Genomic DNA, 56,179 nt, shown 5'->3' with positions numbered 1-56,179 from the left:
GCGAAGATCCGGGCTCGTGTCCATGATGATGACATGGCCCTCGGCCTCGACCATCACGGAGACGCGGCGACGGCGGTTCTTCGGCTCATTCGGATCGCAGGCGCCCCAGTCGTTGCCGATGCGGGGCACGCCGCTCGACGTGCCGCTTCCAAGGACGGTGACCTTCACGCGCGCGCCTTCGCGAACAGTCGGTAGAAGTTTTCGCTCGTCGCCCGGTCGAGGTCTCCGTAACGGACGCCGCGCTTCTCGGCGAGGAAGGCGGTGGTGTGCGTCACGAACGCGGGCTCGCAGGTCTTGCCGCGCTTCGGCACAGGCGCGAGGAACGGAGCGTCGGTTTCCACGAGGAGCCGATCTTCCGGGATTTCCTTTGCGAATTCAGCAAGATCGGCGGCATTCTTGAACGTGACGATACCGGATATGGAGATGTAGAAGCCGAGCTCGAGCATCTTGCGGCCGAACGCCGGGCTGGCGGTGAAGCAGTGGATGACGGCGGGGTATGCCCCCTTCCCCAGCTCGCTCTCCATGATCTCCAGCGTATCGGCTTCGGCGTCGCGCGTGTGAACGATGACCGGCAGGCCGGTTTCGCGCGCGGCGGCGATGTGGCGGCGGAAGCTCTCTCGCTGACGCTCGCGGTCGCTCTTGTCGTAGTAATAATCGAGCCCGGTTTCGCCGATGCCGACGACGCGCGGGTGCTGCGTCGCTGCGACGAGGCGTGTTTTCTCGATATCCTCGCTGTCCGCCTCGTGCGGGTGAACGCCGACGCTTGCCCAGATATCGGACGTGCCTTCGGCAATGCGGATGACGTCATCCCATTCGCTGCTGCGCGTCGAGATGGCCAGCATTGCGGAGACACCGGCCTCGCGGGCGCGCGCGATGACGCCGGCCTGATCCTCTACGAGGCCGGGGTAATTCAGGTGGCAGTGGCTATCAACCGGCATCGGGTTCCGCATCGACATAGCGCGGGAAGACGCCCTGCGGGGCTTCAAGGCGGAAACCGGACGCGGCGAGACGCGCATACCAATCGCTACCGAGGCTCGCGAAATCGCGGTCGACTGCAGGCACGCCCATCTGATCGAGCAGTTTCGCGGCCGATGCCGGAATCACCGGCGAGATCGCGACAGCGAGATCATGGATCGCACCGAACAGCGTGCCGAGCACGATTTTCATGCGCTCCGGGTCCGTCTTCTTCAGCTTCCACGGCTCCTGCGCGTCGATATAGGCGTTGCAGGCGAAGACGGCGTGCAGCCAGGTTTCGACACCGCGCGACAGGTCGAACGTTTCGAACGCAGCGGCAAGGCCCTTGCAGCCAGCATCGACGGCGGCGAGTAATGCCCTATCTGCTTCATTCTGATCGAGCGATACAGGAAGAACGCCATCCAGATTCTTGAAAATCTGTGATAAAGTCCGCTGCGCGAGATTGCCGAAGCTGTTCGCGAGGTCAGCGTTCGTGCGCGTGACGATCGCCTCGTGGCTGTAGCTGCCGTCCTGCCCGAAGGGTACGTCGCGGATGAGGAAGTAGCGGAGTTGATCGACGCCGTATTCCTCCGCCATCGCAAGCGGCTCGACGACGTTGCCGAGCGACTTCGACATCTTTTCGCCCTTGTTGAGCACGAAGCCGTGGCCGAACACCTTGCGCGGCAGTTCGACGCCTGCGGACATCAGGAACGCGGGCCAGTAGACGGTGTGGAAGCGAACCACGTCCTTGCCGATGATGTGGACGTCCGCGGGCCACCATTTCGTATAGGACGCATCGGGATAGCCCGCGCCGGTGAGATAGTTGCTGAGCGCATCAAGCCACACGTACATGACGTGACCGGGGGCATCGGGCACCGGAATGCCCCAATCGAAACTGGTGCGCGACACGGAGAGATCGCTGAGCCCGCCGCGGACGAACTGCAGCATCTCGTTGCGGCGCGTTGCGGGCTGAATGAAGTCCGGATTCTGCTCGTAGAGGTCGAGCAGCGGCTGCTGGTACTTCGAGAGACGGAAGAAATAGCTCTCCTCGACTGTCCATTCGACGGGCGTGCCCTGCGGAGAGAGCTTTGCGCCGCCTTCGCCCGGCACCAGCTCGCTCTCGTCGTAATAGGCCTCGTCGCGAACCGAGTACCAGCCTTCGTAGCGGCCGAGATAGATATCACCGTTCGCTTCCATGCGCCGCCACAGCTCCTGAACGCACGCATAGTGCGCCGGCTCCGTGGTGCGGATGAAGCGATCATGACTGATGTTGAGAGTCGCGCACATATCCTTGAAATGCTGAACCATTCCATTGACGAATGTGCGCGGATCAGTGTCCGCGTTTCGGGCCGCCTGAGCGATCTTGAGACCATGCTCGTCGGTGCCGGTCATGAAGAACACGTCGTCACCGGCGAGCCGATGATAACGCGCGATGACGTCGGTCGCGATATCCTCGTAGGCGTGGCCCATGTGCGGGCGGCCGTTCGGATACGAGATGGCGGTCGTGATGTAGAATTTCCGCTTGGCACTCATGCGGGGGCGCTTGCTTTGCTACCGGGGGTTATCGAGTTCGCCCACGTATCCCGCCAGTTCGAACGCGACAACCTGCGGATCGTAAGCAAGCGGCACGGCCTCGGCGGCGAGGGCGTGGGCCTTCTCCCACAGCTGGAGCGCGCGTGCAAGCGATGCGCCCGTGCGCCCGCGCGCCGCGCCGGCGATGAAGGCGGGGACCAGCTCGACGAACGCCTCGTAGCGCGCCTGCGCGGTCTTGCCGGCGAGCGACTTCGCCAGCGCCATCGCATCGCCCTCCCCCTTCGCGAGCCCGGCAAGCGCCTCGGTGAGCTTGCCGACATCGAGCCCGGCGAAGCGCAACGCACGGCCCGGCGAGCCTTCCGCGAGCGGCACCAGCGCCTCGACCTCCGCCGCGCTGCTGTCATCGAGTTCGCGGGTGAGCACCGCACGCACATCGGCATCGGCGAGCGGCTGGAAGCGGAGCGTGCGGCAGCGCGAGCGGATCGTCGGCAACAGTCGTACCGGGCTGTGGCTGACGAGAAGGAACAGTGTTTTTTGCGGCGGCTCTTCAAGATTCTTGAGGAAAGCATTGGCAGCGCTGCGATTCATCTCGTCGGCAGCATCGACGACTACGACACGCCAGCCGCCAAGACCGGGCTTGGACTGGAACAGCGACTGCAGATCGCGGATTTGCTCGACGACAATCTCGGCGCGAAGCGCGCCGCGATCGTTGAGGCCGCGCTGGAGAATTCTGAGATCTGGATGGCTGCCAGCCTCGATGAGCGCGAGCGCGGGGTGCGGCGCCCCCTTGCCGTCGGTGAGCACGAAGCGGGCAAGCGCCTGTGCCACGCTCGCCTTGCCGATGCCGGGCGGACCTGTGAGCAGCCACGCATGGTGCACCTTGCCCCGATCCCACGCCGCGCGGAACATCTCCTGCTGCGCCTGATGCCCGATGATACCGCTCACAGGCCGAAACGCTCCGCGACCACGGACCATACCGCGCCGGTGACGTCATCCACGGACGCGTCGCTCGGAATCACGGTAACCTCGGGGAAGGAGAGGAAACGATCGCGCACGGCCTTGTGGAAGGCGGGCGGCTCACCCTCGAAGCGAGCCTCGCCCCCCGCCCGCCCGGCGGCACGGGCGAGCCCGAGTGCGGGGTCGACATCGAGCACGATAGTGAGATCGGGCCAGAGGTCGCCGGTCGCGAACGCGTGAAGCTGCCGCAGTTCGGCCTCATCAAGCCCGCGCGCCGCGCCCTGATAGGCGAGCGTCGAGTGCACATAGCGGTCGCAGAGCACCCATTTGCCCTCGGCGAGCGCGGGACGGATGAGGCGTGCAACATGATCGGCGCGGGCGGCGTTCACGAGCAGCGCCTCCACGCGTCCGTCCCAGCGCCCCGGCTCGCCTTCGACAAGCAGCTGACGGATATCCTCCGCGCCGGGCGTGCCGCCGGGCTCGCGCGTGGTGATGACGGTAACGTCCTGCGCGGAGAGACGCGCGGCGAGGCGGCGGAGCTGGGTGCTCTTGCCGCTGCCCTCCCCGCCTTCGAAGCTGATGAAGCGCCCGCCCACGCGGCCTCAGCCGCCGAACACGTGCCTGAACGCCGCCATCATGCGACCGAACGGCCCGGCCTTTTCCACCGCCTCGGCGGCGACCAGCGGCACACGCTGCTCGGCGAGGCCGGGCACGGTGAGCACGAGTTCGGCAATCTTCTGCCCCTTGGCGATCGGTGCTTCGATCGGGCCATCATAGACAATCTTCGCATTGAGACCTGTCACGATCGCTTTCGGCGTGGAAACGCGCGTGCCTGGCGCTGCGGTGATGCCCACATCCGGCGCGTCGCCAAGGAACACGGGCGCACGGAGCGCCACCTTGCCGTTTGCGAGGATCGGCTTCGCATCCCACGCGCCGAAGCCCCATTCCATCAGGCGGATCGATTCCTTGACGCGCTCGTCCCACGAGGTGAGGCCCGAGACGACCATGACGAGGCGGCGCCCGTCCTGCTCGGCCGAGCCGGTGAAGCCGTAGCCCGCCGCCTCGGTGTGGCCGGTCTTCAGCCCGTCGGCGCCGCGCACCTTGCCGAGAATGGGGTTGCGGTTCGGCTGCGTGATCGGTGCGCCGCCCATCGTCTGGCCCCAGGTGAAGCTGTCGACCGCGTAAAACTTCTTGTAGAGGTCCGGATAGTCCTTGATCGTCCGCTCGGCGATGATCGCGAGGTCGTGGGGTGTCACCACCTGGCGGTCGTCCGGCCAGCCGTTCGAATTGGTGAAGTGCGAGCCCTTGAGGCCGAGCTTTTTTGCTTCGGCGTTCATCAGATCGGCGAAGGCTTCTTCCGTGCCCGAAATTCCCTCGGCAAGCACCACGCAGGCGTCGTTCCCTGAAAGCGTGACGATGCCGTGCAAGAGATCCTCGACCGAAACCTCCTGATCGACCGACAGGAACATCGTGGAGCCCGCCTTCGGCCCGTGCCACTTTTCCCATGTTTCCGCGCGCACGCGGAACTTCTGGTCGAGCTTCAGCTTGCCCTGCTTCACGAGGTCGAAGGCGACGTGCGTCGTCATCATCTTCGCCATCGAAGCCGGCGGCATCTGCTGATCGGCGGCCTGCGCAAAGAGCACGGCGCCGGTGCTCATGTCCTTCAGGTACGCGAAGGGCGCGAGGCTCTGGTAGTTGGCGGCGGCGGGGACGGCGAAAGCCAGCATGAGGGCCGAGATCGGCGCGGCAAGACGCATCGCTTGAATTCACTCCTTTAGATTCGGCTTCGGCGGGATCGGACACCCGCACGAGTCTCACGCAGCTATAGCCCGCGCCCGGGGGCTTCGCCAGCGCGGAGCCAGGCGGACTACGACAACTTGAAGAACAGCAGGAACGCGAACGCCCGGCTCAGCGCCGCCATGTCGTCCGCGCGGAAGCCGATCGTGTTCGCGCCGAGGCGGCGGAACATCGGCAGGAAGTCGAGCACCTCGACGGCGAGCCGATCGACCAGTGTCAGTTCCACCTCGATGGGACCGTCCTGCTTCACGAGCGGCGCCTTCTGCCGCGCAGCGACCGCGCGCGATGCGGCGGCTTCGAGCGCGGCGCAGACCGTTTCGGGAGACGGCGACATGCCCGAGAACATCCCAAGGGAGCGCTTCGTGACAACCTGCTCGACAGGGCCGAGCGCGGGGCCGTTCTTTTCGACGAACACATCGTCGCCCGAAATCATCAGCAGCGGGACGCCGAACTGGCCTGCGGTCGCGGCACTGATGAAGGCCTCGTCAGCTTCGCGGCCATTCAGCTTCACGCTGCGGATGCCGCGGCTCGACATGGTGTGCGCCATTGTGCCGGCACTGTCCGCCGCGCCGGCGTGATAACCGATGAGCATCGCGCCGATATAGTCGCCAACCTCGATCCCCTGCATCATCATGAGCGGGCGCGGCCACGAGCGGACGAGCCATGTGCCCGGCGGCATCCGGTCCGCAAGGATCGAAAGCCCGTTGCCGTGCGAATCGCAGACGACGCATTCGGTGACTCCCGCCGCCTGCGCGCCGCGCACGACGGCGAGCACCTCGTTCGTCATCAACTCCCGCGCGGCGGCATATTCGAAGCCTTCCGGCCCCGCCTGATCGCGCGAGACGATTCCAGCCACGCCTTCGATGTCGGCGGAAATGAAGAGCCGCATGGGTTGTCCGTTCCTTTGAAACTCAGGCCGTCGGCTTCGATCCGACGACGCGCGCTTCCGCATAGCCCGCCGCCTGAAGCTGCGCCAGCACCGCTGCCGCGCTCGTCTCGTCAGCGAAGGGCCCGACGCGGACGCGGTAGAAGCCCGTGCCGGTGGAGCTGATATTGCTGACGCCGAAGCGGCTGAGTTCCGCGGCAAGGCTAGAAGCACGGCCGCGATCGGAAAGCGCGGCGACCTGCACGAAGATGTCGCCGACAGGCACGATTGTGACCGGCGGCGGTGGAGCGGCCGCGACCACCGCCGGCAGTTGGCCCTTCGGATAGATGCGCTTCACATGCACGCGCGCCGTGCCCGCCTGCTCGACGCCGAGAAGCTGCGCGGAACGGCGCGACAGATCGATGATGCGGTCCTTCGCGAACGGCCCGCGGTCGTTGACGCGCACCACGAGCTTGCGGCCGTTTTCGAGGTTCGTGACCTCCACATAGCTCGGCATTGGCAGCGTGCGATGCGCGGCGGTGACGTCGTTCTCGTCGAAGCGCTCACCGTTCGCGGTGGACTTGCCGTGGAACGTCGGGCCGTACCACGAGGCGGTGCCGGTTTCCTGATAGTGCGGATCGTCGGATGGGTAATACCACTTGCCTGCGATCTGATAAGGATTGCCAACCTTGTAGGTGCCCGCGCTCCTGGGCGCCTGCACGCTCCCGGCGCACGCGGCGAGCAGCGGCAGCAGCAGGATCGGTACAAGGCCAGACCGGAACCGCACAACACTGGCCATGAAGCCCCCTCCCCGCCGAACATATGGTAGAGGAACTGGAATCACCGAACGGCGGCTTAGTCAAGTCGCAGCGTCAGCCTCCGCTGCGCAGCTGGTCCGCGAGCAGCCCCACCGAGAGCGCATAGAAGTTCGAGCAATTGTAGGCGAGGAGTGCGCGGAAGTTGCCGTAGGCGAGGTATGCCCCCTTGCCGGGGCCGTCGGGCTCGACGAGCGTCGCGAGCGTATCGTCGGCGGGCCAGGTGCGGCCGTCCTGTGGCTGCAGTCCGAGTTCCCGCCATTCCTTCACCGGGATCCAACGGCTGTGCTTCGCGAGCACGCGCGTGCAGCTTTTGGGTTCGATCGTGTTGATGACGCGCATCCGGTCCAGCGCGGCGGGCACGGACACGCGCATCGCCCAGTCGCCGCCCGTCACCCAGCCGTTGTTCTTCAGATAATTGGCGATGGAAGCGGCCGTGTCGGCCCGGCTCTGCCAGATGTCGGCAGTGCCGTCTCCGTCAAAGTCGACGGCGTGCGTCAGGTACGACGACGGCAGGAACTGGGGGTTTCCGGTGGCGCCCGCCCACGAGCCGACCAGGCGGCTGCGCGGCACGCCGCTGTCGATCATGCGCAGCGCAGCGATCAGTTCGCGCGTGAAGAGCGCTTCGCGGCGGCCATCGAACGCGAGGCTGGCGAGCGAGCGGACGAGATCGAAATTGCCTGTGTAGCCGCCGTAGCTCGTCTCCATGCCCCAGATGCCGAGCATGATTTCGGGCGGCACGCCGTAACGGGCCTGGACGGCGCGGAGCGTGGGGTCCAGCTCGGCGGCAAGGCGCTTGCCGGGGTCGATGCGCGCCGGGACGAGCCGCGCGGCGAGGTAATCGCTGAATAGTGGCACGCTCTGCGGACGGCTGTCGTCGGGTTGCGCGCGGTCCAGTTCCACGACGCGCGGGCTGTAGGTGAGGCGATCGAGCGCGCTCGAAAGCGTTCCGGCGCTGATCCCCTCCCCCGCCGCGCGGGCGCGAAAATCAGCCAACCACGTCTGGAAACGCATCTCCGTGGAAGGTTCGGGCGGCGCTTCCGCGGCGGTCACCGCATCCGCCGGCGTCTGGGCCGATGACGCCGCCGGGGCGAGCAGGGCCAGCGCAATTGCCGCAAAGCGCAGGATCAAGATTTCTCTCCTTCAGCCGGGCAGCCCAACCTACATGCTTGAAACCACAATCCCAATAGGCGATGAGACGCCCGCAGCGGACAGGTGGCCGAGTGGTTTAAGGCAGCGGTCTTGAAAACCGCCGTGCGGGCAACCGTACCGTGGGTTCGAATCCCACCCTGTCCGCCAATATCTCGCGCGAAGCTCAGTGCTTTTGCTGTGTCATCCGGTCCACCCAGGCGATGCCGATCGCCGAGATGATGAAAACGGTGTGGATGATCGTTTGCCACAGCACGCCGGCTTCGGTGATGCGCGCGTTCGGCATGCCAATGTTGCTCGCCTCGATGAAGGTGCGCAGCAGGTGGATCGACGAGATGCCGATGATCGCCATCGCCAGCTTCACCTTGAGCACCCCCGCGTTCACGTGGCTCAGCCATTCCGGCTGATCCGGGTGCCCCTTCAGGCCGAGACGCGACACGAACGTCTCATAACCGCCGACAATGACCATCACGAGCAGGTTCGAGATCATCACCACGTCGATGAGGCCGAGCACGACGAGCATGATCTGCTGCTCGGTGAATTCCCAACTGTGCAGAACGAGGTGCCGGAGTTCCTTGAGGAACAGGAACACATAAACACCCTGCGCGACGATAAGGCCGAGGTAGAGCGGGAGCTGCAGCCAGCGCGAGCTGAAGATGAGGAGCGGAAGTGGGCGGAGAGGCGACGACGCGCCGGATTCGGGTTCGGACATGCAAGCGGCCTACAAAGGACGCGGCGATTCTCCAAGACCGTTCCGCTGCGGGAAACCCAGGGTTGCAAGCGCGGCCCCTCCCCGCCTGCTTCCGCGTTCCTACATGGGAACGCGATGGCGGAAGGTTTGCCTCTCCGCACACAGGAGCATGAGACATGAAGACGATCACAACGCGCCACACCAACGAACAGCGCCACTGGGTGGGCGACGGCTTTCCGGTGCGCTCGCTGATCTCCTACCACGCGCAGGGCAGCGCGATCAGCCCGTTCCTGCTGCTCGATTACGCCGGCCCACATGTGTTCGAGCCTGCCGAAAGCCCGCGCGGCGTGGGAACGCACCCGCACCGCGGCTTCGAGACGGTCACCATCGTCTACGACGGCGAGGTTGAGCACAGAGATTCCGCCGGGAACGGCGGCATCATCGGTCCCGGCGACGTGCAGTGGATGACGGCGGCCGGCGGCGTGCTCCACGAGGAGTTTCACTCGAAGGGCTTCACGCGCGCGGGCGGGCCGTTCCGTGTGGTCCAGCTGTGGGTCAACCTCCCCGCAAAGGACAAGATGGCGGCGCCCGGCTACCAGTCGATCGTCGACGCGGACATTCCGGTCGTCGACCTCGACGGCGGCAAGGCGCGGATCATCGCAGGCACGCTCGCCGGCAAGACCGGCCCGGCGCGGACCTTCACCCCTGTCAACGTCTGGGACGTGCGGCTGGATGATGGCGCCGACGTCACGCTCGACCTGCCCGAAGGCCACACGACACTCGTCGTCGTGCTGTCGGGCAGGGTGCTCGTGAACGGCGAGGATGCGGCAAGCGCCGAGGTGCTTGAGCTGAGCCGGACGGGAACCTCCGCGCGGTTCACGGCGGAGGCCGAAACCACGCTGCTCGTGCTCACCGGCGAACCGATCGATGAGCCGATCGTCGGCTACGGCCCGTTCGTAATGAACAGCGAGGCGGAGATCCGCACCGCAATCGACGACTTCAACAGCGGTCGCTTCGGCCGGATGGCTGCGGCATAGTGGAAGGGAGGCAGGCGCGCACCGTCTGCCTCCCTTTTCCCGCTTCAGGAGGCGACATGGCCGAAATCATGATTGCGCGCGTCACCGCCGACATCGGCACGGACGACTACAAGGTCGATGTGCGTGCCGGGCATCATACGTTCGTGTCCGACGAGCCCGAAAAGATGGGCGGCAAGGATGCGGGACCGGCGCCGTTCCAGCTTCTGCTCGCTGCGCTCGGGTCGTGCACGGCGATCACGCTCCGCATGTACGCGAAGCGCAAGGACTGGCCGCTCGAAAGCGCCGAGGTCGCGATGCGACACCTGAAGGACGGCGATACCGCGCGGATCGAGCGCGTGCTGACGCTGACCGGCAACCTTTCCGCAGAGCAGCGCGCGCGGCTCGCGGATATCGCCGAGCGCACGCCGGTGACGCTCGCGATCAAGAACGGCGTACCGGTCGAAACGACGCTCAGCGGATCCTGACCACGGCCTTGCCGATCAGCTTTCCTGTCGCCATCGCAGCGAACGCTTCGTCGGCGCGCTCAAGCGGTACCTCCATGCCGATGGATGGACGGTAGCCCCCCGACGCGACGAGGGCGTCGATCTCCGCGCGGACCCGCACGCCGCCCGCCGGATCGCGGCGCCCGAACTCACCGGCGCGGACGCCGACGATCTCGATCCCCTTGATGAGCGCGGCATTGAGCGCGAACGGCTGCGGGATACCGCCCGCGAAGCCGATCAGCAGGTAACGCCCGTTCCAGCGCAGCGTCCGCACCGCGGACGCGAACAACACGCCGCCGACCGGATCGAAAACGACATCGACGCGGTCCTTCAGCGCCGAAAAGTCGGGCGCGGCGCGGTCAATCACGAGAGTTTCATCGGCGCCCGCAGCGCGAGCGGCTGCGCATTTCCGTTCATCGGACGCGGCGGCGACCACATGCGCGCCGAGCGCCCTCCCCATCGTGATCGCCGCAAGCCCCATGCCGCCGCCCCCGCCTGTCACCAACAGCGTCTCGCCGCTGACGAGCCGTCCGCGCTCCACGAGTCCGACCCATGCGGTGAGCGCGCCGACCGCGTATGATGCCGCTTCCGCATCCGAGCATCCATTGGGCGCGAGACGCACGCTTTCCGCGCCGAGCGTGATCGCTTCGGCAAGACACCCGGAACGCGCCCCGACGACAACACGTTGCCCCACCCGCGTTTTATCGACGCCAGCGCCCGTATCGGTGACGATGCCGACAGCTTCGATGCCCGGGACGAACGGAAGTGCCGGTTTGAACTGATATCCGCCGGCCAGCATCAGGAGATCGGGGAAATTGAGCGCCGCCGCGGACAGCGCAACGCGCACCTCACCCGGCGCGGGAGGCGGCGCGTCAGGCCACGCAACTTCGAACCGCAAACCTGAACGGTCGTTGCTCAGTTGATGGCAGACCCACGCCTTCATCCCGCTCCCTCCCTTCGGCTTTTGACGGCTTGCCCCGGAGGCCGGCGCGAGGGAAGTTCGAAATGGTTTCAGCGTTGTGAGAAGCTCGGCGCGTTCAGCACCTCGAGCTTGATACCGTCGGGGTCTTCGAAGAACACCGCGTAATAATCAGCCGAATATTCGGGATAGAGCGCGGGCGCCTCCAGAATGCGCGTCCCCGCATCGCGGAGCAAGACGTGGATGCGGTCCACCTCTGCCCGGCTATCGACCGACCATGCAAGATGATGGATGCCGGGGGCATAGCGTTCGTGCGCGGGTGCCAATAGCCGCGCCTGCCGCAGCCCGATCGAGGCGAAGCCCTGCGGCGTGCGGATATCCCATTCGCACTCCCCATCGTCGCGCACGCACGTGTAGCCGAGCGCACCGAGCAGCAGCCCATAGACGCGCTTCGAGGCCGCGAGATCGCTCGCGTTCAGGTCGATGTGATGAATGAGGCCGTTCACGGCGGCGCGTCCCTGCAGGAGCCGCCGCCGTACCGGGCTTACTTCTTGCCGAGCGTGAGCCCGCCGAAGCGCTTGTTGAAGCGCGCGACGCGGCCGCCGGTGTCGAGCATCTTCGAGTTGCCGCCGGTCCATGCCGGGTGCGTCGTCGGGTCGATTTCGAGGAGGAGCGTGTCGCCCTCCTTACCCCACGTCGAACGCGTCTGATAGGTCGTCCCGTCGGTCATCTGCACCGTGATGGCGTGATAGTCGGGGTGGATGTTCTGCTTCACGTCTTATGCTCCATCGTCAGCGACTGGTTTCCGACCAGCCGCCAGGAAAGCGGGGCCAATAGCCGACGCCGCGCAGACTTGCAAGCCATGCGACAAGGGCTTATGGCCGCCTCGTGACGTGGTGCCCCGGCAACGGGGATAAAAGGGAAGCCGGTCAAAAACCGGCGCTGTGCCCGCAACTGTAGGCGGATAGCCTGCATGTCGAAATGCCACTGGACGCGCCGAAGGGCGGGACCGGGAAGGCGACATGCAAGGCGATGACCCGCGAGTCAGGAAACCTGCCATGTCTGTCGTCCACGCCCGGCCGGGTCCAGCCGATCGCGTGCGAGCAGTCATGCCCGCTGTGACGATGTGTAAACATAGTCATGGAGGTTATTATGATTGCTGTATTTCTTCTTTCCGCCGCGGCCATTGTCGATGACGGCACACTGGTCGTTTCCGCCGCGCGCGAACCCATTGCATATGGCGACACGGGCGGCGCGCTGACCGTGATTGACGGCGCGACGATCGAGGCTGTGGCGGTGCCGCAGCTGGTCGATATTCTCCGCCTGTCGCCCGGCGTTTCCGTCGCCCGTTCCGGCCCGACCGGCGCCCAAACGCAGGTGCGTGTTCGCGGCGCGGAAGCCAACCACACGCTCGTTTTCATCGACGGCATCGCCATGAATGACCCCGCGACCTCCGGCGAGTTCCGCTGGGAAACGCTCGGCTCCGACGGAATCACACGCGCCGAGGTGCTGCGCGGGCCGCAATCGGCACTTTGGGGCTCCGAAGCGATCGGCGGTGTCGTTTCCGTCACCACGGCGGAGCCTTCGGACGGTACGCGCATCTTCGGCAGCGCAGAGTATGGCTCGTTCGGCACGCTTCACGCGGCGGGCGGCGCCGGCATCGGCAGCGAGCGCGGCGGTCTTGTCGTGCAGTCGAGCTGGTACGACACCAAGGGCACCGACAGTTTCGGCGGCGGCATCAAGGAGCGCGACGGCTATGAATCGCTGATGCTCTCCGCGAAAGCCTCGGTAAGGCCGACCGAGAACGGTGAGCTTGGGCTTGTTGTGCGCCACACCAATTCGCTGAGCGAGTTCGACGGCTACAACGCCTTTTTCGTGCGCGACGACACCCTCCATGCGACGCGCATCCGCTCGACCGCGCTGCGCGGCTTCGGGCGCGTGGAGACGTTGGACGGGCGCTGGCGGCACGAACTGTTCGGCAACTTCGTGACCACGGACAATATCAACCGCAATGGCGACAGCTTCCTGAACCGCACCGACGCAGAGGTGTTCGAAACCGGCTACCAGACCGGCATCGACTTCGGCAGCGAAGCCGTCCGGCACCGGGTGACCGGCGCGATCGAATATCGCACACAGCGTTTTGTCGCCGATGATGCCGCCTATTTCGGCGGCACCAACCAGCGCGTCTCGCGTGACCGGACCAGCTTCGTGCTCGATTATGGCCTGAGCGCCGGCGGCCTAACGCTTGGCGCCAGCGTCCGCCGCGACGAGAACGATGCGTTCAAGGACGCGACGACGTGGCGCGCGAACGGCCGCTATACGCTGGAGAACGGCTTCACCGTGCACGCGAGCGCGGGCAAGGGCGTGACCGATCCGACCTTCACCGAAATGTTCGGCTTCTTCCCAGGCAGTTTCGTCGGCAACCCCGATCTGACGCCGGAACGCTCGATTGGCTGGGACGCGGGGGTCGGCTATCGCACGGGCGCCTTTTCGGCGGACGTGACGTGGTTCCAGGCCGATCTCGAGAACGAGGTCATCGGCACCTACGATTCCTCGACCTTCCTCTCCAGCGTCGCCAACGCGACTGGCAAGAGCAAGCGCAAGGGCATCGAAGCGTCGTTCGACTCCAAACCGCTCGACTGGCTGACGCTCGGCGCCAGCTATACGTGGCTGGACACGAAGGAAGCGCAGGTCGCCGGGACCGCGCGTGTTCGCGAAGCGCGCCGCCCGCGCCACAGCGGCAGCTTGCTGGCGACCGCTGATCTGGGTGCAGCCTCCGTGACGTTTGCGGCGAACTATGTGGGCAACCGGAAGGACACGGATTTCGACAGCTTTCCGGCGCGTGTGGTGACCTTGAAGGACTATGTGCTGGCCACGCTCTCGGGCCGTGTGAAGTTGGGGGGTGACTTCGAGTTGACGGGGCGCATCGAAAACCTGTTCGATGCCACCTATGAAGACGCCTTCGGATACCGGACGCAGGGCATCTCCGCATTCGGCGGTATCCGTGTAAAATGGGGCGGCTGATCGCCCTTCTCGGTCTGCTTGCCTTCGTCGCCACGGCGGCGGAGGCAGCAGGGCCCGCGCGCGTGGCTTCGCTCGGGCTTTGTACGGATGAACTGGTTCTGCTCCTCGCCGAGCCTGGACAGCTCGTTTCGATTTCCTTCCTTGGACATGATGCGCGCGAAACACCGCTCGCACCCAAGGCGCATGGCCTGCACAGCAACGATGGACGGTTCAGCTCGGTCGCGCATCTGAAGCCCGACCTCGTCATCACGGGCGGCCCCGTGAATCGCTTCGCCCGCGAGCTTGCCGAGCGGACGGGGGCGCGCGTGATCGACGTACCGCCGCCGCTGACGCTGGCCGAGCTTCGGAACAATGTCCGGACGGTCGCCGCCGCTCTCGGCCAACCGGCGCGCGGCGCGGCGCTGATCGGCTGGATGGACGCAAAACTCGGCGCGGCTCCGGGCAAGGCGCGCGATGCGCTGATGATCGTGGCGGGCGGCCTCACGCCCGATGTTCATTCGATTGCCGCCGAACTGCTTGCCCATGCGGGTATTCGGCAGATGGCGATGCCATCGAGCCGCGTCACGCTGGAGGGGCTGGTGGCCGCGCCGCCCCCGCTCCTTATCCTCAGCCGCTACCGCGCCGATCAATTCTCGCTGCCGCTGGACTGGCTCGGAACCGCGACACGGCTATCGGGGCGCAGGCCCGCGCATGTCGACGGACGGCTCTGGTCTTGCCCAGGGCCGCTCGCGGCGGCAGACGTCGCCCGCCTGCGCAAGGAGACCCGGCCATGAGCGTACGGCGCCTTTGCCTGATCCTCGGCGGCGTGCTGGCTGTCGTGACGGCGGCATCGCTGCTGGTGGGCGATGTGCCGATCATTGATCTTTTCAAGCGCGATCCGGCGCTCGCACACATGCTGATCTTCGAGCTTCGCCTGCCGCGGCTGGTGCTCGCAGCGGCGGCGGGCGGCGCGCTCGGGCTCTGCGGCGCGGCACTTCAGGGCTTGCTGCGGAATCCCCTCGCCTCGCCGGACATTCTCGGCACCTCGGCGGGCGCGGCGCTCGGCGCGGTGGTGGCCGCTTATTTCCTTGGGCTTTCAGGCACACTCGCGATGGCCGGCGGCGGCATCGCGGGGGCGCTGATCGCGCTCGTCCTGCTGCTGGCGCTGGCCGGGCGCGGCGCCTCGTCGGCGACCTTGATCCTTGCCGGCGTTGCGATCTCCGCGCTCGGCGGGGCCATGATGAACCTCGCGCTCGCGCTCGCGCCCTCGCCCTTCGCATTTTACGACATCATGTTCTGGCTGCTCGGCTCGTTCGCCGACCGCAATCTCGGCCACCTGAGCGTCGGCCTTCCCGCCATGCTTGCCGGAAGCCTGCTCGTGCTCTCCGCCGCGCGCGGGCTCGATGCGTTAGCGCTCGGCGAGGACGTTGCGGCGACGCTGGGCCACGACGTGCGCGCGATGCACTGGCGGATCGTCGGCGGCAGCGCGATTGCGGTGGGCGGGGCGGTGGCGGTGGCGGGGATCATCGGCTTTGTCGGCCTGATCGTTCCGCATCTGGTGCGGCCGCTTGTACGGAACCGTCCCGGCCCCGCGCTGTTGCCAAGCGCCATCGCAGGGGCGGCGCTGCTGGTGGCAGCGGACATCGTCACGCGCTTCCCGCTGAACGGCAAAACGCTGCCGATCGGGGTCGTCACCGCGTTGCTGGGGGCGCCGTTCTTCCTTTGGCTGATCCTGTCACGGCGCGGGGTGCCGTCATGAGCGGGCTTGTCGGCAGCGGGATCGTGCGGCCGTTTTTGTCGGGCGCAATCAATATTGCCGTGGCCCCCGGCGAGATCGTCGGGCTGATCGGGCCGAACGGGTCGGGCAAGACGACGCTGCTGCGCGCGCTTGCGGGGCTGACCGCCGGAGACGGTAGCATTACCGTGGGCGGGACGGCGCTTGACGTCATGACGTCATCCGAACGGGCACGGCGGATCGCCTACATGCCTGCCGGGCGGCGCGTGGACTGGCCGATGCGCGCGGATGATATCGTCGCGCTTTCGGGCGTGGATGCGGACCGCGTGGCGGAAACGCTGGCACGGGTCGGCATGTCGGCGTTCGCCGAGCGACGCGTCGATACGCTTTCGACTGGTGAGCGCGCGCGCGTGCTGCTGGCGCGCGTGCTGGCTGGCGCGGCGGACTGGCTGTTGCTCGACGAGCCTACGGCGAACCTCGATCCGGGGCACGAACTGGACGTGCTGGCGCTGCTGCGTGCGGAGGCGGCGTGGGGTGCGGGCGTGCTGGCATCGTTCCACAATCTGACGCTCGCCCAGGCGCACTGCGACCGCTGCGTGCTGATGGCGGGCGGGCGGATCGTTGCGGACGGTCCACCCGGCGTGGTGCTGGCCGAGGCGAACCTTGCCGAGGTTTACGGGATCGCGCGCGACGGCACGGGCTGGCGGCGGAGCGCTTCCTGAACGAGTGACGTCATCCGCGCTACATCGCTTCTCAGCGCCATCGCGACAGGGCTTTGCAGCACGGCGAGCGTGCGCGTGCGGTCGAAGCCCGACAGGCGCCGCTGGACAACGCCGGGCGCCACATAGGACGCCGGCATCACGGTAACACCGAGCCCGGCGGCGACCATGGCGAGCGCCCGCTCCTCCTGCACTGTGCGGTAGGCCAGTGGCGGACGGACCCCGTGGCCGGTGAAATGCCGGCTGACCTCGCTCAGCACCTCGCAGCGGCGGCGGACGACCATCGGCGTGCTGTGCAGCGCGTCAGACGGCACCGGATCCTGTCCTGCAAGCGGATGGCCTTCGGGCATCATCAGCAGGTAAGGCTCCTCCCCCACCACGACCGGCGCATATTTCTCCGTGCCCGTGCGCATCAGTGTCAGCGCCATGTCGACGCGGCCCTGATCGAGGCGGGTGACGAGTTCGGCATCGCTGCCCTCGACGATCTCCAGGCCATTGGCGCCGTCGATGGATTGCCAATCGCGCACCAGCCGCTCGCCGATGCTGGCGGGAACGGTGTGCAGCAGCCCGAGGCGCAGCGCGCGGCGGCGGGCTGGCTCGCCGATCTCGCCGAGCGCGGCGTTGTATTCCTGCATGATGTTGCGCGCGCGCTGGAGAAAGCGGGCGCCCGCCTCGGTCAGTTCCACGCGCCGGGCGGAGCGCAGGAACAGCGAAACACCAAGCTCTCGTTCCAGCTTGGCGACGCCAGCGGAAAGCGTCGGCTGCGTGACGTTCACGCGAGCCGCAGCCGCCGTGAAACTGCCCGTTTCAACGATCGCGAGGAAGTAGCGCAGGAGATAGCCGTCAATCATAGATGCTATCTATGCGAAACCGACAGCGCATTCAATTAAGACCGAATCTTCCTCGCGTGCTATTCCCACCCTGAACGAAGCTGAGGGGATGATCGACCGATGGCCGTAGTCGGCACGCAGGCGAATACTATCGACCCGGAATTCAAAGCCAACGCAGAGGCGATGCAGGCGCTCGTCGCGGACCTGCGCGAGCGCTCGGCGCAGATCGCGCTCGGCGGGAATGCGGACTCGCGTGAGCGCCACACTGCGCGCGGCAAGCTGCTGCCCCGCGAGCGCGTGGAGCGCCTGCTCGACCCAGGCACCGCCTTTCTCGAACTCTCGCTGTTTGCGGGCTATGATGTCTACGAGGACGATATTCCCGCTGCGGGCGTGATCGCAGGCGTCGGCCAGATCGCGGGACGCACCTGCGTGATCGTGTGCAACGATGCCACGGTGAAGGGCGGCACGTATTACCCGCTGACCGTGAAGAAGCACCTGCGCGCGCAGGAAGTCGCGCGGCAGAACCGGCTGCCCTGCGTGTACCTCGTCGATTCCGGCGGCGCGAACCTCCCCAACCAGGACGAGGTTTTCCCCGACCGCGACCACTTCGGGCGCATCTTTTTCAATCAGGCGACGATGTCCGCCGAAGGCATCGCGCAGATCGCGGTGGTGATGGGAAGCTGCACGGCGGGCGGCGCCTATGTGCCCGCCATGTCCGACGAGAGCATCATCGTGCGCAATCAGGGCACGATCTTCCTTGGCGGCCCGCCGCTGGTGAAGGCCGCGACCGGCGAGGAAGTGACGGCGGAGGACCTTGGCGGCGGCGATGTGCATGCGCGCATCTCCGGCGTGGTCGACCATCTGGCCAACGACGACGCGCACGCGCTGTCGATCGCGCGGAACATCGTCGCCACCCTGCCCGCGCCGCGCGCGCCAGAAATCGCCGTGCGGGCGCCAAAGCCGCCGCGCCACGATCCTTCGCAGATCTACGGCCTGGTCCCCGCCGATACGCGGCATCCGGTGGACGTGCGCGAGATCATCGCGCGCGTCGTCGACGACAGCGCGCTCGACGAGTTCAAGGCCCTGTACGGCGAAACACTCGTCACCGGCTTCGCGCATATCGAAGGCTATCCCGTCGGCATCGTCGCCAACAACGGCATCCTGTTTTCGGAAAGCGCGCAGAAGGGCGCGCACTTCATCGAGCTATGCTGCCAGCGCAAGGTGCCGCTGCTGTTCCTGCAGAACATCTCCGGCTTCATGGTCGGCCGGCGCTACGAGAACGAAGGCATCGCGCGGCACGGCGCCAAGATGGTGACGGCGGTTGCCTGCGCCGCGGTACCGAAGTTCACCGTGGTGATCGGCGGCAGCTTCGGCGCGGGCAACTACGGCATGTGCGGCCGCGCCTATTCGCCCCGCTTCCTGTGGATGTGGCCGAACGCGCGCATCTCGGTGATGGGCGGCGAGCAGGCGGCATCGGTGCTCGCTACCGTGAAGCGCGGCGGCTTCAAGACCAAGGCCGAGGAAGAGGCGTTCAAGGCGCCGATCCGCGACCAGTACGAGAAACAGGGTCATCCCTATTACGCCAGCGCGCGCCTGTGGGACGACGGCATCATCGATCCCGCGGACACGCGCACGGTGGTGGCGCTCGGCCTCGCCGCATCGCTGAACGCGCCGGTGCCCGAGACCCGCTTCGGCACGTTCCGGATGTGAGGCGGCGATGAACGACACCACCGCCTCCGACACACTCCACTTCACGCTCGACGAGCACAACGTCGCGCGCGTCACGCTCAACCGCCCCGAGCGCCACAACGCCTTCAACGCCGAGTTGATCGGCGCGCTGAAGGACACGTTCGATGCCATCGGCAAGATGGATGGCGTGCGTGCCGTCGTGCTTTCGGGCGAAGGCAAGAGCTTCTCGGCGGGCGCGGACCTTGAATATATGCGCGCCGCTGGAGGGTGGAGCGAGGTTGAGAACGTCGCCGACGGGCAGCGGCTTTCGGACATGCTCGCCAGCATCGCCGCCTGCCCGGTGCCGGTGATCGCCATCGCCAAGGGCAATATTTTCGGCGGCGGCGTCGGGCTCGTTGCCTGCGCAGACATGGTTGTCGGCATCGACGGCGTGAAGTTCCGGCTTTCCGAAGTGCGCCTCGGCCTCACGCCCGCTACGATTTCCCCCTTCGTGATCGCCGCCATCGGGGCGCGTCAGGCGAAGCGCTGGTTCACCACCGCCGAACTGTTCGGCCTTCCCGAAGCGCGCGAGATGGGGCTGGTGCATGTCGGCGTCGCGGATCTTCACGCCGCCGACGCGCAGGTCGACGCTTGGGTGGATGCCATTCTTGAAGCTGCGCCGGGGGCGGTGATCGACGCCAAGGCGCTCGTCACCGATTTCGCGGGGCGCGAGATCACGCCCGAGCTTCGCACCGACAGTGCACGCCGCATCGCGGCGCGGCGCGCGACGGAGGAAGCCGCCGAGGGCCTCACCGCCTTTCTTGAGAAACGCCGGCCATATTGGATGAAGACCGATGCGTAAGCTGCTGATCGCCAACCGGGGCGAAATCGCCCGCCGCATCATCCGCACCGCGCACCGGATGGGCATTGAAACCGTCGCCGTCTATTCGGAAGCCGATGCGGACGCGCCGCACGTGCACGAGGCGGGGCAAGCCGTGCTGATCGGCCCGGCACCGGCTTCGGAATCGTACCTGCTCGTCGACCGGCTGCTCGATGCCGCCGCGCGCACGAATGCAGATGCCGTGCATCCGGGCTATGGCTTTCTATCGGAGAACGCCAAGTTCGCGCTCGCGGTGCGCGATGCTGGGCTGACCTTCGTCGGCCCGCCGGTGAAGGCCATCGATGCGATGGGCCTGAAAGACACCGCCAAGAAGCTGATGAAGACCGCGGGCGTGCCCGTCACCCCCGGCTATCAGGGCGACGACCAGAGCCTCGCACGACTCGAAGCGGCGTCGAAGGCGGTCGGCTATCCACTCCTCATCAAGGCGGTTGCAGGCGGCGGCGGCAAGGGGATGCGGCGGGTCGATGATCCGTCCGAATTCGCCGACGCGCTCGTTGCGGCAAAGCGCGAAGGCGAGAAGTCGTTCGGCAACGACGGCGTTATGATCGAGAAGCTGATCCTGCGTCCCCGCCATGTCGAGGTACAGGTGTTCGCGGACCGGCACGGGAACGCGGTTCACCTGTTCGAGCGCGACTGTTCGCTGCAGCGGCGGCACCAGAAGGTGATCGAGGAAGCCCCCGCACCCGGCCTGTCGGCATCGCTCAGGAAGGCGCTCGGCGCCGCCGCCGTGAAGGCGGCGACGGCGATCGGTTACGAAGGCGCAGGCACGATCGAGTTCATTCTCGACTGCGACGATGTCGACACCACCGGCGACCCGAAGTTCTACTTCATGGAGATGAATACCCGGCTGCAGGTCGAGCACCCGGTGACCGAGTTCATCACCGGCACCGATCTGGTCGAGTGGCAGATCCGCGTCGCACGCGGCGAGAAACTGCCGATGACGCAGGATCAGCTGCGCATCGAAGGCCACGCGGTCGAGGCACGGCTCTATGCCGAAGATCCCGAGAGCGGATTCCTGCCATCCACCGGACGCCTGCGGCAGCTCGTGTTCCCCGAAGGCCGCCCCGGCGTGCGCATCGACAGCGGCGTTGTCGAGGGCGGCGAGATCAGCATCCACTACGACCCGATGATCGCCAAGGTGATCGCGCACGGCGCCGACCGGCAGAGCGCCATCGACCGGCTGGTGGGCGCGCTCGACGCCACGATCGTGGAAGGCGTGCGGACGAACCGCGCATTCCTCGCGCGGCTCGTCGATCACGCCGCGTTCCGCGACGGCGACGTGGACACGGGCTTCATCGCCCGCCACGCTGAAAGCCTGAAACCGCCCACCGATATCCCGGACCGTGTGCTCGCACTCGCAGCGCTCACGCGCGTCGGCGGCTATAACCCGCCAAGCGCGCAGACGATGTTCGAGCGCGCGGGTGCCTGGCGCATGAACCTGCCGAGCCGCCGCCACGTCGACCTGTTCCCCGAGGGCGGCGAGAAGCGCGCGCTGAGCCTGACACCCGAAGGCGCGGCGTACCGCATCGACGGCCTCGATGAACCCGTCACCGGCGCACTGTTCTGGACAGGACCGCAGAGCGTGGAAGCCGACCTCGGCGGCGAACTGGTGCGCGCCACCATCGTGGAGCGCGACGGCAGCTTCGAACTGCGTATCGGCGGCCGTGTATTCGTCATCGGAACCTCGGCGCCGGATGCCGAAGCGGCCGAAGGCGGCAGCGGACGCATCACCGCGCCGATGCCGGGCCGAGTGCTCGCCGTGTTCGTGAAGCCCGGCGACAAGGTGGAGGCCGGCGCGCGCCTGCTCGTGCTGGAAGCGATGAAAATGGAAAACCGCATGACCGCGCCGGTTTCGGGCACGGTCGCGAAGGTGGGCGTGGCGGAGGGCGATCAGGTCGCCGAAGGCACGCTGCTGGTTGAAATCGAAAGCGAGGACCAATGAGCCTGTCCCTTATGAACTTCGCCCACGGCGAAACCATCGACATGCTGCGCGAGAGCGTACGTGCGTTCGCGCAGGACAAGATCGCACCGCGCGCCGCTGCTATCGACGCCGAGAACAAGTTCCCGCGCGACCTGTGGCCCGAACTCGGCGCGCTCGGCCTCCACGGCATCACCGTGTCGGAAGAAGACGGCGGCGCCGGGCTCGGCTACCTCGCGCACGTGGTGGCGATGGAAGAGATCAGCCGCGCGTCGGCCTCCGTGGGTCTCAGCTACGGCGCCCATTCCAACCTCTGCATCAACCAGCTGAAGCGCTGGGGCACGGCTGAGCAGAAGGCGAAGTACCTGCCGAAGCTGATCTCGGGCGAACATGTCGGCAGCCTTGCCATGTCCGAGCCGGGATCGGGTTCCGACGTCGTGTCGATGCGCCTGAAGGCTGAGCGCAGGAACGACTGCTATGTCCTGAACGGCAATAAGATGTGGATCACCAACGGACCGGAGGCGGATACGCTGATCGTCTACGCCAAGACCGACATGGACGCAGGCCCGCGCGGCATCACCGCCTTCCTCATCGAGCGGGGCTTCAAGGGCTTCTCGACCGCGCAGAAGCTCGACAAGCTCGGGATGCGCGGCTCGGACACGTGCGAACTGGTGTTCGAGGACTGCGAAGTGCCCTACGAGAATGTGCTTGGGCAGGAGGGCAAGGGCGTGAACGTCCTCATGTCCGGCCTCGATTACGAACGCGTCGTGCTCTCGGGCGGCCCGCTCGGCATCATGGCGGCGTGCATGGACGTGACCGTGCCTTATGTTCACGAGCGCAAGCAGTTCGGCCAGCCGATCGGCACTTTCCAGCTGATGCAGGGCAAGATCGCCGACATGTACGTGACGTTCTCCACGGCGCGGTCCTACGTTTATGCGGTCGCGCAGGCGTGCGACCGGGGCGAGACGACGCGCAAGGACGCGGCGGGCTGCATCCTCTATTCCGCGGAGAAGGCGACATGGATGGCGCTCGAAGCGCTTCAGGCGCTTGGCGGCAACGGCTACATCAACGAATATCCGACCGGACGCCTGCTGCGCGACGCCAAGCTCTATGAGATCGGCGCGGGCACGAGCGAAATCCGCCGTTACCTCATCGGCCGCGAGCTGTTCGAGGAAACCGCCTGACCTGAAAGGACCGCCGATGCGCCGACTGCTGCCGTTTCTCCTGATGATGATCGCGGCACCGGCGCTGGCCGAGACGCCCGAAGGACGGCTTGCGGCGGCGGGGCATAGCCTGCCGCCCGCGCCGAAACCCGCGGCGACCTATGTCACGTCGGTCGAGACCGGGAACCTGCTGTTCCTCTCGGGCCATATCGACTGCATCGGTGGCGGCAAGCGCGGCAAGGTGGGCGCAGACGTGACGCTCGATGAAGGCAAGGCCGAGGCGCAGCGCGTCGGCCTCTGTATGCTCGCGACGATCAAGGACGCGCTCGGCGGCGACCTTTCGCGCGTGAAGCGCTTCGTGCGCATCCTCGGCATGGTCAACAGCGCGCCCGACTTCACGCAGCAGCCGCAAGTCATCAACGGCTTTTCGGAGCTGATGAAGACAGCGTTCGGCGACGCGGGGCTCGCCGCGCGCTCGGCCGTCGGCGTCGCCTCGCTCCCGGCGGGCTATGCGGTCGAGATCGAGGCGACCATCGAAATCGCGCGCTGATGCGCATTCTGGGCGCCGTGCTCGCAGGCGGTGAAAGTCGCCGCTTCGGCAGCGACAAGGCCGAGGCGCTGCTGGATGGCAAGCGCCTGATCGACCATGCCACCGCCAGCATCGCGCCTTTCTGTGAAACCGTGGTCATCGTTGGGCGCGAGGGCGGCGTGCCGGATCGCCCTGCCCCCGGCCTCGGGCCGCTCGGCGGGCTGTGCGGTGCGCTTGCTTATGGCGCCGAACATAGTTTCGATGCCGTGCTGACGACGGCGTGCGATGTGCCGGAACTGCCCGAAGCGCTGGTCGAAACGCTGCTCAAAGCGCAGCCCACCGTGGTCGCTGACCTACCGGTGGTCGGGTTCTGGCCGAGCGCACTCGCCAAACCGCTCGCAAACTATCTCGAAAGCGGATCGCCGCGCGCCATGTGGGCTTGGTGCGAAACCGTGGGCGCTAGGATGCTGGAATGGCCGGAGCCGATCCGGAACATCAATCGGCCAGATGATCTACGCTGAGGGCGGGTCCGCGATCATTGCGGTGAAGCTGCATTCCGCCGCGACCTTGCCGCCGACGATGCTGGCGACGCCGTTGAACTTGCAGACCCTTGAACGGCGCTGCACAAACTCGACATCAAGGTTCAGCAGGCAGCCCGGCTCGACCGGCTGACGGAACTTGGCGTTTTCGATTGCCATGAAATAGACGAGCTTGCCGAGCGCCTCGTCACCGAGCGACTTCATCGCCAGCACGCCCGCGGTCTGCGCGAGCGCCTCGACGATCAGCACGCCGGGCATGATCGGGCGCTGCGGGAAGTGGCCCTGGAAGAACGGTTCGTTGATCGTGACCGCCTTGATGCCCCGCGCGCGCTCGTTCGGCACGAAATCGACCACGCGGTCGACGAGCAGCATGGGATAGCGGTGCGGGAGCAGTGCCATCACTGCTCCCACCTCGATCGCGTCGAAGCTTTCGCCCCCTGACAAGATGCGCGCCGCTTACTTCTTGGGCGCGGCGGCCGGAGCGGCCGGCGGGTTCACGTTGACGCGCGGCAGCGCGGCGTTGAGGCGCGTCATCACCTCGTTCGTGACATCGAGCGACTGCGCCGTAGCGAGCGTCACGTCGCGGTCGAGCGCAAGGCTGGCGCCCTTTTCGCGCATCACGGCCGTGATGATCGGGTTCACCGCTTCGAGGATCTGCTGGCGCACGTACTGCACGGAGCGGGCATAATCCTGCTCCTTTCCGCGCACTTCGTTCTCGGCGGTCACCTGGCGCTGCTGAAGCTCTTTGGCTTTCGCCTGGAACGCTTCCTTCGCCATCGACGGCTGCGCCTTCTGCAGGCTCTCGTACTCGCCGCGGAACTGGTCGCCGAGCGTCTTGGCGCGCGCCTGGACGCTTTCGAACTTCGCCTTCAGTTGCGGTTCGGCGCTCTTCGAAGCGGCCGATTCAGCGGCGATGCGGCCCATGTCGACAACGACGATCGGCGGCGCGGCCTGTGCCAGAGCAACGGTCGGAAGCGCCGTGAACGCGAGAGCGCCGGCGATAAGGGCGCGGGTAAGCATTTTCATCAGAATTGGGTCCCTACGTTGAATTGGAACAATTTGGTGTCATCGCCATCCTGTTTGACGAGTGCCTTGGCAACGTCAATACGGAACGGGCCGAATGGAGAGTTCCAGTTGACGCCGAAGCCAACAGCGACACGCGGCTTCCAAGTGTCGCCCAGGTAGAATTCCTTGAAGCCGAGTTGATACGTCGGATCACCGTTGGCATCGACGCCGGTCTGAATTTGCCGGATATCCTGCAGGTCCGTAGCCGGATTGAAATCCGTGTTCCACAGCGCGCCGACATCGACAAACACCGACGGACGCAGGCCCATCTCCGCCGCCCCTGCGCTGAGCGGGATCTGGACCTCGGCGCGTACCTGATAATAGGTTTCACCGCCGATCGAGTCATCCTGCCTCTGGTTACTCTCAGCGCCGAGAACATAATCCAGCGGATTGCTCGAGTTCGTGGGGTTCGTGTAGGCTTGACGGATCACACGCGGGCCGATGCCGCGGATGTCGAAGCCGCGCATACGCGGTTCGCCCAGGAAGAAGCGGTCCGTGAGGCGGATGTTGTCGCCGCCCCAGCCGAATATGTAGCCGGCTTCGAGCCCGAGGTTCAGGATGAAACCGCTGCCGAACAGGCGCCAGTATTTGTCGGCGTTGAGGCGCGAGCGCACGTATTGCACGCTGCCGCCGACGCCCGCGATGTCCTGGCTGATCATGAAGCGGTGGCCCGCGCTCGGCCGGATCGCATTGTTGCGCGTGTCGTAGGCGATCGAGTAGCCGAGCGACGAGGTTGTACGCTTGCCGACCGCATCGCAGAGGAAGCGACCCGCGCGCAGGGGATCGCAGACGCCGTTCGTATAGAATGTTCTCTCATCGAGCGACACGTCGTCGTAGCTCAGACCGTAGCGGAACGACGCCGACCAGAACTCGGTGATCGGGAAGCCCGTGCGGATCTGGAAGCCGGTCGTCGACTGCTCGTAGGTGGTGTCGCGGTCGCCGTTTCCGAGGAAGCGGAAGCTGTTGTAATCGCGCCGGAAGATGTCGCCGCCGAGTGCGAGGTTGCGACCGAACAGGTACGGTTCGGTGAAGCCGATTTCCGCCGACTGCGAATATTTGGACCAGTTGACCGAGGCGCGCAGCTCCTGGCCCATGCCGCGGAAGTTGCGCTGCCGGATCGACAGGTTGACGAGGAAGTTCTCGAGGCTCGAATAGCCCGCCGAAACCTGAAGTTCGCCGGTCGCCTGCTCCTCGAGGTTGGCTTCGAGGATCACCTTGTCCGGCCCCGAGCCCTGCTTTTGCTGGATTTCCAGGTTTTCCTGGAAATAGCCGAGGCTCTGGATGCGGTCGCGCGAGCGCTTCACGCGGAAGCTGTTGAAGGCATCGCCTTCCGCAAGACGGAACTCGCGGCGGATCACGTGGTCCTTGGTGATCGTGTTGCCGTTGATCTCGACACGCTCGACATAGACGCGCGGCGTTTCGTTGATGACGAACGTCACCCCCATCTCGCGCTTTTCCTTGTCGCGGTTGAAGCGGGGGTTGATGTCGGCAAACGCGTAGCCGAGGAGGCCGACCGATTCCGACAGGCTCGTCACCGTGTCCTCGATCTCCTTGGCGTTGTACCAGTCGCCCTGCTTCATCGGAAGCATGCGCTTGAAGTTCTCTTCCTTGATGTCGCGGATCTGGCTTTCAAGGTCGACCTCGCCGAACTTGTAGCGCTCGCCTTCCTCCACCACGTAGGTGATGATGAAGTCCTTGCGGTCCGGCGTCAGCTCGGCGACCGACGAAACCACGCGGAAGTCCGCATAGCCCTGCGTCAGGTAATATTGGCGCAGCTTCTGCTGGTCATAGGCCGAACGATCAGGGTCGTACGTGTCGTTCGAGGTGAAGAACTTGTACCACTTGGCTTCCTTGGTGGCCATTTCGCCGCGCAGGTCGCCGTCCGAGAACTTGGTGTTGCCGACGATGTTGATGCGGCGAACCTTGGACTTCGGCCCCTCGTCGATCTCGAACACCACGTCGACGCGGTTCTGGTCGAGCTGGACGATCTTCGGCTCGACGGCGGCGGCGAAGCGGCCCTGGCGCCGGTAGAGCTCAAGGATGCGGGCGACGTCCGCGCGCGCCTTGGAGCGCGTGAAGATCTGGCGCGGCGCGAGCTTGATCTCGTCCTTGAACTTCTCGTCCTTCACGCGCTTGTTGCCTTCAAGCACGATGCGGTTGACGACGGGGTTCTCGCGCACATCGACGATCAGCTCGCCTTGCCGGTCGCGGATCGTCACGTCGGCGAAGAGCTCGGTCGCGTAGAGGTCCTTCAGCGCGCGGTCGAGTCGGTTGCGGTCGTAGCTGTCGCCCGCCGACAGACCCACGTACGAACGCACCGTTTCCGGCTCCAGGCGTTCCGCGCCGCGGATCGTGATCGAACGCACCGTGCCGGACTGCTCGGCGACAGCCGCAGGCGCCGAAGGCGCGGCTTCCGCAGGCTGCGCGTCCTGCGCCAGCGCGGGCTGCGAGAGGCCGAGCGCACTGCCGAGGAGCAGCGCGGAGACCCAGTTACGATGCATGGCGGCCGGCATCAGCGTCTGTTGGCCCACAGGTTCCCCACTCTCGTTCAAATCTTTAGGCCGCATCTCAGCCGATTAGCCCGGCGACATGCTTGAACACGCCAAAAGATGCAAGGTCGTTCCAGGTCACGATCAGCATGAAGGAGATAAGAAGTGCAAAGCCGGTCATGAATGCCCACTCCTGCACCTGCGGCGGAATCGGCTTCCGGCGCACGGCCTCCGCCGCGTAAATCGCAAGGTGCCCCCCGTCCAGCATCGGGATGGGAAGCAGGTTGATGAAGCCGAGGTTGATCGAGACGAGGGCCATCAGGTTCACGAAGGCCTCGATGCCCATTGTGCCCGCCTGCCCTGAAACCTCGGCGATCTTGAGCGGCCCGCCAAGCTCCTTCATGGAGCGGCGACCGGTGATGATCTGGACGAGGCCCTCCACCATCATGCCTGTGGTGTCGAACACGGCTTCGGTGCCGTACCAGAGCGCTTCCACCGGCCCGCGCTCGATAACGCCGCGCTCCTGACCGATGAGGCCGATGCGGGGGATCTTGAAGGTCTTGCCGAAGCGGTCCTTCTCTTCGATCAGGTCGGGGGTCAGCACGATGTTGCGCACGGCGCCGGCGCGCTCAAAATCGACCGAAACGGGCGTGCCGGGATTGATCATCACCACCCCGATGATGTCCTCGAAACGCTCGATCGCCTTGCCGTCCACCTTCAGGATGCGGTCGCCGGGGGCAAGGCCCGCGCGGTCCGCCGCAGATTCCGTCACGATGTTCGAAACCACCGGCGAGGTGTAGCTCTGGCCGTAGATGGCGATGAAGGTCGCGAAGATCAGGATCGCCGCCGCGAAGTTCACGAACGGCCCCGCCGAGACGATGATCGCGCGCTGCCAGAGCGGCTTGAAGGCGAACAGGAACGGCTTTTCGGCCGGATCGACGCGCGCCGCCTCCTGCGGCATACTCGCGGCGTTGGCGTCGCCGGTGAACTTCACATAGCCGCCGAGCGGCAGCCAGCCGACCTTCCAGCGCTCTCCACGCCGGTTCGTCCAGCCGAAGATCTCGCGGCCGAAGCCGATCGAGAAGCTGTCCACCGCCGTGTTGAACATGCGCCCCGCGAGGTAGTGGCCCATCTCGTGGATGAACACGAGCGGGCTGATCATCGCCACGAACATCAGGATCGTGAACAGGATCCCCGGGGACGGCAGGATTTCCATCAGTGTGCGCGACCTCTTATGTGCGTCTCGCCGACACGCCGCGCCTCGCTGTCGCAGGCCAGCACGTCATCGAGCGATTCGACGGCGTGACCGCCGACAGCTTCCATCGTTTGCTCCACAATCGCGGCAATATCGAGGAAGCCGATTCGACCCTCCAGAAATGCCGCGACCGCCACTTCATTGGCGGCGTTTAACACTGTGGGACATGAACCGCCGCTGACAAGCGCCTCGCGCGCAAGGCGGAGCGCCGGGAAACGGGCAGGATCAGGCGCCTCGAAATCGAGCCGCGCGACCTGCGCGAGATCGAGCCGTGCGCACGGCGTCGCCATCCGGTCCGGCCACGAGAGCGCATAGGCAATGGGAATCCGCATATCGGGCGACCCGAGCTGCGCGAGCATCGAGCCATCGACATACTCGACAAAGCTGTGAACCACCGACTGTGGGTGCACGATGACGTCCAGCTGCCTCTCCTCCACCGGGAACAGGTGATACGCTTCGATGAGCTCCAATCCCTTGTTCATCAGCGTGGCGGAATCGACCGAAATCTTGGCGCCCATCGACCACACGGGATGCGCGACGGCCTGCGTCGGCGTCATGGCGGCCATCTCGGAAAGGCTGCGCGTACGGAACGGTCCCCCGCTCGCCGTAAGGATGATGCGTGCGACGCGTTCAGGGTTTTCGAAGTCGAAGACCTGGTGGATGGCGTTATGCTCGGAATCGACGGGCAGCAGACGCGCGCCGCTCAGCTTTGCGCGCGCATTCACCAGTTCGCCGGCACAAACGAGCGTCTCCTTGTTGGCGAACGCCACGCACGCGCCCCGCTCGACGGCACGCAGCGTCGGAGGGAGCCCCGCGGCGCCGACAATCGCCGCCATGACGATGTCGCTGGGCACGTCGGCGGCATCGCTGAGCGCCCGCGCACCTGCGGCCGCTTCGATCTCCGAGCCTGCGAGCGCATCCTTGAGGTCGGCGTAGGCATCGTCGTCTGCGACGACCGCCATGCGGGCGCCGAGGCGGCGCGCTTCGGCAGCAAGGCCACGGACATCGCGGTTCGCGGTGAGCACGTCGACCGACCAGCGCTCCGGTTCCCGCGCCACGAGGTCGATCGTCGAACGGCCGACCGAACCGGTGGCGCCGAAAATGCTGATCGTGCGCGCCGTCATCGCGTGAGGCCAATGGCGAAGGCCACGAGCACGCTCACCGGCACGACGCCGTCCAGCCTGTCCATCATGCCGCCGTGCCCGGGGAGGATGCTGCCGGAATCCTTCACGCCCGCGCGGCGTTTCAGGTGACTTTCGAAAAAGTCCCCGACCTGCGCCGCGACGGCAAGCACCGCGCCGAGCGCTGCCGCGAACAGGGGTTCGAGCGCGAGGCCGAACTGGCGGGAAAGCAGCCACGCGGTGAGCGCCGCGGCGACCATGCCGCCGCCAAGCCCAGCCCACGTTTTCGAAGGACTGATGCGCGGGGCGATCTTGGGTCCACCGATGGTGCGGCCCGAAAAATAGGCGGCGATGTCGGTCGCCCAGACGATCGCCAGCGTCCAGATCACAAGCTGTGCGCCGAGCGGCTCCGCGCGCAGCCAGACGAGCGCGATACCCGGAAATGCCGCATAAAGCACACCCCATGCCGCAATGCGGGCAAGGAAGAACAGGCTCGCCGCCGTCACGCCGACGAGCAGCAGCGCATAAGCGAGGTAGCCGAGGTGCGTGAACAGCACCGCCCCGGCAAGCGCGAACATGCCGGCCAGCCGAACTGTGCGGCCGGCGCGGTGCATCGCGCACCATTCGCCGTAGATGAGCAGCACGACGACGGCGACGAGCAGCGCGAAAGCGACGCCGCCAAGCCACACGGCGCCGAGCGCAAGCGCGATGAGTGCGATACCGACAAGGATGCGCGGCAAGAGATCGCCGTAGCGCGACCCCGGCTTCACGGCAGGCTCAGAGCCCGCCATAGCGCCGTTCGCGCGCACCGAACGCCTCGACGGCGCGGCGCAGCGACTCGCCGTCGAAATCCGGCCAGTATTGCTCGGTGAACACCAGTTCCGCGTATGCCGCCTGCCACATCAGGAAGTTCGAGAGGCGCTGCTCGCCCGAGGTGCGGATCACGAGGTCTAGCTGCGGGAGCTCGGCAGTATCGAGCCGGGCCGTGATGTCCGCGGGCGTCACGTCATCCGGTGCCATGCGTCCGGCGGCGACGTCGCGGGCGATGCTGCGCACGGCGCGCGTGATCTCATCCTGCGAACCGTAGTTGAGCGCAATGACGAGGCGTAGCTTGCGATTGCCCGCTGTTCGCGTCTTCGCACCTTCAAGCAGCGCAAGAATATCCGGTGACAGGCGGCTGTAATCACCGATGAAGCTGAGCCGCACGCCGTTCCGGTCCAGCTCCGCGATCTCGCTCAGCAGATACTGCTTGAGCAGACCCATCAGATAGCCGACCTCGTCCTCCGGCCGCTTCCAGTTTTCCGAGGAGAAGGCGTAGAGCGTAAGCACCTCGACGCCGAGATCGGGCGCCGCCTCGACAACCTTGCGCACCGCTTCGACGCCGGACTTGTGCCCGGCGATGCGCGGCAGGCGGCGCGCCTTTGCCCAGCGGCCGTTGCCGTCCATGATGATGCCGACATGGCGCGGCCCCACGGACTCCTGTCCACTGCCCGCAAGCGCGGCTGGCGGAACGGCGGGCGATGTCACTGGCCGAGGATTTCCTTTTCCTTGGCGGCGCAGATGCTGTCCACATCGGCGATCGCCTTGTCGGTCAGCTTCTGGACTTCGGTTTCGAGGCGCTTTTCCTCGTCCTTGCCGATCTCGCCCTTCTTTTCAGAGGCCTTCAGCGCGTCCATGCCGTCGCGGCGGACGTTGCGGACAGCGATCTTCGCCTTCTCGCCGTACTGGGAGGCGAGCTTGGCGAGTTCTTTGCGGCGTTCCTCGGTGAGGTCGGGGATCGGCAGGCGCAGCGTCTGGCCGTCGACAATGGGGTTGAGGCCGAGGCCGGCGGCGCGGATCGCCTTTTCGACCGGCTGCACGTTGCTGCGGTCCCACACCTGCACGGCGAGCATTCGCGCCTCGGGCGCCGTCACCGTCGCGACCTGATTGAGCGGCATGTGCGCGCCGTAAACCTCGACGTTCACGGGGTCGAGCAGCGACGTGGAGGCGCGGCCCGTGCGCAGGCCGCCGAGATCGTGCTTCAGCGCGTCGAGTGCGCCTGCCATGCGGCGTTCGATATCAGCCTTGTTATAGCTCATGCTCAGTCCCTTCGGATCTATTGGTTGCGCACGATCGTGGAGACGCCTTCGCCCGCAAGAACCCGCGCAAGGTTGCCGTGTTCCCGGATATTGAAGACGACGATCGGAATGGCGTTCTCACGGCAGATCGCGACGGCGGACGCGTCCATCACCTTGAGATTGTCGGCGAGCACCTTGTCGTAGCTGAGCGACTCATAGCGCGTCGCGCTTTTGTCCTTCTTCGGATCGGCGTTGTAGACGCCGTCGACGCTGGTGCCCTTGAACAGTGCGTCGCACTGCATTTCCGCCGCACGCAGCGCAGCGGCGGTATCGGTGGTGAAATAGGGATTGCCGGTGCCCGCCGCGAAAATGACGATCCGGCCCTTTTCCATGTGCCGCACGGCGCGGCGGCGGATGTAGGGCTCGCAGACGCTGGACATCGGGATCGCGGACTGGACGCGCGTATCGACGCCCATGCGTTCGAGGCTGTTCTGCACGGCGAGCGCGTTCATCACGGTCGCGAGCATCCCCATGTAGTCGGCGCTCGCACGGTCGAAGCCCTGCTCGGCCGCCGCGAGGCCGCGGAAGATGTTGCCGCCGCCAACAACGAGGCAAAGCTCGAATCCGGCTTCCTTGGCGATGCGGACTTCATCGGCAACGCGGTTGACGGTGACGGTATCGATGCCGAACGTCTGGTCGCCCATAAGCGCCTCGCCCGACAGTTTCAGAAGAATGCGCTTGAACGGCTTCGATGACATACGTTTTGTCGCGCCTCCCGATACGCGGGGCGCACCTTAGTTGGCCGGCGGGGGGCGGACAAGCGCCGCCACCCCGCGTCCGGCTGAAATTTTAACGGCCGACGGCGGCGGCGACTTCCGCCGCGAAATCGGTCTCTTCCTTCTCGATGCCCTCGCCGAGCTGGAAGCGCACGAACTCGGCGATCTTCACCGGCGTGCCGAGGTCTTTCGCAGCCTTGGCGACCACGTCCGAGACCTTGCTCTTGCCATCGATCACGAAGATCTGGCCGAGCAGCGTCGATTCGCCGAGGAACTTGCGGACGCCGCCTTCCACCATCTTCTCGACGATGTCGGCAGGCTTGCCCGACTGCGCGGCCTTCTCGCGGGCGATCGAACGCTCACGATCGACAACCGCCGGGTCAACGCCCGTCTCGTCGAGCGCCAGCGGGTTTGCGGCGGCGATGTGCATGGCGAGCTGCTTACCGAGCGCCTCGAGCTGGGCGGCATCGCCCGTCGATTCGATCGCGACGAGCACGCCGATCTTGCCGAGACCCGGCGCGGCGGCGTTGTGCACGTAAGACGACACGACGCCCGACGAGACCGAAACCTGCGCAATGCGGCGCAGCGACTGGTTTTCGCCGATCTTCGCGATGTTGTCGGTCAGCGCTTCCGAAACCGGCTTGCCGGCGGCGGTGGTCTGCGCGCCGAGCGCGGCGACGTCCGTCGTGCCGCTGGCCAGCGCGAGGTCGGTCACTTCGCGGACGAAGCCCTGGAAAATCTCGTTCTTCGCGACGAAGTCGGTTTCCGAGTTCACCTCGACCGCCGTGCCCTTCGTGCCGCTGGTGGCGACACCGACGAGGCCTTCGGCGGCCGTGCGGCCGGCCTTCTTGGCGGCAGTAGCGAGGCCCTTGGCGCGCAGCCAGTCGACCGCAGCTTCGAAGTCGCCGCCGGTTTCGGTGAGCGCCTTCTTGCTGTCCATCATGCCGGCGCCGGTGCGCTCGCGCAGGTCCTTCACAAGCTGTGCCGTGATCTCGGCCATGTGCTTAATCCCTTCTGTCTTTGAATGAGGCGGGGCGGCTGCCCGTTACGGCGCCGCCCCTTCCGTTTTGTGACACACCGCTCGAAAAGCGGCGTGTGGGGCGTCAGGCGGCGACTTCGGCCTGCGGCTCGGCCGCTGCGCCGAGGTCCGCGCCCAGATCGCGCTGACGGTTCTGGTTGCCGCCGAGAACCGCATCCGCAATCGCGTCGCAGTAAAGGCGGATGGCGCGCGAGGCGTCGTCGTTGCCCGGGATCGGGAACGCGATTCCGCTCGGATCGCTGTTCGTGTCGAGGATCGCGATCACGGGGATGCCAAGCACGTTGGCTTCCTTCACGGCGAGATCTTCCTTGTTCGTGTCGATTACGAACATGACGTCGGGCAGGCCGCCCATGTCGCGGATACCGCCAAGCGAGGCTTCGAACTTGTCGCGCTCGCGCGTCATCTTCAGCACTTCCTTCTTGGTGAGGCCGTGCGTGTCGCCGGCAAGCTGCTCTTCGAGCTGCTTGAACTTGCGGATCGACTGCGAGATCGTCTTCCAGTTGGTGAGCATACCGCCCAGCCAGCGGTGGTTCACGAAGTGCTGACGCGAACGGCGCGCGGCCTCCGCGATCGGCTCCTGCGCCTGGCGCTTGGTGCCGACGAACAGTACCTTGCCGCCGGCCGCAACCGTGGCGCGGACGAATTCGAGCGCACGCGCGAACTGCGGGACGGACTGCGACAGATCGATGATGTGCACGCCATTGCGGTCACCGAAGATGTAAGGCTTCATCTTCGGGTTCCAACGGTGCGTCTGGTGACCAAAGTGGGCGCCAGCTTCCAAAAGCTGCGCCATCGTGACGACGGGTGCCGCCATAATCGTTTCTCCTTCCGGTTTGACCTCGATGCAGGAGGAAGGCAGCAGGCTGCCCACCGGATATGTTCCCGCATCTGTGGAATGCGGCGGCCTTTAGCGCCGCGCGGCGGCAAATGCAAGGGGGCGCCGGATTGTCCGGGGGACGAAAGCGGCGTATTGCGTATCAGGCGCAAAGATCGTCTTGGGAGGACGACATGCTCAAGTCCGCGTTCATTCTCGGCATGGCCGCCACGGCGGCGGGGTCGACGGCTCCCGAGACGGGGCGGGCCGACCGAAACAGTGTGTTCGTACTGTTCAGCGGCGGCGCACCAACGATTCAGATCAACACCGGAACACGCGCCTGTCCCCTCGAAGCGCCGAAAGCATCGTCCGCACGCCGCAGCAAACCGGTGTTCACCATTTACTGACCCGGAGGCGGAGGTCCATGCACGGCGAGGGCCGCGTTGTAGTAGCGCGGGTCGGCGGTCACTTCGCGGCCCAGCCACGCCGGGCGGATCACGGCCTCATCCTCGTTCTCCAGTTCGCATTCCGCGATCACGAGGCCTGAAAACTCGCCTTCGAAAACATCGACTTCCCACAGCCTCCCATCCTCGATGACGTCATATCGCCGTTTGGCGAGCAGCCGCCCGCTGCGCAGCGCGATCAGCGCGCGCGCATCTTCGAGCGGCACATCATATTCGAACTCGTCACGCGAAAGGCCGGAGACCCGGCCCTTGATGGTGAGCCTGCCGCCCGCATCATCGATGACCCGAACGCGCACTGAAGCGTGCTCGCCGCGCGCGATATAGGCCTGCGCCATCGCCCGGCTGCGCACGACGTTCGCGCGCCAGCCGTCTCCCGTCACCAGGAACTTGCGTTCGATCTCCGTCCCCATCAGCCGGCGTCGCGCCAGTCGTCCCACGCGCGCTCCCAGCGGCGGAGGCGGGCCTTGCAGGGTTCTTCGAACAGGACGGCGCCGAGCTTCAGCGCCTCTTTTTCGAGCGACTGCCGTCGTTCGATGGCCGCCTTTTCGAGACGCCTGAGCGCCTTCTCCTTGCGGTCGTGGAGCCGCGCCTCGAGCGCGCAGAGATCGTGCTGTTCGCCAAGAAGATCGCCGAGCCGGCCCAGCATCTCGCCACGCGCGGCGAGGCCTGAATCGATGTCGTGGAGCAGGCGCACCTGAAAGCCGTGGTCCTTGATGTGCTTGCGCCACTCGTGGAAGGCTTCGATATCGCCGCCCGCCGCCTCGGCCATCAGTGCCGTCGCCTTGCGGCAGGTCCGCCGCAAACCCTTGCGAAGCGCGCCGAAACCGTCGCGTTCGAGCCGCCAGTCACCGGACGCCGCCCGCAGCGCGAGGAGCCGTGCGCGCGCATCCTCAAGCACAGCGCCGCGCACGCGCAGAGCCGCCGTTTGCTCATCCGCCTCCAGCGAGGTGCGAAAGGCGGCGAGCGTCTTGCCGCCGCTTTCGCCCGCAACGCTGTCGAACGTCGCGAGCAGCACCTGCGCCTCGCGCACGTCGGCAAGCCTTGCTGCGAGCGTGCGTAGCGCCGCGTTGGCTTCGGAATAGCCGGGAAAGACCGCGCGCAGCAGCCGCAGCAGCGCGCGTATCCGCTTGGTTGCCGTGCGGACGCCGTGGACGCTGCGTTCAAGATCAGCGTCCGCACTCGCCAGCGCCGCAAGCGCGCCGTCAAGCTGCTCGGCCGCGATCCGGCGCAGCGCGGCTTCGATGCCAGCGTCGCCCGGCGCGAAACGATAGGCCATAGGTCGATGTCGCTCCGCCCTTGTTTCAGCACGCTGCTATAGGCGCTTGGCGCACAAAAAAAAACGGCGGACGCAAACTCAATGCGTTCCGCCGTCAGTTTCTCGGTGTGGGTCAGCTCAGGCAATCGACCCAGACCGAAAGCTGCGGGGCCTGTCCATACAGACATCCTCGCGCTGCCAGCCTTGCTTCAGCAAGGGCAGTGCCAGAACATCAATTGTTTTAAATCAATGATTTGCGAATGACGTCACTTTGATGATTCTGTGCCGTCAGCCCCATTTCGGGACAGTCAGCGCAGTCGTCCCGCCACCGCCCACCAGCCCGGATGCCCGGCCGCGATCGCAGCGCGGGCCGCTTCCGCGTCCGCAGCGGCATCAAACAGGGCGAAACAGGTCGCGCCAGAGCCTGACATGCGCGCGAGCGCGGCACCACGCTGATCGAGCGCATCAAGAACCGCGCCGATCACCGGGCACAGCGAAACCGCGGGCGCTTCGAGATCATTGCGCCCCACCAGCGCGGAAGCGAGTGGCGGACCGTCTGCGAGCGCGCCCCGGTCGATGCCGTCCCACGCCGCGAACACGGGTCCGGTCGCGAGCGGTACGCCAGGATTGACGAGCAATACGGCTTTGCCGCGCAGGTCGGCGTCGGCGAGCGTGCAAAGCTGCTCCCCTACTCCGGCGCCGCGCTGTGTGCGGCTGCCGACGCACGCGGGCACGTCTGCACCCAGTGAGGCAGCAATCGCGCACAGTGCCGCCGCGTCGGCATCGATTCCCCAAAAACGGTTGAGAAGGCGCAGCGCCGCCGCTGCGTCCGCCGAGCCCCCGCCGATACCAGAGGCGACCGGCAGCCGCTTGTCGAGCGTGAGCGCCGCGCCCGCCCTCACCCCGTAAGCGCTTGCAAGCGCGCGCGCTGCACGCATCACGAGGTTGCTCTCGTCCGCAGGCAGGCCCGCGCCGAAGGGGCCGCCAATGGCCAGCGTGACGTCATCCGCCACGCGCACGGAGAGAATGTCCCCGAAATCCGCGAATGCGAAGATGGCTTCGATGTCGTGATAGCCGTCCGCGCGGCGCTGCCGCACGTGGAGCGCGAGGTTGATCTTCGCCCAGCCGGTCTCGGCGGCCGCTTCGCCGGTCACTTCTTCGCGGTATCCCTCAGCGCGAGATCGAGGCCGTAGTCGTACTTGGTCTCGAGCGTTCCCTTGCGCTCCGGCGTCGGATCGGCGTCGAGCGCGGCCTTCCAGCGGTGGCGCGCCTCGATACGGCGGCCCACCATCCAGTAGGCATCGCCAAGATGTTCGGTGATGACGGGATCGTCGGCAACCGCCGCGACCGCCTGCTCCAGCGTGGCGGCGGCAGCCGCATATTCGCCAGCCTGATACTGCGCCCAGCCGAGCGAGTCGGTGATGTAGCCGTCTTCCGGCGCGAGGCTGTGCGCCTTTTCGATGAGAAGGCGCGCTTCCGGCTTCGAAAGCCCGCGATCGAGGAGGGCGTAGCCGAGATAGTTCAGCAGTGTCGCATCCGCAGGTTGTAGCCGGATCGCCTCGCGCAGCGACGCCTCCGCCTCGGGCCACTTGCCGCCCTGTTCGAGCGCCGAACCCTTCAGGAAATGCAGTCGCCAGACGATTGCCGGGTCCGCCGGGCCGAGCGTGAGCGCCTTGTCGTAGGCCGCGGCCGCATCGAGGAAACGCTTCGCCGATTGCAGCGCGTCACCATAGCGCGCGAGATCCTCGGCGCGGGCGCCCGGTGCGTTCGCGGCGGTCTCCAGCAGCTGCATCGCTTCGGGCTCGCGGTCGAGCCGCGCGAGGATCGCCGCCTCCTGCCCCAGCGCCATCGCTTTCTCGTCGTCGCTGCCGCGCACCTTGCGAACGGCATCGAGCGCCGCTTCATAACGCTCTGAAGCAGCGAGAAGTTCGGTCGTCAGCAGCCAGCCCGATGCCTGATCGGGGGCAAGCATCGTGGCGATGCGCGCCAGCGTGAGCGCGACCGGAATCGGCCGTTCGCGCGAAAGGTCCGCCGCCATGCGCAGCGCGAGCAGCGCGACGCCCTCGCTGGCGTTTGCAGGAATGCCGACGATCGGCGTGCCTGCCGCAAGCGCGGCCTTCGCCGTCTCGACATCGGTGTGCCCGGCCGACTCCGTCAGCCGCTTCAGTGCCTCCTCAGGCTGCTTTTCGGCCTGCAGCGCGCGCGCTGCGGCGATCCGCATCCGGATGTTGCGGCCACCGTCATCCATGGTCAGTTGGTCATAGATTTCAGCGGCTTCCGCGTAGCGCTTCGCGCGGAACAGCAGATGTGCGCGGTGTTCGAGAACATAGGTGCGCGCGAACCCCTCGAGTTTTTCCGTGTCGAGCTTGCGGATGCCCTCTGCAGTTTTGCCGCGCGCCTCGTCGATCCACGCATCGATGATCGGCACGATGAAGCTGCCGAACCCCGCATCGGTGAGCCGCGCCGTCGCCTCGCGGGCATCGTTCCACTTCCGCGTTTTGATCGCGTTCGCGACGAGCAGCAGCGTAACGCCGCTGTCGAAGCGGTCCTGCCGCGCCAGCCGCTCGCCGACGCCGATGGCAAGCGCCTCGTCGCCCGCCGCGATGGCAAGATCGAAGGTCTGCCGCAGCAGTTGCGGATCGTCGGGCGCATAGGTGAGCGCGCCCGCGAAATAGTCGGCTGCCCGCCCGAGTTCACCGTTCGCGAGCGCGAGGTGGCCCTGCACGTAGCTGCCGTAGTCCGCCTCCTGCGCGGGCATCACAGTCGCCTGCGCCGAGGGCGCCGCGAGCGCGGATGCGAGGAGGAAGGCTACGGCTGCACGCATGGAAACCTCGCTACATATTGGGATAATTGGGACCGCCGCCGCCCTCGGGCGTGACCCAGTTGATGTTCTGCGTCGGATCCTTGATGTCGCAGGTCTTGCAGTGGACGCAGTTCTGCGCGTTGATCTGGAAGCGCGGATTGCCCTCTTCCTCGCCCACGACCTCGTAAACGCCCGCCGGGCAGTAACGCTGCGCGGGCTCGTCGTAGAGCGGCAGGTTGTACGAAATCGGGATCGACGGGTCTTTGAGCTGCAGGTGGACCGGCTGGTCCTCCTCGTGGTTGGTGTTCGACAGGAACACCGAGGAGAGACGATCGAAGGTCAGCACGCCATCAGGCTTGGGGTAATCCGGCTTCTTGCAGTGCTCCTTGCGCCAGAGCTGCTCGTTGTCGGGGTGGTGCTTCATCGTGAACGGCAGATGGATGCCGTACTGTTCGAGCCACATGCTCGCGCCCGCAAGCAGCGTACCGACGAAATTGCCGAATTTTTCAACAAGGGGGAGCGTGTTGCGGACGATGTAGAGTTCCTTCTTCACCCAGCTTTCGTCGTAAGCGACGGTGTAGGCGGAAAGTTCATCCTGCGCGCGTCCGGCGGTGACGGCATCGAATGCAGCGTCCGCAGCCATGATCCCGGTCTTGATCGCGGTATGCGAGCCCTTGATGCGCGGCACGTTGACGAAACCCGCCGCGCAGCCGACGAGCGCACCGCCCGGGAACACCAGCTTCGGCACAGCCTGGTAGCCGCCATCGTTAATCGCACGCGCGCCGTAAGATACGCGGCGGGCGCCCTTGAGCATTTTCGCAATCGCAGGATGCGTCTTCCAGCGCTGCATTTCATGGAAGGGCGAGAGATGCGGGTTCCGGTAATTGAGCCACGTCACGAAGCCGAGCGCAATCTGGTTGTTCGCCTGATGATAGATGAAGCCGCCGCCGTTGGCATCGTCGAGCGGCCAGCCCTGCGTATGGATGACACAGCCCTCATCGTGGTTATCGGGATCGACATCCCACAGCTCTTTTATACCGATTCCATAGACTTGCGGCTCACTGCTCGCATCGAGCGCGAAGCGCTTCTTGAGCTGCTTGGTCAGATGGCCGCGTACTCCCTCCGCAAAGAACGTATACTTCGCATGAAGTTCAAGGCCCGGCTGATACGACGGCTTGTGGCTTCCGTCGCGCGCGATGCCGAAATCGCCGGTAGCCACCCCGCGCACAGCTCCATTCTCGTCGAATAGAACCTCCGAGGCCGGAAAGCCGGGGAAGATCTCAACGCCGAGCGCTTCCGCTTGGGACCCCAGCCAGCGGCAGAGGTTGCCGAGACTGCCAGTATAGCAGCCGTCATTGTCCATGAACGGCGGCAGCAGGATATGCGGGAAGTCGAACTTTCGGTTCTTCGTCAGGATCCAGTGATGGTTGGACGACACCTCGACCGTCATCGGATGACCGTCCATCTCGCGCCAGTCCGGCAGCAGCTCATCAAGGCCGCGCGGATCGAACACCGCGCCCGAAAGGATATGCGCGCCGATCTCCGAGCCCTTTTCGAGCACGCAGACCGAAATCTCCTGCCCTGCCGCCTGCGCGCGCTGCTTCAGCCGGATCGCCGACGCGAGACCCGCCGGTCCGCCGCCGACAATGACGACGTCATAGGCCATCGATTCGCGTTCGCTCATGGCTTCCTTCCCTTTCCCCCGTTTGCAACTCTAGCCGTGCGCCTTATGGCATACGACACAATAATGGTTTTGGCGGGTTTGATAGGTCGCAAGGCCGAGCTTGGCCAGAGCGGATTGAAGAGTTGAGGAACATGCGAGTGTTGGAGGGGAGCGAGCGCGACGAACTGCTTGCCACGCTCGGCTGGTGGGTCGAGGCGGGCGTGGATACGCTCGTCGACGCGTCCCCGCGCGACTGGCGCACGCCGCCGCCGCGCGCCACGATTCGCGAGATCCCCGCGTCCTTACCCGAGCCGGAGCTTGTGCTACGTACCGGCACAGCAAGCCCGCCGGCGACCGTCACGGCCACGACAATCGGCGAACTGCGCCACGCGGTCGAAATCTTCGAAGGCTGCCCGCTGCGCACCGGGAACGTCAGCACGGTCTTCGCGGACGGCAATCCGGAGGCCGACCTAATGCTAATCGGTGAAGCGCCCGGCGCGCAGGAAGATCGCATGGGCTTGCCCTTCGTGGGGCCTGCTGGCCAGCTTCTCGACCGGATGCTCGCGGCGATCGGCCGCAACCGCACGACCGCCTACATCACGAATGTCACCTTTTGGCGGCCGCCCGGCAATCGCACGCCGACCCCCGCGGAGGTGGAGACGACGATGCCGTTCGTGCGCCGCCACATCGCGCTCGTGCGCCCGAAGGTGATCGTCGCGCTCGGTGCCTGCGCGGCGCGCGCGCTGACGGGTGACGTCACCGGGATCATGCGGCTGCGCGGCCAATGGCGTACGATTTCCGTGGAAGGCACGGACTTTCCGATCCTGCCGACGCTGCACCCCGCATTCCTGCTGCGCCAGCCGGAAGCGAAGCGCCTGGCGTGGGCCGATCTCCTCGCCGTGAAAGCCAAGCTCGATGCCGATTGACGAAAGCCTGCCCTTCCTTCCGGTCCGTATCGCCGTGCTTACCATCTCCGACACGCGCAGCCTCACCGACGATCGTTCGGGGGCTACGCTCGTTGAGCGGCTGGAGGGTGCCGGGCACGTGCTCGCGGCACGCGAAATCGTGAAGGATGACGTCGGGACTATCGTCGAACAGCTCGCGGCATGGATCGATGACCCCGAGATCGACTGCGTGATCACCACGGGCGGCACCGGCGTCACTGGCCGCGACGTCACGCCCGAAGCACTTGCCGAGGTCTGCGAGAAGGACATCCCCGGCTTCGGCGAACTGTTCCGCTGGCTCAGCTTCCAGTCGATCGGCACGTCCACCGTGCAGTCGCGCGCCACAGCAGGCGTTGCACGCGGTACCTACATCTTCGCCCTGCCCGGCTCGACCGGCGCAGTGAAGGATGGCTGGGACGGCATTCTTGCAGCGCAGCTCGACAGCCGCCACCGCCCCTGCAACTTCGTGGAACTGATGCCGAGGCTGCGGGAGCGCTAGTCGCTCTTCACCGCAGCAAGCTCGTGCCCTTCGAGATCGACGAAGTGGAAGCGGCGACCGCCGGGGAACGGGAAAATGTCGAGGCTGATTATACCGCCTGCTGCAATCACGGCTTCCCGTGCCGCTTCCAGGTCGTCGACTTCTATCACCGGCAGCACATGCGCGGTTACGTGTTCGCCCGTGCCGTTGAAGCCGATGTCCGTGTCGCCTGTTACCGTCGCGGCATAATCCGGCCCGAAGTCGTTGATCTTGAATCCGAACACGCCCGCGTAAAAGCGTTTGGCCTTCGCGATATCGCGCGTCGGCAGTTCCACGTAGTTGAAGCGCGCCATCTCCATTCCTCTCATTGTTCTTGATTTGTTCTTAACCTGCGCGCATAATTTGTCAATGTCGAGACGCGTCAACGCCGCGCGCGGCGCAACCCTGAACACAACCAGCACCCGCTTCGACGATCTGGCGCGTGAGGCGGACGGCGATTGGCTGGACTCAGTGGCCGAGGACGACCTGCCATCGTTCCGCACCGAGATCAGCTATGAAACACCGCGCACCGCGATCACGCGCAACACCTCGCCCGACCTCTCCTTCGACCGCTCGATCAATGCCTATCGCGGCTGCGAGCACGGCTGCGTCTATTGCTTCGCGCGGCCGACCCATGCCTACCTCGGCCTTTCGCCCGGGCTCGATTTCGAGCGCAGGCTGACGGTGAAGAAGAGCATTCCCGAACTGCTCAGGAAGGAGCTGGAGAATCCGCGCTATGAATGCCGGCCGATGGCACTCGGCACCAACACCGACCCTTACCAGCCTGTGGAAGGAAAGTACGGCACTACGCGGAAAATACTCGAAATCTTGTCGGAAACCAATCACCCCGTGATGATCACCACCAAGTCCGCACGCGTGATGCGCGATATCGATATCCTCGCCCCTATGGCGGAACGCGGCCTTGCCGCGGTGATGGTGTCCGTTACCACGCTTGATCCCGAGACCGCGAAGACGCTGGAGCCCCGCGCTACCGCTCCGCATCGGCGCATCGCGGCGGTAAAGGCGCTCGTCGAAGCCCACGTGCCCGTTTCCGTGTCGCTCGCCCCACTCATCCCGGCCATCAACGACCACGAGATCGAGGCGATCCTGGAGGCGGCGGCAAAGGCAGGCGCGGGCATGGCCTCCATGATCCTCATCCGCCTGCCGCACGAGGTCTCGCCGATCTTTCGCGCGTGGCTTGACGCGAACATGCCGGACCGCGCCGCGCGGGTGATGGCGCACATACGGGAAATGCGCGGCGGCAAGGACAACGAGGGCGGCTTCCACGCGCGCTTCAAGCCGCAGGGCGCCTACGCCGCAATGATCCGCGCACGTTTTCAGGCCGGCTGCCGCCGCTTCGGGCTCACCCGCCGCGACATCCCGCTGCGCACGGACCTGTTCAGCCCGCGCGGCAGGCAGTTTTCCCTGTTTTAGGCGGCGTCGGGGAAGCGGTAGTCCTTGAACTGCTGGCGCAGCGTCAGCTTCTGGATCTTGCCCGTTGCCGTGTGGGGGATTTCCTCCACGAAGACGACGTCGTTGGGCATCCACCACTTGGCGACGCGGCCTTCGAGGTGATCGAGAAGCTCCTGCTTGCTCGGGTTTGTGCCCGCCTTCAGCACGATGATGAGAAGCGGCCGCTCGTCCCACTTCGGGTGCGGCAGGCCGATCACCGCCGCCTCGGCCACAGCGGCATGGCCGACAGCCTCGTTTTCGAGCTCGATCGAGCTGATCCACTCGCCGCCGGACTTGATCACGTCCTTCGCGCGGTCGGTGATCTGCATGTAGCCGGAAGCGTCGATCGTGGCGACGTCGCCCGTGTCGAACCAGCCGTCGGCATCGAGTACGTGGCCGCCGTCACCTGCGTAATATTCGCGCACAACCCAGGGTCCGCGCACCATCAGGTGCCCGAACGCCTTGCCGTCGCGGGGCATTTCGTCGCCGTTGTCGTCCACGATCTTCATCTCGACACCGAAGATCGAGCGGCCCTGCTTGGTCTGGATATCGAACTGCTCTTCCTGCGGCTTTTCGAGCGCCTCGGCGGAAAGCGAGCCGAGCGTGCCGAGCGGTGACATCTCCGTCATGCCCCACGCGTGGCAGACCGTGACGTCATACTTCTGCTTGAAATCGACGATCATCGAGCGCGGCACGGCGGAGCCGCCGATGACGACGCGTTTGAGTTCACCGAGCCCCTCGCCAGTCTTTTCGAGGTGCTGGAGCATCGAAAGCCAGACGGTGGGAACGGCAGCGGTGAGCGTCACCTTCTCGCGAAGGATGAGGCCGTGCAGCGTCGGCGCGTCGAAATGCGCGCCGCCCATCACCAGCTTCGCGCCCGCGGCAGCGGCGGCATAGGGCACGCCCCACGCGTTCGCATGGTACATCGGCACGACCGGCAGGATCGACGTCGAAGATGTGAGGCCGAGCGCATCGGCCGAGTTCCCGCCGAGCGTGTGAAGTACGTTCGAGCGGTGCGTGTAGAGCACGCCCTTGGGATTGCCCGTCGTCCCCGAGGTGTAGCAGAGCCCAGCGGGCGTCTGCTCGTCAATATTGGCCCATTCGAAATCGCCGTCGCTCTCGGCGATCAGGTCTTCATAGGCGAGAAGGTTCGGAATACTTGTCTCGGGCAGGTGCTCGCGCCCAGTCATCAGCACATAGTGTTCGACTGTGTTCAGCTTCGGAGCGATCCGTTCCACGATCGGCACGAAGGTGAGATCGAAGAACAGCACGCGGTCGGCCGCATGGTTGATAATGTAGACGATCTGCTCCTCGAACAGGCGCGGGTTCACAGTGTGCGCGACCGCGCCCATGCCCGAAATGCCGTACCAGCACTCTACATGGCGCTGCGTGTTCCACGCGAGCGTCGCTACGCGATCGCCAAGCCGGATGCCCAGACGGCTCAACGCCTGCGCAACCTTGAGCGCACGGTCGCGCACCTCGCGCCAATTCGAACGGGCTTCGCCGCCCTCGACGAGCGCCGTAACGATCTCCCGCGTGCCGTGATTGAGCGCTGCGTGGTCAATGAGTTTCCAGACCAGCAAAGGCCAGTCCTGCATTCCGCCTAACATGGTGACTCCTCCCAAAGAGCGGCCAGAGGCTAGCCGGAGCCCCGCCGCCAATCAATCCGGCGCCGACAACACCACCTCTTGACAATGAGAGAACAAATATGGAACAAGCGAACATGAGAAGAACAAAAGGGGTTCAAACATGGCCTTCATGCTCTCTGCCACGCTTTCAAGTCTGTTGCTTTTCGTAAGCTTCGCCGTGGTTGCTCGCATGTTCGCGGATGCGCGCCTGGCCATCGCGCGGGCGCTTCGCGGCGAAATCGAGGCCGTGATTACGGAGCGTCTGGTGACGGCTGTTGAGCCGATGCCGCGCCCGTGCCCGGCTCCGCGGTATCGGGAATGGCAGCCGCTACCGCTTGCCGCCTGACCTTGCGGTACGACAGGATCGCCATCGGGATCGTCGCCGCATAGACCACGGATATCAGCGATAGCGTCATATACGGCGCCGAAAGCAACGCCCCTGCAAACAACGCTACGCCGACGAGTGTCATGATGCGGTATTCGGGACGGATGCGCACCGATTTCCACGAATAGGTCGGCAGGTTCGAGACCATCAGGAAGGCGACCGTGCCGACGACGATGGCGGTGGCAGCGGTGCCGACCTCCGAATAATGGGCGAAACGGGTCGGCTCCAGCCAGTAATAAAGAAACATCGGGCTCAGCGTCAGCCCCGCCCCCACAGGCGCGGGAATGCCCGTGAGGAAACCGTGCTGCTTGTGCGGCTGGTCGGTGACGTCGAGGCTAGCGTTGAAACGCGCGAGCCGCAGCGCGCAACAGACGACATGGGCGAGCGCTACGATCCAGCCCACGCCCGGAAGCTGCTCCAGCGTCCACAAATAGATGACGAGGGCGGGCGCGACGCCGAACGCCGTGACGTCGGACAGCGAATCAAGCTCGGCGCCGAAGCGGCTTGCGCCTTTCAGCAGACGTGCAACGCGCCCGTCGATACCGTCGAGCACGCCCGCCACGACAATCGCAAGGATCGCCCGGTCAAAATCCCCGGCGATGGCGAGGCGCACGGAGGTGAGCCCGGCGCAGAGCGCGGCGATGGTGATCGCGTTTGGGATCAGCACCCGAATCGGGATGACCCGTTTCAGCCTGCGCGGACGCTCGTGGTCGACCTTCACTGGCGGACGCCGCGCAGCCGATCACCGGGGCCGCCCGGACGGCCGATCACGGTTTCGCCGGCGACTGCACGCTGTCCGACCGCCACGGCGGGAACTGTGCCTGCGGGCAGGTACACGTCGACGCGGCTGCCGAAGCGGATGAGGCCGACACGTTGGCCCGCGCCCACGCTTTCACCTGTATTCACAAATTTGATAATCCGCCGCGCGACGAGGCCGGCAATCTGCGTGAAGCCGATGCGGCGCCCATCGGCGCTTTCAACAACGAAATACTGCCGCTCATTGTGCTCGCTCGCCTTGTCGAGCTCGGCGTTCACGAACTTGCCGGGGACATAGACGATATCGCGTAGCGTACCCGCGATCGGGGAGCGGTTCACATGCACATCAAACACACTCATGAAAATCGAGACGCGCGTGAAGGTTCCCTCGCCAATGCCGCGCTCGCTGCCGGAAATCTCGCGCGGTGCCGGCACCTCCATGATCTGCGACACCAGGCCATCGGCAGGCGAAACGACGAGTCCCGCTCCTTCAGGCGTAACGCGCTGGGGGTCGCGGAAGAAGGCGAAGGTCCAGAACGTGAGAGCCGCCGAAAGCCAGCCGAGAATGTCCCAATCGACGACGAACCAGAAAAATCCGGTTAGAACCGCTGCAAGCACCACGAACTTGTTGCCGTCCGGATGGATGGAAGGCGGAAACTTGTAGGTCGCAGCGGCTTCGGCAGGCACGGGCGCAGCCGGCGCCGGCGTCGGAACGGTGGTCGCTTCAGGTGGCGTTGCGGGCGTCTCGGGGGGTGTTGTGTCGTTCATGCGCCTATCTTTAGCCCCTGCGCAGGTATGATGACAACGCGCAGCTTATGAGAAAGCTGGCAAAGCGTCCTGTCGCAACCCCGCCGCCTGTTGATCTTGGCCCTCGTTTCCGCCAAGAGCGTGCGCGAGTAAAAATCCATACACGACCAAGAGGTATCGATGGCGAAGATCAAGGTGGAGAACCCCATCGTCGAGATCGACGGCGATGAGATGACGCGGATAATCTGGCAGTGGATTCGCGAGCGCCTGATCCTCCCGTACCTCGACGTCGACCTCAAATATTACGATCTCAGCATCGAGAACCGCGACGCCACCGATGACAAGGTGACCGTGCAATCCGCGAACGCCATCAAGGAGTTCGGCGTCGGCGTAAAGTGCGCGACGATTACACCCGATGAAGCGCGCGTCGAAGAGTTCAACCTCAAGAAAATGTGGAAGTCGCCGAACGGTACGATCCGCAACATCCTGGGCGGCGTCGTGTTCCGCGAGCCGATCGTCATCAAATCCGTGCCGCGCCTCGTGCCAGGCTGGACCGACCCCATCGTCATCGGCCGCCACGCGTTCGGCGACCAGTACAAGGCCACCGACTTCCTGATCCCGGGCGCCGGCAAGCTGACGATGAAGTGGACCGGTGAGAACGGTGAGACAATCGAGCACGAGGTGTTCGAATTCCCGACCGCCGGCGTCGCGATGGGCATGTACAATCTCGACGATTCGATCCGCGACTTCGCGCGCGCCTCGCTCAACTACGGCCTCGCGCGCCAGTGGCCGGTGTATCTTTCCACCAAGAACACCATCCTCAAGGCCTATGATGGCCGCTTCAAGGATCTGTTCCAGGAGGTTTTCGACAAGGAATTCAAAGCACAGTTCGACAAGCTTGGAATCGTCTATGAACACCGTCTGATCGACGACATGGTGGCGTCGGCGCTGAAGTGGAGCGGCAAGTTTGTCTGGGCCTGCAAGAACTACGACGGCGACGTTCAGTCCGATACCGTCGCGCAAGGCTTTGGTTCGCTTGGTCTGATGACCTCGGTTCTGATGACGCCCGACGGCAAGACCGTGGAGGCCGAAGCGGCGCACGGCACCGTGACGCGCCACTACCGGATGCACCAGCAGGGCAAGGCGACCTCGACGAACCCGATCGCCTCGATCTTCGCGTGGACGGGCGGCCTCAAGCACCGCGGCAAGCTCGACAACACGCCGCAGGTCACCAAATTCGGTGAGCTGCTCGAGTGCGTCTGCGTCGAGACGGTCGAAGAGGGTCACATGACGAAGGATCTCGCGCTCCTCATCGGTCCGGATCAGGCGTGGATGACCACCGAGCAGTTCTTCGAGAAGATCGTGGAGAACCTCGAAACCGCGATGAGCAAGGAATTCTAGCGCTTTAGGCGCTTTTCTGCTGACGCCGCGGCGGCCTCCCCGTTAGGATGCCGTCGTGGCCGCAGATCCGCTCTTTTCCCCCGGTTTTCGTGATGCGCTTGTTATTCTGGGCGCGACCGGCCTTGTCATACCCGCGTTTCATCGTCTTCGGATCAGCCCGGTCATCGGGTTTATCCTCGTCGGGCTCCTTATAGGCCCCGCCGGGCTCGGGCGGCTGGGTGAAGCTTTGCCCTGGGTTCGGCATATTTCGATCGATGATCGTGAGGTCATCGATCCTTTTGCCGAGATCGGCATCATCCTGCTGCTGTTTTCGATCGGCCTCGAGCTTTCGTTCCGGCGCCTTTGGGATTTGCGCGGGCTGGTGTTCATCATCGGCCCGGCGGAACTCGCCATATCGGGCGGCCTCATCGGCGTCCTACTCCATCAGTTCACCGATCTTGGGGCGGTGGTTTCGCTGATGCTCGGCATTGCGCTCGCGATGTCCTCCACCGCGCTCGTGCTGCCGATGACAGGTACCAAGAGCGCGATCGGCAAGCCTGCCTTCGCAATGCTGTTGTTCGAAGATCTGGCGATTGTTCCCATCATTTTTGTGATGGGCGTCATCAGCCCGCTTCCGGGCAGCGATGACGCAGGCGACCTTACCCGAACGGTGGTGCTCGGTGCGTTGGTGGTGGTCGCGCTCCTGGGGCTCGGAAAGCTGCTGCTGCCACGCCTATTCCGGCAGGCGGCCCGTACCAAAAGCCCGGAGCTTTTTCTTGCCGTCTCCATGGTCGTCGTCATGGGCGCCAGCCTTGCGACCAGCGCGGTCGGTCTTTCGCCCATCGTCGGCGCGCTCGTCGCCGGTCTGGTGATCGCCGAGACGGAATACCGGATGCAGGTGGAAGTCACCGTCGAGCCGTTCAAGAACCTGGCGCTCGGCGTCTTCCTGATGACGGTGGGCATGAGCCTGGATTTTGAACTCATCGCCCGGATGTGGCCGTTCCTGATGCTCGCGATCGTCGGCATCATCCTCGTGAAGGCATTCGTAACAAGCGGGCTCCTCCGCCTTTCGGGCGCTCCCCGGGGCGTTGCCGCGAATGTCGGCGTGCTGATGGCGTCACCATCGGAAACCACGCTCATCGTGCTCGCCGCGGCCGTACAGGCGCGCGTGATCGACACCGACACCGCCGCTTTCTGGCAGATCGTCACCGCTGTCGGCCTTACCGCTACGCCGCTGCTGGCACGGATCGGCAGCGACACGGCGCGGCGCGTAGACCCGGCGGCGCGCGAACCGGCCCGGGAACCTTCCGAAAACAGCGGATGTACGATCGTCGCCGGCTATGGCCGGGTGGGCCAGATGGTGGCGGATATGCTGGTGCGCCATGAACAGTCCTTCGTGATCGTCGATGCGGACATCGACATGGTCGAACTCGGCCGCAAGCGCGGGCACGAAATCGTTTTCGGCGACGTCGGCCGCTCGGGGCTGCTGGAGCATCTCGGCATCGCGAACGCGCGCGCGATCGTGCTGACCATGGACGATCCGGTCCAGCTCGTGGCGACGACGCGCGACGTGCGCGCAGCCTACCCCAACCTTTGCATTATCGCCCGCGCGAAGGACGCAGAGCATGCCGCCCAGCTCTACCGAGCGGGCGCCACGGATGCCGTGCCGGAAACGCTGGAATCCTCGCTTCAGCTGGCCGAAGCCGTGCTTGTCGACATCGGACGGCCGATGGGCCTCGTCATCGCATCGATTCACGAGATGCGCGAGATCAAGCGCAACAAGATCAAGGCCATGGTCCCGGATCTACCGCGCGAGCCGCTGAAAGCCGCGTCACGCCTGCGTCGCAGCGACGAGGAAACGACGGAGTAGGCTCCTCAGGTCGCGAGCACGCCCTTCACCGCCGCGATGGCCTCCGCCGCCTTGTCGCCATCAGGACCACCGCCCTGCGCCATGTCTGGGCGTCCGCCTCCACCCTTGCCGCCGAGCGCCGCAACGCCCGCCTGCACGAGCGAGACCGCATTGAAGCGTTGGATCAGGTCATCGGTGACGCCGACGGCGATGCTCGCGCGGCCCTCGTTCACTGCCACGATCGCGGCAACGCCCGAGCCGACCTGCTTCTTCGCGTCATCAACCGCACCGCGCAGATCCTTAGGATCGAGCCCTTCGGCGACGCGCGCAACGAACTTCGTGCCCGCGACCTCCTCGGCTTCCGCCGCCGGGGCGGTACCCCCGCCGCCAAGCGCCAGCGCCTTCCTGGCATCGGCAAGCTCGCGCTCCAGGCGGCGGCGCTCATCGACGAGCGCCTGCACGCGCGCGGGGAGCTCGGCGGGCGCCACTTTCAGCGTCGCGGCGGCCTCGCGCAGCCGGTCTTCCTGCCCTTGCAGGTAAAGCCGCGCCGCCTCGCCGGTCAACGCCTCGACCCGGCGCACACCGGAAGACACAGCGCTTTCGCTGATGATCTTGACGAGGCCGATGTCGCCGAGCGCACGCACGTGCGTGCCGCCGCACAGTTCCACCGAATAGTCCGCGTCCGCGCCACGGCCCATCGAAAGCACGCGCACTTCGTCGCCGTACTTCTCGCCGAACAGCGCCATCGCTCCGGCCTCGATCGCGTCGGCGTGGCTCATCAGGCGCGTGTTCACCGCCGCGTTGCCGCGCACCTGCGCATTGACGTCGGCCTCGACCAGCGCGATTTCCTCCGCGCTCAGTGCCTTCGGGTGGCTGAAATCGAAACGGAAGCGATCTTCCGCGACGAGCGAGCCCTTCTGCGTGACGTGTGCGCCGATCCGATTGCGGAGCGCGGCGTGCAGGAGGTGCGTTGCCGAGTGGTTGGCGCGAATGCGATCCCGACGCGCCGCATCGACATCGAGCTGGACGACATCGCCGACGTGCACGCTGCCCTCGGCAATGCGCGCCTGATGAGCATGCAGCTTGCCGAGCGGCTTCGAGGTCGTTTCAACAACGGCTTTGAGGCCGCCGCCCGTGATCGTTCCGGCGTCGCCGGTCTGGCCGCCGGATTCGCCGTAGAACGGCGTCTGGTTGGTAAGGATGACGACAGTGTCGCCTGCGGCAGCACTCTCCACGCGGGCGCCGTCCTTGACGATGGCGATCACCTCGCCCTGCGCGGTGTCGGACGTGTAGCCCGTGAATTCGGTCGCGCCGAACTCCTCGGCGATGTCGAACCACACGCCCTCGTCCGCCTGCGCGCCGGAGCCCGCCCAGGCAGCGCGCGCGGCGGCCTTCTGCGCGGCCATCGCCGTGTCGAAACCGCTCTTGTCGACCGACAGGCCCTGACGGCGCAGCGCATCCTCGGTGAGATCGAGCGGGAAGCCGTAGGTATCGTAAAGCTTGAACGCCGTCTCGCCGGGAAGCACGGCTCCTTCTCCCATGCCCGCGGTCGCTTCGTCGAGAAGGCGGAGTCCCGTTTCCAGCGTTTGCCGGAAGCGCGTCTCCTCGAGCTTCAGCGTTTCCTCGATCAGCGGCTGCGCGCGCGTCAGTTCCGGGAACGCGCCGCCCATCTGGCTGACCAGCGACGGCACCAGCCGGTACATCAACGGATCCTTGGCGCCGAGCAGGTGCGCGTGGCGCATGGCGCGGCGCATGATGCGGCGGAGCACATAGCCCCTGCCCTCGTTCGACGGCAGCACACCGTCCGCCACCAGAAAACCGCTCGCGCGCAGATGGTCGGCGATCACGCGGTGCGAGGCCGACATCGGCCCTTTCGCATCGGTCTTCGTCATTTCGGCGGATTCACCGATCAGCGCCTGAAAGAGATCGATTTCGTAATTGTCGTGGGTGCCCTGCAGCACGGCGGCGACGCGCTCCAGGCCCATGCCGGTGTCGATCGACGGGCGCGGCAGATCGCGTACGATCTCGCCCGCTTCCTGCTCATACTGCATGAACACGAGGTTCCAGATCTCGACAAAGCGGTCGCCGTCCTCGTCCGGGCTACCGGGAGGGCCGCCGGGAATGTGGTCGCCGTGGTCGAAAAAAATCTCCGAACACGGTCCGCACGGGCCGTTGTCGCCCATCGCCCAGAAATTGTCCTTCGTGGCGATACGGATGATGCGGCTGTCGGGCAGGCCCGCGATCTTCTTCCACAGCGCGAAGGCATCGTCATCGGTATGGTAGACCGTCGCCGTCAGCCGGTCGGGCGAAATGCCCCACTCCTTCGTGATGAGGTTCCAGGCGAGGCTGATCGCACGTTCCTTGAAATAGTCGCCGAAGGAGAAATTCCCCAGCATTTCGAAGAACGTATGGTGTCGCGCCGTATAGCCGACGTTGTCGAGATCGTTGTGCTTGCCGCCCGCGCGCACGCATTTCTGGCTGGAAACTGCCGTGCTGTAGGGACGTGTCTCGAGGCCGGTGAACACGTTCTTGAACGGCACCATGCCCGCGTTCACGAACATAAGCGTCGGGTCGTTCTGCGGCACCAGCGGTGCGGAGGGCACGCGCATGTGCCCCTCGTCCCCGAAAAAGTCGAGAAATGAGCGGCGTATGTCGTTCGTGGAGGTCATGGCGAGCATGTAGTCGAGGACTGCGCGCTACTCAAGGCGACAGAATGACAGGCATGCGCGACCATTCCCCCTTGCGCTCGCGGCGCAACAGGCAGACCCTGCTCCTGTTGTGCCGCCTTGAGTGCCGGCCCAATGCACGAGGTCGAAACCGGGCGGCGATCATCCAGTATGGGGAGATCGTGACATGGCGGCTTTGTTACAGGAGACCGGCAAACCTGTCAGGGTGGTGGCGCTCGTCGGCCCGGCGGGCGCGGGCAAGACGAGCCTTGCAGAAGCGATGTTGTTCACGGCAGGCGCGATCCCGCGGCAGGGCAGCGTCGAGGCAGGAACGAGCGTCGGCGATGCGTCGCCCGAAGCGCGCGGGCGGCGCGGCTCCACCGAAGTCAATCTCGCCCGCTTTGATTACCTAGGCGATGCGTTCGCGATCGTTGACGCCCCCGGCGCGCCCGGCTTCGCGCCCGATGCGCTGCTTGCCGTGGCAGCCGCCGATCTTGCGATCGTGGTGATCGACCCCGATCCTGCGCGCGCCGCGCTCGTGGAGCCTGCCCTGCGCCAGCTTGAAACGCTTGGGCTCCCGCACGCGATTTTCGTCAACAAGATCGAGTCCGCGCGCGGGCGCATCCGCGATCTCCTCGAAGCGTTGCAGCCGATGAGCGCGAAGCCCATCCTTGCGCGGCAGATTCCCATACGCGAGAGCGAGACGATCACCGGCTTCGTCGATCTTGCGCTCGAACGCGCTTTCCACTACCGGCCCGGCAAGGCATCGGAGCGCATCGAAATGCCGTCCGCGCTAGCCGAACGTGAATCGGCTGAGCGCTTTCACATGCTCGAACAGCTTGCCGACCACGACGATGCGCTTCTTGAAAAGCTGCTGATGGACGAAATGCCCGATGCGGCGATGGTGTTCGGCGACCTGTCGCGCGAGACGGGCGAGAACCTTGTTGTGCCCCTGCTATTCGGCTCGGCGCTGGGCGATCATGGCGTGCGGCGGCTTTTGAAGATGCTGCGCCATGAAACGCCTTCGCCCGCCGCTGCTGCCGCGCGACTGGGTGCGGACGAAGGCGCCTTTGCCTTCAAAGTCGCGCACGGCAACGCTGCGGGGCGGCTCGTCTATGCACGCGCGTTCGGCGGGCTTGCCGAAGGTGCCGAACTTCGCGACGGGGCCGGCAATCCGGTCCGGGCCGGCGGGCTGTTCCACGTGCTCGGCGACAAGCTCGGCAAAACGGCAAGCGTACCGGCGGGCGCTATCGCGGCCATCACGAAGGTCGATACGATCGCGGCGGGTGACATTGTCTTTACGGCATGCCGCGCGCGGCGCACGCAGATCGCGCGCCCGGCACCCGGCCATGCGCTGGCGATCACGACGCGCGAACGGAAGGACGACGTGCGACTTTCCACTGCGCTTCACAAACTCGTCGAGGAAGACGTCGGGCTCGCCTGGGATCAGGACGCGGCCACGCACGAAATGCTTCTGCGCGGGCTCAGCGACGAGCATCTGAACATGGTGCTCGCGCGCCTCAAGCGGCGCTACTCCGTAGCCGTCGATGCGCAGCCGCCGCGTATTCCCTATCGCGAATCGATCCGGCGCGGTGCGACGCAGCGCGGGCGGCACAAGAAGCAATCGGGCGGACACGGCCAGTTCGGCGACGTGGTGATCGAGGTCGCCCCGCGCGGACGCGGCGAAGGCTTCGTGTTCAACGATCGCATCACCGGCGGCGCGATCCCGAAGCAATGGATTCCCGCAGTCGAGGCCGGAATCCGCGATGCGATGGAACGGGGTCCCCTCGGCTTTCCCGTCGTCGACGTTGCCGTGACGCTGACCGACGGCTCCTACCACACGGTCGACAGTTCGGAGCTGGCGTTTCGCACGGCCGGACGCATCGCGATGACCGAAGCACTCGCCGCATGCACGCCGCACCTGCTCGAACCCGTGGCGCGCGTGACCATCGAGGCGCCGGGCAGCGCTACCTCGCGCATCACGTCGAGCATCGCCAGCCACCGCGGACAAATGCTGGGCATTTCGCCGCGCGAGGGCTGGTCGCGATGGGATGTAATCGAAGCCTTGATGCCGGAAGCCGAACTCCACGGCTTCGGCGCGGAACTCCGCGCGATGAGTCAGGGGCTCGCGACATTCACGGCGACGTTCGACCATCTCGCTGAACTGAGCGGCACGCTTGCGGACGCGGTCGTTAAGCAGGCGCTGGCTGCATGAAGATGTGTAGGATCGAGGATAATATTTGATATTGCGAATTAAACTCAATAAAGAATGAAACACCGGTGGCTTCCCTCCCCCGGTTTCGTCCGTTTCGGCCTCCCTCCCTCCCCGGCCGTCGGATCGTCCCTGGCCGGAGCATGAGATGTCGTGCTCCGGTCCCTTTTCCTGCCTGCCGGAAACGAAAGAGGCCGCCCCGGAAAAGGCGGCCTCGGCGGGGGCACTGGGAAGGGCCGCCTATTCGTCGCTGTCGGTGTCCGGGCCCGCAGTGAGAAGGGCCTCGGAAATGCCGGCGGCGTTGGCGCGGATCGCCTTTTCGATCTTGTCACGCATCTCCGGATTGTCGCGCAGGAACTGCTTCGCGTTCTCGCGCCCCTGACCGATGCGCGTCGAATCGTGGCTGAACCATGCACCCGATTTCTCGACGAGGCCGATCTTGACGCCGAGGTCGAGAATCTCGCCAACCTTGGAGACGCCTTCGCCGTACATGATGTCGAACTCGACCTGCTTGAACGGCGGTGCCACCTTGTTCTTCACCACCTTCACGCGCGTCGCGTTGCCGACGATTTCGTCGCGGTCCTTGATCTGTCCCGTGCGGCGGATGTCGAGACGAACGCTCGCGTAGAACTTGAGAG

55 protein-coding genes, 1 tRNA gene and 1 riboswitch (2 of these 57 running past the window's edge) are annotated in these 56,179 nt (G+C 65.6%); of the genes, 20 read left to right on the top strand and 36 right to left on the bottom strand.

Annotated features, from left to right (window positions below):
• The 9 genes from H2052_RS02310 to H2052_RS02270 all read right to left on the bottom strand — a co-directional run.
• Positions 1 to 168, bottom strand: partial view of an MBL fold metallo-hydrolase gene (locus tag H2052_RS02310; RefSeq protein WP_293777513.1) — the 5' portion only. Its footprint begins 597 nt before the window's first position; only the first 168 of its 765 coding nucleotides appear in the window; it begins with the start codon at positions 166 to 168; its stop codon lies off the left edge, out of view.
• Complete coding sequence (locus H2052_RS02305; RefSeq protein ID WP_293777511.1) at positions 165 to 938, bottom strand: TatD family hydrolase; 774 nt, start codon at positions 936 to 938, stop codon at positions 165 to 167. The genes H2052_RS02310 and H2052_RS02305 overlap by 4 nt, the downstream gene beginning before the upstream one ends.
• Positions 928 to 2,487 (bottom strand): methionine--tRNA ligase, encoded by a 1,560-nt coding sequence (gene metG, locus H2052_RS02300; RefSeq protein ID WP_293777509.1) that lies wholly within the window; start codon positions 2,485 to 2,487, stop codon positions 928 to 930. The genes H2052_RS02305 and metG overlap by 11 nt, the downstream gene beginning before the upstream one ends.
• Positions 2,488 to 2,505: 18 nt before the next feature.
• Positions 2,506 to 3,432 (bottom strand): DNA polymerase III subunit delta', encoded by a 927-nt coding sequence (locus H2052_RS02295; protein ID WP_293777507.1) that lies wholly within the window; start codon positions 3,430 to 3,432, stop codon positions 2,506 to 2,508.
• Positions 3,429 to 4,040: a dTMP kinase gene (gene tmk / locus H2052_RS02290; protein ID WP_293777505.1), complete on the bottom strand. Its 612-nt coding sequence runs from the start codon at positions 4,038 to 4,040 to the stop codon at positions 3,429 to 3,431. Before tmk ends, H2052_RS02295 begins: the two co-directional genes overlap by 4 nt.
• A gap of 6 nt (positions 4,041 to 4,046) precedes the next feature.
• Positions 4,047 to 5,171, bottom strand: a complete 1,125-nt coding sequence (locus H2052_RS02285; RefSeq protein WP_293777950.1) for a D-alanyl-D-alanine carboxypeptidase family protein — start codon at positions 5,169 to 5,171, stop codon at positions 4,047 to 4,049.
• Positions 5,172 to 5,311: 140 nt separating this feature from the next.
• Entirely contained in the window at positions 5,312 to 6,130 is an 819-nt protein-coding gene (locus H2052_RS02280) for a M55 family metallopeptidase (protein WP_293777503.1), read from the bottom strand.
• A gap of 22 nt (positions 6,131 to 6,152) precedes the next feature.
• Positions 6,153 to 6,905, bottom strand: a complete 753-nt coding sequence (locus tag H2052_RS02275) for a septal ring lytic transglycosylase RlpA family protein (RefSeq protein WP_293777501.1) — start codon at positions 6,903 to 6,905, stop codon at positions 6,153 to 6,155.
• A gap of 73 nt (positions 6,906 to 6,978) precedes the next feature.
• Positions 6,979 to 8,052, bottom strand: coding sequence for a lytic transglycosylase domain-containing protein (locus H2052_RS02270; protein ID WP_293777499.1), 1,074 nt, complete (start codon positions 8,050 to 8,052; stop codon positions 6,979 to 6,981).
• Between the two features lie 78 nt (positions 8,053 to 8,130).
• Between H2052_RS02270 and H2052_RS02265 the strand changes: the two genes are divergently transcribed.
• A tRNA-Ser gene (locus H2052_RS02265) sits at positions 8,131 to 8,220 on the top strand.
• Positions 8,221 to 8,236: 16 nt separating this feature from the next.
• On the opposite strand, the gene H2052_RS02260 is transcribed toward H2052_RS02265, so the two are convergent.
• The gene (locus tag H2052_RS02260) at positions 8,237 to 8,782 is read right to left on the bottom strand and encodes a TIGR00645 family protein (protein WP_293777497.1); all 546 of its coding nucleotides are present in this window, start codon (positions 8,780 to 8,782) and stop codon (positions 8,237 to 8,239) included.
• A 155-nt stretch (positions 8,783 to 8,937) separates the two neighbouring features.
• Here H2052_RS02260 and H2052_RS02255 point away from each other — a divergent pair, with 155 nt between their 5' ends.
• Both H2052_RS02255 and H2052_RS02250 read left to right on the top strand, forming a co-directional pair.
• Positions 8,938 to 9,798, top strand: a complete 861-nt coding sequence (locus tag H2052_RS02255) for a pirin family protein (RefSeq protein WP_293777495.1) — start codon at positions 8,938 to 8,940, stop codon at positions 9,796 to 9,798.
• Between the two features lie 71 nt (positions 9,799 to 9,869).
• A complete protein-coding gene (locus H2052_RS02250) occupies positions 9,870 to 10,262 on the top strand; it encodes an OsmC family protein (RefSeq protein ID WP_293777947.1) in 393 nt (130 codons plus the stop codon).
• Here the strand turns inward: H2052_RS02250 and H2052_RS02245 are convergent.
• The 3 genes from H2052_RS02245 to rpmE all read right to left on the bottom strand — a co-directional run bounded on the left by H2052_RS02245 (position 10,249) and on the right by rpmE (position 11,974).
• Entirely contained in the window at positions 10,249 to 11,223 is a 975-nt protein-coding gene (locus tag H2052_RS02245; RefSeq protein ID WP_293777493.1) for an NADPH:quinone oxidoreductase family protein, read from the bottom strand. The genes H2052_RS02250 and H2052_RS02245 overlap by 14 nt on opposite strands.
• 68 nt (positions 11,224 to 11,291) lie before the next feature.
• Positions 11,292 to 11,705: a VOC family protein gene (locus tag H2052_RS02240; protein ID WP_293777492.1), complete on the bottom strand. Its 414-nt coding sequence runs from the start codon at positions 11,703 to 11,705 to the stop codon at positions 11,292 to 11,294.
• A gap of 38 nt (positions 11,706 to 11,743) precedes the next feature.
• The gene (gene rpmE / locus H2052_RS02235; RefSeq protein ID WP_293777490.1) at positions 11,744 to 11,974 is read right to left on the bottom strand and encodes a 50S ribosomal protein L31; all 231 of its coding nucleotides are present in this window, start codon (positions 11,972 to 11,974) and stop codon (positions 11,744 to 11,746) included.
• Positions 11,975 to 12,076: 102 nt separating this feature from the next.
• A riboswitch (cobalamin riboswitch) is annotated at positions 12,077 to 12,275 on the top strand.
• A gap of 76 nt (positions 12,276 to 12,351) precedes the next feature.
• Between rpmE and H2052_RS02230 the strand changes: the two genes are divergently transcribed.
• From H2052_RS02230 to H2052_RS02215, 4 genes are read left to right on the top strand one after another with little or no spacing between them, the layout of a single operon-like run.
• Complete coding sequence (locus tag H2052_RS02230) at positions 12,352 to 14,223, top strand: TonB-dependent receptor (protein WP_293777488.1); 1,872 nt, start codon at positions 12,352 to 12,354, stop codon at positions 14,221 to 14,223.
• Positions 14,211 to 14,996 carry an ABC transporter substrate-binding protein gene (locus H2052_RS02225; protein WP_293777485.1) on the top strand — a complete coding sequence of 262 codons (786 nt, stop codon included), beginning with the start codon at positions 14,211 to 14,213 and terminating at the stop codon, positions 14,994 to 14,996. Before H2052_RS02230 ends, H2052_RS02225 begins: the two co-directional genes overlap by 13 nt.
• On the top strand, positions 14,993 to 15,961 hold the full coding sequence (locus tag H2052_RS02220) for an iron ABC transporter permease (RefSeq protein ID WP_293777482.1): 969 nt from the start codon (positions 14,993 to 14,995) through the stop codon (positions 15,959 to 15,961). Before H2052_RS02225 ends, H2052_RS02220 begins: the two co-directional genes overlap by 4 nt.
• On the top strand, positions 15,958 to 16,659 hold the full coding sequence (locus tag H2052_RS02215; protein ID WP_293777481.1) for an ABC transporter ATP-binding protein: 702 nt from the start codon (positions 15,958 to 15,960) through the stop codon (positions 16,657 to 16,659). The genes H2052_RS02220 and H2052_RS02215 overlap by 4 nt, the downstream gene beginning before the upstream one ends.
• On the opposite strand, the gene H2052_RS02210 is transcribed toward H2052_RS02215, so the two are convergent.
• A complete protein-coding gene (locus tag H2052_RS02210) occupies positions 16,611 to 17,507 on the bottom strand; it encodes a LysR family transcriptional regulator (RefSeq protein ID WP_293777478.1) in 897 nt (298 codons plus the stop codon). The two genes, H2052_RS02215 and H2052_RS02210, sit on opposite strands and share 49 nt — an antisense overlap.
• Before the next feature lie 162 nt (positions 17,508 to 17,669).
• Between H2052_RS02210 and H2052_RS02205 the strand changes: the two genes are divergently transcribed.
• The 6 genes from H2052_RS02205 to H2052_RS02180 are packed head-to-tail and all read left to right on the top strand — an operon-like array spanning position 17,670 to position 24,186.
• On the top strand, positions 17,670 to 19,196 hold the full coding sequence (locus H2052_RS02205) for a carboxyl transferase domain-containing protein (RefSeq protein WP_293777945.1): 1,527 nt from the start codon (positions 17,670 to 17,672) through the stop codon (positions 19,194 to 19,196).
• A 7-nt stretch (positions 19,197 to 19,203) separates the two neighbouring features.
• Positions 19,204 to 20,016 carry an enoyl-CoA hydratase-related protein gene (locus tag H2052_RS02200; RefSeq protein ID WP_293777475.1) on the top strand — a complete coding sequence of 271 codons (813 nt, stop codon included), beginning with the start codon at positions 19,204 to 19,206 and terminating at the stop codon, positions 20,014 to 20,016.
• Entirely contained in the window at positions 20,009 to 21,997 is a 1,989-nt protein-coding gene (locus H2052_RS02195) for an acetyl/propionyl/methylcrotonyl-CoA carboxylase subunit alpha (protein WP_293777473.1), read from the top strand. The genes H2052_RS02200 and H2052_RS02195 overlap by 8 nt, the downstream gene beginning before the upstream one ends.
• Positions 21,994 to 23,157 (top strand): isovaleryl-CoA dehydrogenase, encoded by a 1,164-nt coding sequence (locus H2052_RS02190; RefSeq protein ID WP_293777471.1) that lies wholly within the window; start codon positions 21,994 to 21,996, stop codon positions 23,155 to 23,157. The genes H2052_RS02195 and H2052_RS02190 overlap by 4 nt, the downstream gene beginning before the upstream one ends.
• Before the next feature lie 16 nt (positions 23,158 to 23,173).
• On the top strand, positions 23,174 to 23,686 hold the full coding sequence (locus H2052_RS02185) for a RidA family protein (protein WP_293777469.1): 513 nt from the start codon (positions 23,174 to 23,176) through the stop codon (positions 23,684 to 23,686).
• A complete protein-coding gene (locus H2052_RS02180) occupies positions 23,686 to 24,186 on the top strand; it encodes a molybdenum cofactor guanylyltransferase (RefSeq protein WP_293777466.1) in 501 nt (166 codons plus the stop codon). The genes H2052_RS02185 and H2052_RS02180 overlap by 1 nt, the downstream gene beginning before the upstream one ends.
• On the opposite strand, the gene fabZ is transcribed toward H2052_RS02180, so the two are convergent.
• The 11 genes from fabZ to rpsB all read right to left on the bottom strand — a co-directional run bounded on the left by fabZ (position 24,178) and on the right by rpsB (position 34,820).
• Positions 24,178 to 24,648: a 3-hydroxyacyl-ACP dehydratase FabZ gene (fabZ, locus tag H2052_RS02175; RefSeq protein WP_293777464.1), complete on the bottom strand. Its 471-nt coding sequence runs from the start codon at positions 24,646 to 24,648 to the stop codon at positions 24,178 to 24,180. The two genes, H2052_RS02180 and fabZ, sit on opposite strands and share 9 nt — an antisense overlap.
• 12 nt (positions 24,649 to 24,660) lie before the next feature.
• The gene (locus H2052_RS02170) at positions 24,661 to 25,230 is read right to left on the bottom strand and encodes an OmpH family outer membrane protein (RefSeq protein WP_293777462.1); all 570 of its coding nucleotides are present in this window, start codon (positions 25,228 to 25,230) and stop codon (positions 24,661 to 24,663) included.
• Positions 25,230 to 27,782, bottom strand: coding sequence for an outer membrane protein assembly factor BamA (gene bamA, locus H2052_RS02165; protein WP_293777460.1), 2,553 nt, complete (start codon positions 27,780 to 27,782; stop codon positions 25,230 to 25,232). Before bamA ends, H2052_RS02170 begins: the two co-directional genes overlap by 1 nt.
• Positions 27,783 to 27,837: 55 nt before the next feature.
• Positions 27,838 to 28,968 carry an RIP metalloprotease RseP gene (gene rseP, locus H2052_RS02160; protein WP_293777942.1) on the bottom strand — a complete coding sequence of 377 codons (1,131 nt, stop codon included), beginning with the start codon at positions 28,966 to 28,968 and terminating at the stop codon, positions 27,838 to 27,840.
• A gap of 5 nt (positions 28,969 to 28,973) precedes the next feature.
• Positions 28,974 to 30,137 carry a 1-deoxy-D-xylulose-5-phosphate reductoisomerase gene (dxr, locus tag H2052_RS02155; RefSeq protein WP_293777457.1) on the bottom strand — a complete coding sequence of 388 codons (1,164 nt, stop codon included), beginning with the start codon at positions 30,135 to 30,137 and terminating at the stop codon, positions 28,974 to 28,976.
• A complete protein-coding gene (locus H2052_RS02150) occupies positions 30,134 to 30,925 on the bottom strand; it encodes a phosphatidate cytidylyltransferase (protein WP_293777455.1) in 792 nt (263 codons plus the stop codon). Before H2052_RS02150 ends, dxr begins: the two co-directional genes overlap by 4 nt.
• A complete protein-coding gene (locus tag H2052_RS02145; RefSeq protein ID WP_293777939.1) occupies positions 30,912 to 31,580 on the bottom strand; it encodes an isoprenyl transferase in 669 nt (222 codons plus the stop codon). The genes H2052_RS02150 and H2052_RS02145 overlap by 14 nt, the downstream gene beginning before the upstream one ends.
• Before the next feature lie 77 nt (positions 31,581 to 31,657).
• Positions 31,658 to 32,212 carry a ribosome recycling factor gene (gene frr / locus H2052_RS02140; protein ID WP_293777452.1) on the bottom strand — a complete coding sequence of 185 codons (555 nt, stop codon included), beginning with the start codon at positions 32,210 to 32,212 and terminating at the stop codon, positions 31,658 to 31,660.
• Positions 32,213 to 32,229: 17 nt separating this feature from the next.
• The gene (gene pyrH / locus H2052_RS02135) at positions 32,230 to 32,949 is read right to left on the bottom strand and encodes a UMP kinase (RefSeq protein ID WP_293777449.1); all 720 of its coding nucleotides are present in this window, start codon (positions 32,947 to 32,949) and stop codon (positions 32,230 to 32,232) included.
• Between the two features lie 91 nt (positions 32,950 to 33,040).
• The gene (gene tsf, locus H2052_RS02130; protein WP_293777446.1) at positions 33,041 to 33,967 is read right to left on the bottom strand and encodes a translation elongation factor Ts; all 927 of its coding nucleotides are present in this window, start codon (positions 33,965 to 33,967) and stop codon (positions 33,041 to 33,043) included.
• Between the two features lie 103 nt (positions 33,968 to 34,070).
• Positions 34,071 to 34,820, bottom strand: coding sequence for a 30S ribosomal protein S2 (gene rpsB, locus H2052_RS02125; protein ID WP_121048966.1), 750 nt, complete (start codon positions 34,818 to 34,820; stop codon positions 34,071 to 34,073).
• 194 nt (positions 34,821 to 35,014) lie between these two features.
• On the opposite strand from rpsB, the gene H2052_RS02120 reads away from it, so the two are divergent.
• Positions 35,015 to 35,227, top strand: coding sequence for a hypothetical protein (locus H2052_RS02120; RefSeq protein WP_293777435.1), 213 nt, complete (start codon positions 35,015 to 35,017; stop codon positions 35,225 to 35,227).
• On the opposite strand, the gene H2052_RS02115 is transcribed toward H2052_RS02120, so the two are convergent.
• The 5 genes from H2052_RS02115 to H2052_RS02095 form a co-directional block, all read right to left on the bottom strand.
• Complete coding sequence (locus H2052_RS02115; RefSeq protein WP_293777433.1) at positions 35,221 to 35,694, bottom strand: CYTH domain-containing protein; 474 nt, start codon at positions 35,692 to 35,694, stop codon at positions 35,221 to 35,223. The two genes, H2052_RS02120 and H2052_RS02115, sit on opposite strands and share 7 nt — an antisense overlap.
• On the bottom strand, positions 35,694 to 36,560 hold the full coding sequence (locus tag H2052_RS02110) for a CHAD domain-containing protein (protein ID WP_293777431.1): 867 nt from the start codon (positions 36,558 to 36,560) through the stop codon (positions 35,694 to 35,696). The genes H2052_RS02115 and H2052_RS02110 overlap by 1 nt, the downstream gene beginning before the upstream one ends.
• 287 nt (positions 36,561 to 36,847) lie before the next feature.
• The gene (locus tag H2052_RS02105; protein ID WP_293777429.1) at positions 36,848 to 37,693 is read right to left on the bottom strand and encodes a 4-(cytidine 5'-diphospho)-2-C-methyl-D-erythritol kinase; all 846 of its coding nucleotides are present in this window, start codon (positions 37,691 to 37,693) and stop codon (positions 36,848 to 36,850) included.
• Entirely contained in the window at positions 37,690 to 39,363 is a 1,674-nt protein-coding gene (locus H2052_RS02100; RefSeq protein ID WP_293777427.1) for a tetratricopeptide repeat protein, read from the bottom strand. The genes H2052_RS02105 and H2052_RS02100 overlap by 4 nt, the downstream gene beginning before the upstream one ends.
• A gap of 10 nt (positions 39,364 to 39,373) precedes the next feature.
• Positions 39,374 to 41,026 (bottom strand): electron transfer flavoprotein-ubiquinone oxidoreductase, encoded by a 1,653-nt coding sequence (locus tag H2052_RS02095; RefSeq protein ID WP_293777425.1) that lies wholly within the window; start codon positions 41,024 to 41,026, stop codon positions 39,374 to 39,376.
• 137 nt (positions 41,027 to 41,163) lie between these two features.
• On the opposite strand from H2052_RS02095, the gene H2052_RS02090 reads away from it, so the two are divergent.
• Both H2052_RS02090 and moaB read left to right on the top strand, forming a co-directional pair.
• A complete protein-coding gene (locus H2052_RS02090; RefSeq protein WP_293777423.1) occupies positions 41,164 to 41,931 on the top strand; it encodes a uracil-DNA glycosylase family protein in 768 nt (255 codons plus the stop codon).
• A complete protein-coding gene (gene moaB, locus H2052_RS02085; protein ID WP_293777421.1) occupies positions 41,921 to 42,448 on the top strand; it encodes a molybdenum cofactor biosynthesis protein B in 528 nt (175 codons plus the stop codon). The genes H2052_RS02090 and moaB overlap by 11 nt, the downstream gene beginning before the upstream one ends.
• Here the strand turns inward: moaB and H2052_RS02080 are convergent.
• Positions 42,445 to 42,780, bottom strand: coding sequence for a VOC family protein (locus H2052_RS02080; RefSeq protein ID WP_293777418.1), 336 nt, complete (start codon positions 42,778 to 42,780; stop codon positions 42,445 to 42,447). The genes moaB and H2052_RS02080 overlap by 4 nt on opposite strands.
• 55 nt (positions 42,781 to 42,835) lie before the next feature.
• Between H2052_RS02080 and H2052_RS02075 the strand changes: the two genes are divergently transcribed.
• Entirely contained in the window at positions 42,836 to 43,900 is a 1,065-nt protein-coding gene (locus tag H2052_RS02075; protein WP_293777415.1) for a PA0069 family radical SAM protein, read from the top strand.
• Here H2052_RS02075 and H2052_RS02070 read toward each other — a convergent pair.
• The 3 genes from H2052_RS02070 to H2052_RS02060 all read right to left on the bottom strand — a co-directional run bounded on the left by H2052_RS02070 (position 43,897) and on the right by H2052_RS02060 (position 47,455).
• Complete coding sequence (locus H2052_RS02070; RefSeq protein ID WP_293777413.1) at positions 43,897 to 45,528, bottom strand: long-chain-fatty-acid--CoA ligase; 1,632 nt, start codon at positions 45,526 to 45,528, stop codon at positions 43,897 to 43,899. The two genes, H2052_RS02075 and H2052_RS02070, sit on opposite strands and share 4 nt — an antisense overlap.
• Positions 45,529 to 45,797: 269 nt before the next feature.
• Complete coding sequence (locus H2052_RS02065; RefSeq protein ID WP_293777411.1) at positions 45,798 to 46,652, bottom strand: phosphatidylcholine/phosphatidylserine synthase; 855 nt, start codon at positions 46,650 to 46,652, stop codon at positions 45,798 to 45,800.
• A complete protein-coding gene (locus H2052_RS02060) occupies positions 46,649 to 47,455 on the bottom strand; it encodes a phosphatidylserine decarboxylase (protein ID WP_293777409.1) in 807 nt (268 codons plus the stop codon). The genes H2052_RS02065 and H2052_RS02060 overlap by 4 nt, the downstream gene beginning before the upstream one ends.
• A gap of 159 nt (positions 47,456 to 47,614) precedes the next feature.
• Here H2052_RS02060 and H2052_RS02055 point away from each other — a divergent pair, with 159 nt between their 5' ends.
• Entirely contained in the window at positions 47,615 to 48,835 is a 1,221-nt protein-coding gene (locus H2052_RS02055; protein WP_293777407.1) for an NADP-dependent isocitrate dehydrogenase, read from the top strand.
• 55 nt (positions 48,836 to 48,890) lie between these two features.
• Positions 48,891 to 50,684 carry a cation:proton antiporter gene (locus H2052_RS02050; RefSeq protein ID WP_293777405.1) on the top strand — a complete coding sequence of 598 codons (1,794 nt, stop codon included), beginning with the start codon at positions 48,891 to 48,893 and terminating at the stop codon, positions 50,682 to 50,684.
• A gap of 5 nt (positions 50,685 to 50,689) precedes the next feature.
• Here the strand turns inward: H2052_RS02050 and alaS are convergent, their stop codons facing one another.
• Complete coding sequence (gene alaS / locus H2052_RS02045; protein WP_293777402.1) at positions 50,690 to 53,332, bottom strand: alanine--tRNA ligase; 2,643 nt, start codon at positions 53,330 to 53,332, stop codon at positions 50,690 to 50,692.
• Positions 53,333 to 53,516: 184 nt separating this feature from the next.
• Here alaS and H2052_RS02040 point away from each other — a divergent pair, with 184 nt between their 5' ends.
• A complete protein-coding gene (locus tag H2052_RS02040; protein ID WP_293777400.1) occupies positions 53,517 to 55,544 on the top strand; it encodes an elongation factor G in 2,028 nt (675 codons plus the stop codon).
• 237 nt (positions 55,545 to 55,781) lie between these two features.
• On the opposite strand, the gene recA is transcribed toward H2052_RS02040, so the two are convergent.
• Positions 55,782 to 56,179, bottom strand: the end of a protein-coding gene (recA, locus tag H2052_RS02035; RefSeq protein WP_293777397.1) for a recombinase RecA. The gene runs 664 nt beyond the window's last position; the window shows 398 of its 1,062 coding nt (coding positions 665-1,062); its start codon lies beyond the right edge, outside the window — the gene reads right to left on this strand; its stop codon occupies positions 55,782 to 55,784.

Source organism: Sphingosinicella sp. (genome assembly GCF_013911755.1).
Classification (GTDB): domain Bacteria; phylum Pseudomonadota; class Alphaproteobacteria; order Sphingomonadales; family Sphingomonadaceae; genus Sphingosinicella.
This window is presented reverse-complemented; position numbering and strand designations above follow the sequence as displayed.

Bases quoted from the DNA above. Each gene is read 5' to 3' on its own strand.
- H2052_RS02180 (WP_293777466.1), top strand. From the start codon at position 23,686: ATGCGCATTCTGGGCGCCGTGCTCGCAGGCGGTGAAAGTCGCCGCTTC.
- H2052_RS02080 (WP_293777418.1), bottom strand. From the start codon at position 42,780: ATGGCGCGCTTCAACTACGTGGAACTGCCGACGCGCGATATCGCGAAG.
- H2052_RS02195 (WP_293777473.1), top strand. From the start codon at position 20,009: ATGCGTAAGCTGCTGATCGCCAACCGGGGCGAAATCGCCCGCCGCATC.
- H2052_RS02110 (WP_293777431.1), bottom strand. From the start codon at position 36,560: ATGGCCTATCGTTTCGCGCCGGGCGACGCTGGCATCGAAGCCGCGCTG.
- H2052_RS02170 (WP_293777462.1), bottom strand. From the start codon at position 25,230: ATGAAAATGCTTACCCGCGCCCTTATCGCCGGCGCTCTCGCGTTCACG.
- H2052_RS02145 (WP_293777939.1), bottom strand. From the start codon at position 31,580: ATGGACGGCAACGGCCGCTGGGCAAAGGCGCGCCGCCTGCCGCGCATC.
- H2052_RS02245 (WP_293777493.1), bottom strand. From the start codon at position 11,223: ATGAAGGCGTGGGTCTGCCATCAACTGAGCAACGACCGTTCAGGTTTG.
- dxr (WP_293777457.1), bottom strand. From the start codon at position 30,137: ATGACGGCGCGCACGATCAGCATTTTCGGCGCCACCGGTTCGGTCGGC.
- H2052_RS02095 (WP_293777425.1), bottom strand. From the start codon at position 41,026: ATGAGCGAACGCGAATCGATGGCCTATGACGTCGTCATTGTCGGCGGC.
- H2052_RS02150 (WP_293777455.1), bottom strand. From the start codon at position 30,925: ATGGCGGGCTCTGAGCCTGCCGTGAAGCCGGGGTCGCGCTACGGCGAT.
- H2052_RS02075 (WP_293777415.1), top strand. From the start codon at position 42,836: ATGTCGAGACGCGTCAACGCCGCGCGCGGCGCAACCCTGAACACAACC.
- bamA (WP_293777460.1), bottom strand. From the start codon at position 27,782: ATGCCGGCCGCCATGCATCGTAACTGGGTCTCCGCGCTGCTCCTCGGC.
- H2052_RS02210 (WP_293777478.1), bottom strand. From the start codon at position 17,507: ATGATTGACGGCTATCTCCTGCGCTACTTCCTCGCGATCGTTGAAACG.
- H2052_RS02055 (WP_293777407.1), top strand. From the start codon at position 47,615: ATGGCGAAGATCAAGGTGGAGAACCCCATCGTCGAGATCGACGGCGAT.
- moaB (WP_293777421.1), top strand. From the start codon at position 41,921: ATGCCGATTGACGAAAGCCTGCCCTTCCTTCCGGTCCGTATCGCCGTG.
- metG (WP_293777509.1), bottom strand. From the start codon at position 2,487: ATGAGTGCCAAGCGGAAATTCTACATCACGACCGCCATCTCGTATCCG.
- H2052_RS02275 (WP_293777501.1), bottom strand. From the start codon at position 6,905: ATGGCCAGTGTTGTGCGGTTCCGGTCTGGCCTTGTACCGATCCTGCTG.
- H2052_RS02200 (WP_293777475.1), top strand. From the start codon at position 19,204: ATGAACGACACCACCGCCTCCGACACACTCCACTTCACGCTCGACGAG.
- H2052_RS02120 (WP_293777435.1), top strand. From the start codon at position 35,015: ATGCTCAAGTCCGCGTTCATTCTCGGCATGGCCGCCACGGCGGCGGGG.
- H2052_RS02255 (WP_293777495.1), top strand. From the start codon at position 8,938: ATGAAGACGATCACAACGCGCCACACCAACGAACAGCGCCACTGGGTG.
- H2052_RS02205 (WP_293777945.1), top strand. From the start codon at position 17,670: ATGCAGGCGCTCGTCGCGGACCTGCGCGAGCGCTCGGCGCAGATCGCG.
- pyrH (WP_293777449.1), bottom strand. From the start codon at position 32,949: ATGTCATCGAAGCCGTTCAAGCGCATTCTTCTGAAACTGTCGGGCGAG.
- rpsB (WP_121048966.1), bottom strand. From the start codon at position 34,820: ATGGCGGCACCCGTCGTCACGATGGCGCAGCTTTTGGAAGCTGGCGCC.
- H2052_RS02225 (WP_293777485.1), top strand. From the start codon at position 14,211: ATGGGGCGGCTGATCGCCCTTCTCGGTCTGCTTGCCTTCGTCGCCACG.
- H2052_RS02040 (WP_293777400.1), top strand. From the start codon at position 53,517: ATGGCGGCTTTGTTACAGGAGACCGGCAAACCTGTCAGGGTGGTGGCG.
- H2052_RS02260 (WP_293777497.1), bottom strand. From the start codon at position 8,782: ATGTCCGAACCCGAATCCGGCGCGTCGTCGCCTCTCCGCCCACTTCCG.
- H2052_RS02230 (WP_293777488.1), top strand. From the start codon at position 12,352: ATGATTGCTGTATTTCTTCTTTCCGCCGCGGCCATTGTCGATGACGGC.
- H2052_RS02285 (WP_293777950.1), bottom strand. From the start codon at position 5,171: ATGCTGGCTTTCGCCGTCCCCGCCGCCGCCAACTACCAGAGCCTCGCG.
- alaS (WP_293777402.1), bottom strand. From the start codon at position 53,332: ATGACCTCCACGAACGACATACGCCGCTCATTTCTCGACTTTTTCGGG.
- H2052_RS02115 (WP_293777433.1), bottom strand. From the start codon at position 35,694: ATGGGGACGGAGATCGAACGCAAGTTCCTGGTGACGGGAGACGGCTGG.
- H2052_RS02280 (WP_293777503.1), bottom strand. From the start codon at position 6,130: ATGCGGCTCTTCATTTCCGCCGACATCGAAGGCGTGGCTGGAATCGTC.
- frr (WP_293777452.1), bottom strand. From the start codon at position 32,212: ATGAGCTATAACAAGGCTGATATCGAACGCCGCATGGCAGGCGCACTC.
- H2052_RS02190 (WP_293777471.1), top strand. From the start codon at position 21,994: ATGAGCCTGTCCCTTATGAACTTCGCCCACGGCGAAACCATCGACATG.
- H2052_RS02305 (WP_293777511.1), bottom strand. From the start codon at position 938: ATGCCGGTTGATAGCCACTGCCACCTGAATTACCCCGGCCTCGTAGAG.
- H2052_RS02070 (WP_293777413.1), bottom strand. From the start codon at position 45,528: ATGTTAGGCGGAATGCAGGACTGGCCTTTGCTGGTCTGGAAACTCATT.
- H2052_RS02220 (WP_293777482.1), top strand. From the start codon at position 14,993: ATGAGCGTACGGCGCCTTTGCCTGATCCTCGGCGGCGTGCTGGCTGTC.
- H2052_RS02100 (WP_293777427.1), bottom strand. From the start codon at position 39,363: ATGCGTGCAGCCGTAGCCTTCCTCCTCGCATCCGCGCTCGCGGCGCCC.
- H2052_RS02185 (WP_293777469.1), top strand. From the start codon at position 23,174: ATGCGCCGACTGCTGCCGTTTCTCCTGATGATGATCGCGGCACCGGCG.
- tsf (WP_293777446.1), bottom strand. From the start codon at position 33,967: ATGGCCGAGATCACGGCACAGCTTGTGAAGGACCTGCGCGAGCGCACC.
- H2052_RS02215 (WP_293777481.1), top strand. From the start codon at position 15,958: ATGAGCGGGCTTGTCGGCAGCGGGATCGTGCGGCCGTTTTTGTCGGGC.
- H2052_RS02060 (WP_293777409.1), bottom strand. From the start codon at position 47,455: ATGAACGACACAACACCCCCCGAGACGCCCGCAACGCCACCTGAAGCG.